Origin of the sequence: Jannaschia pagri, from assembly GCF_019655435.1 — a bacterium.
GTDB lineage: Bacteria > Pseudomonadota > Alphaproteobacteria > Rhodobacterales > Rhodobacteraceae > Jannaschia > Jannaschia pagri.
On sequence record NZ_BPFH01000006.1, the window covers coordinates 166,561 to 220,901 of the forward strand.

Genomic DNA, 54,341 nt, shown 5'->3' on the forward strand with positions numbered 1-54,341 from the left:
TGCGACCCGTGGTGGCCTGGCTACAACCCAGGATTGGGCCACGCGGGGCGGAGTTCGCCAAGGCGCGGATCGAGATGAAGGCCGTCGAGACGATCCTGCACCTGCGCCGGGCCATGCCGAACCGGATGAAGCATATGGTCCCCGACCACGTCTGGCGGCTGGCCGCGCCCTATGGCGTGACCCCCGGTCCGGGCGAGCGCCACGCCAGCGCCAGTAAGGACCAGCCCAACACCCCCTGACCGTGGCGAGAGAGGGAGGCCTCCTCGGTGAAGGTCAGCAGCCGCAGCAGGTCTCCCGGCCCGGGCGGTGTCTTGATGACTGATTGTAGGGGCAACCCGTCAAAGGTCGCCCAATAAAACAGATAATAGACCTGCGGCGACAGCCAGACGAACCCGACGAACCCCGCTGCCGCGACGCCCCATCGGACGGTGCCGGGGCGCCGCCGCACGCGCCATTGCCCGACCAACACCACCCCCCACATCACCGCCGAAAGCGCCAAAACGCCGGCCACCTGCCAAGGCCCAAGGGTCCACAAACTGTCGCCCGCGTACATCGCGCGCCCCTTCCTTCTTCTCGGCAAAAATACTCCGACGCCGCGGCCTACCGCCGGTCCGAACCCCTATCGAACGTGCACCGCCCCAGACCCTAGCCATTGCCGCCTCGCCCCGCCATGGGATAAGGCCCACGGACAAGTGAACCGACCAAGGTCCCCCGGTGTCCGCATCCCGCCATCCCTTTGCCCGCCTCTGGACGGGCTACCTCCGTCGTCACCTGTGGTGGATCGTACTGGCCGCCGTGCTCATGGCGGTCGAGGGCAGCACGGTGGGCGCGCTGTCCTACATGCTGGAGCCGATGTTCGACGTCGTCTTCGTGGCGGGGCGCGCGGATTTGATCGTTTGGATCGGGCTGGCGATCTTTGGGCTGTTCGTGCTGCGCGGGGTCGCGGGCGTGGCGCAGCGGATCATCATGGCGCGGGTGGCCTTCGAGGCCTCGTCGCGCTTGCAGCAGGATCTGCTGGCCCATGTGTTGGGCCTCGACAGCGCTTACTTCAGCTCCCAATCCCCCGGCCAATTGATCGAGCGGGTGCAGGGCGATGTGCAGGCCATCCAGCAGATTTGGACAGGGATCCTGACCAGTGCGGGGCGCGATGCGGTCGGGTTGGTGTCCCTGATGGTGGTGGCCATTATGGTCGACCCCATTTGGACGCTGGTGGCGATCATCGGCGCGCCGCTTTTGGTGCTGCCCAGCTTGATCGTGCAACGCTACATCCGGCGCAAGTCGGTGGCGCTGCGCGATATTGCGGGGCGGCGGACGACGCGGCTCGATGAGATTTTCCACGGGATCACGCCGATCAAGCTGAACGCCATGGAGGCTTATCAGCGCGACCGCTTTCGCACCGCCACCGAAGACATGGTGCGCGCCACCGTGCGGACCCAAGCCGGACAGGCCACCGTGCCCGCGCTGGTGGATTTCGCGGTGGGCTTTGGGTTCCTGGCAGTGCTGCTCTATGGCGGGCCGCAGATCATCGCGGGCGAAAAGACCATCGGGCAGTTCATGTCCTTCTTCACGGCCATGTCGCTGGCGTTCCAGCCGCTCCGCCGGTTGGCGGGGCTCTCGGCCAACTGGCAGACGATGATGGCCTCGCTCGACCGGGTCTATGCGCTGGCTGATACGGTGCCGACCATCCTAGAGCCGCCGACCGCAGCCCGTGCGCGGCCGGCACGCTCCGATCTGGCCTTCGAGGACGTCAGCCTGTCCTATGGCGACACGCCGGTTCTGCGCGGCGTGTCCTTTGAGGTGCCACAGGGCACGACCACGGCCCTTGTCGGTCTGTCCGGGGCAGGGAAGTCAACGCTGTTCAACGTGTTGACCCGCTTGGTTGACCCTGTGGGTGGGCGCGCGACCATTGGCGGCCAGGACATCCGCGATTTTTCCATCGCGGATCTCCGCGGGCTCTTCTCGGTGGTCAGCCAGGAGACCTTGCTGTTCGACGAGACCCTGCGCGAAAACCTCACCTTGGGCCGCCCCGTGTCCGACGCCGATATGGCGCGCGCTTTGGAGGCCGCCCATGTGAGCGACTTTCTGGGCGACCTGCCCGCTGGTTTGGACAGTCCTGCAGGGCCACGGGGCAGCAACCTGTCGGGCGGACAGCGCCAGCGCGTTGCCATCGCCCGCGCCCTCTTGCGCGATACGCCCATTCTGTTGCTCGACGAAGCCACAAGCGCCCTAGACACCAAGTCGGAGCGGCTGGTGCAGCAGGCCCTGACGCGTTTATCCGCCAACCGGACGACGCTGGTCATTGCCCACCGGCTGAGCACGGTGCGCGACGCCGATCAGATCGTCGTGCTGGACCAGGGCCGCGTAGCAGAACGGGGCAGCCACGACAGCCTCCTGGCGGCGAAAGGGTTGTATACCCAACTCCATGGTCTGCAGGGGGCACCATGACGGCGGTTGCGATTGTTCCCTATGGCACCGACCTGCGACGCGGATTGGGGGCCGTGCCCCTGGATGCGCTGGACTGGCCGCTTGGCCGACCGGAGCGGCTTCGCGCGGGGACCGTCGCCGACATGGCGCGGGACGATCATCTGATCACCTACCCGAAGACGTCTCTCTGGGCGCGGCGGTTGCCGCGCTGCCGGGTCTCTCTGATGGTCGTGGAACCCCGCGCTATCCACGCTCGCCACCTCACTCTGTCACGGATCATGGGCTGGAGGTTCCACCGCATCTTGACCCGCGACGAGGCCACGTTGCGTCACCTTCGGAATGCCCGGTTTTTCCATTGTGCGGATACCTGGATCGAAGCGCCAGAGCGGCTCGATACGACCAAAACCGCTGAGGTGTCTTTGATCGCCTCGGCCAAGCGCGACCTGGAGGGGCACCGCCTCCGCCATGCCGTGGTCGAGGCCCTGCCTGAGGGGGCACCCGTTGACGTCATGGGGCGCGGCTACAAACCATTCGAAGACAAATCGGACGGGTTGGCTCCCTACCGGTATTCGGTGGTGATCGAGAACAGCCGGGAGCGCGGCTACATCACGGAAAAACTGATCGATGCGGTTTTGTGTCGAACCATCCCGATTTACTGGGGGGCACCCGATGTCGGCGATTATCTCGACACCCGTGGACTGATCATCTGCGAGACGTTGGACGATATCCTTGCGGCCATCGACGGTGCCGACGCGGCGGGCTATGCCGCCAGGGCCGAGGCCGTTGAGGCCAATCATACCGCCGGGCGTCTGCTCGGAGACCTGCATGGGCGCGCCGCCCGTCTGATCCTGGAGGAAGAGACATGAAGACAGCCCTCATCACAGGCATCACCGGGCAAGACGGCGCCTATCTGTCGGAGTTCTTGCTGGATAAGGGATACATCGTCCACGGCATCAAACGGCGTACCTCGCTGTTCAATACGGCCCGGATCGACCACCTGTTCGATGGCCCCCCGGGGCGGGACGGGCGGTTCGTGTTGCACCATGGGGATATGACCGATTCCTCGTCCCTGACGCGGATCCTGTCGTCCGTGCGTCCCGATGAGGTCTATAACCTCGCCGCCCAATCCCACGTCGCCGTGTCCTTCGAAGAGCCGGAGTATACCGCCAATTCCGATGCCCTTGGCCCCCTGCGCCTGTTGGAGGCGATCCGCTTTCTGGAATTGCCAACCAAGTTCTACCAGGCCTCCACCTCGGAGCTATACGGCCTTGTCCAACAGGTCCCCCAGACCGAGGCAACGCCGTTCTACCCCCGCTCGCCCTATGCGGTCGCCAAGCTCTATGCCTATTGGATCACGGTCAACTACCGCGAGGCCTATGACCTGTTTGCCTGCAATGGCATCTTGTTCAATCACGAAAGCCCTTTGCGTGGTGAGACCTTCGTGACGCGCAAGATCACCCGGGCGCTGGCGCGACTGAAGCTGGGCGGCTCCGAGGTGCTGCGCCTCGGCAACATGGACGCCAAGCGCGATTGGGGCCATGCCCGCGACTACGTCGAGATGATGTGGCTGATGCTGCAACAGGACGCGCCCGAGGACTTCGTCATCGCCACGGGCGTGCAGTATTCCGTCCGCGATTTCGTCCGCGCCGCCTGTGCGGCCCTGGACATGGAGATCACCTTCGACGGCGAAGGCCTGGAGGAGGTCGGGCGCGATGCCTCTGGCCGCGTGATCTGTCAGGTGGATCCCCGCTATTTCCGCCCGGCTGAGGTGGAGACCCTGCTCGGCGACGCCGCCAAGGCGCGCGAGAAGCTGGGCTGGGTGCCGCGCACTTCCTTCGACGCGTTGGTGCAGGAGATGGCCGCCTCTGATCTGGCTGAGGCGGAGCGGGAGCGCCGCAATGGCTGAGTTCGACCTGTCCGGTAAGCGGGTGTTCGTGGCGGGCCACCGAGGCATGGTCGGCAGCGCGATTGTGCGTCGCTTGGCCTCTGAAGGGTGCGAGGTGCTGACGGCCACCCGAGCCGAGATGGACCTGACCGACCAGGCGGCGGTACGGGCTTGGTTCGCGGCGCATAAGCCGGACGTCGTTTTCCTGGCGGCGGCCCATGTGGGCGGGATCCTGGCGAACGACACCTATCCGGCGGATTTTCTCTACCTCAATCTCATGATCGAGGCGAATGTCATCCACGCCGCCCACGAGGTTGGGGTGGCTAAGCTGATGTTCCTTGGCTCGTCCTGCATCTACCCCAAGCTCGCCCCCCAACCGATCCCCGAAGACGCCCTGCTGACCGGCCCGCTGGAGCCGACGAACGAATGGTACGCCGTGGCCAAGATCGCAGGGATCAAGCTCTGCCAGGCCTATCGTCGCCAGCACGGGTGCGATTTCATCTCGGCCATGCCCACAAACCTCTATGGCACCGGCGATAACTATCATCCCGAGAACAGCCACGTCCTCCCCGCCATGATCCGCCGCTTCACCGAGGCGGTGGCAGCCCAAACCCCTGAGGTCACGATCTGGGGCACGGGCACCCCCCTGCGGGAGTTTATGCACGCCGATGATTGCGCCGATGCGCTGGTCTTCCTGACCAAACACTACTCTGACGAGGGCCATGTGAACGTCGGCTCCGGGCAGGAGGTGTCGATCCTCGACCTCGCCCATTTGGTCGCCCGTGCCACCGGCTATACCGGCCAGATCGCAACCGACCCCGGCAAGCCCGATGGCACCCCCCGTAAGCTGATGGATAGCGGCACGCTGACAGCTATGGGCTGGTCCCCCAATGTCCCGCTGGCCGAAGGCATCGCCCGAACGGTCGCGGAATACCGCGCGCTCTAACCCCTTCTTCTCGGGGAAAATACTCCGGGGAGCGCGAGGGGTTGGCCCCTCGCTGGCGCGACGCCAAAGGCGGCGCAACCTATCAGACCCGATACCAATCCACGGGCAAAATATCAGGATTGTGCTGCCTCGGATCCGCGAACCAGACGTCCGGGGCGACGACGATTTTGTCTCTGGACGGGTTTCGCCAGGCCCCCCACCAACTAAAGGTGGAATTGGCGATGATGTGGTGATCGCAGACCGACATCAGCTCCATGTCCTCGTGACCTGCGTCGGGGCCATTGTGCCCGATCACCGACATGTCGGCGTCTAGGTGCAGGGTCTCGCGCACCCAATCGGGGTCGTCTGAGAACGCGAAGACGTGCGGTCGCGTGCCGAGGAGGTCCGTCAGGGCCGACAAGGCGCGCGCGTAGTAAGCCGCGTCGCAGGTGCCGTGGTTGCCCGCCGACAGATAATCTCCCCGCCGCACATGGAGCGAGACGGCATGGGGTGTTTCGGCGATCCGGTCGCGCCACCGGGTGCTTTCGCCCGAGAGCGGCTCAAGCAGTGTGAGGTCCTGTCGAATGGCGTTCCCATGGTCGGCAAAATACCGCTCCGACTGGAAATAGCCGTGCAAGTAAGTGCCATCGGAGGCCCCTGTCACAGCAGCATTCACCCCCAGGCCCCGCTCGCGCAGCAGTTGGCCGCCGAACGCCCGCCATGCCAGATATCGCAGGGGGTGGGCCTTGCGACCCGGCGGCAAGGTCTCGGGCGGGACATGCCGGATGGCGTAGCGGTGCAGTTGTAGCCCGGCGTGCCCCCCCAAGAGCGTGGTGTCACGGGTGTCCAGCGCCAGATCTACTCCCAGGCGGTCGGCCAGTGCGCGGGCGGTGGCATATTGGAACATCTGGTTGCCCAGACCCCCGAAGAGGCGTGCAGTTATCATGGCTGGTTCTTGCCAAAGGCCGCGCCGGATGGCCATAGCGAGGCATGGCCGAACTGATTGTCACCAACCTGAACCGCAACTTCACCGGGGTCTCGGCCACGGCTGCGGGCGTCGTGCGCCAACAGGCGACGCGCTACGACATGGCCTTGGCGGGACACGCCCTGCCGGGTGCGCCGGATCCGGTGACACTGGCCCGCGCCCGTGCCCTCAGCCGTGCGCCGGGTGACCGCCCCTTCGCCATCTGGCATGTGCGGCGCAACCCCGAGATGCGCCACGGCATCTGGGCGCGTGATGTTCTGCACCTGCCCATCCGGCTCGTTTTTACCTCGGCGGCGCAGCGGCGCCATTCGGCCTATCCGCGCTGGCTAATATCGCGGATGGATGCGGTGATCGCCACGACCGAGGCGGCGGCCACCTACGTGCCCCATGTGCGCGCGGTTGTCCCCCATGGTGTCGATACCGACCGTTGGGTCCCTGCGGCTGACCGCGCCACCGCATGGGCTGAAACGGGGTACGGCGGCACCGCTGGTGTGGCCTGCATCGGACGCATTCGGCCCGAGAAGGGCACCGACCGATTTGTGGAGACGATGTTGCAGGTGCTGCCGCACCGTCCCGGCCTGACGGCTTTGGTTATCGGGCGCGCGGGGCGACAGCATCAGGCCTTTGCCGAAGACCTGCGCGCGCGCGTCGCAGCGGCTGGCCTGTCCGAGCGCCTGCTCTTTCCCGGTGAGATCCCGGCAGATCGTCTGCCCACCGTGATGCGCGGCCTCTCGGCGCTGGTGGCCCTGCCACGGTACGAGGGGTACGGCATGACCCCCTTGGAGGCCATGGCTTCGGGCGTGCCCTTCGTGGCGACGGATACGGGCCATTTCCGGGCGTTTGACGGCGGGTCGGTGGTGCCCAATGACGAAGGCGCCGCATCTGCGGCCAGCGACGCCCTGGGGGCCCTCTTGGACGACGTGCCGCGTTGGGCCAAAGGTGTCCGACGACGGGCCGTCACCGCCTATGGCATCGCACGCGAGGTCGAGGGCATCGGCGCCGTCTACGATGAACTGTGGGAGGGCAGGCAATGACGACGCGGATCGACGGGGCGTTGATCATTCACCTGCCGCGCGCCACGGCCCGGGCCGCCCAGGTTCGGCAGCTTCAGCAGCAACTCCCGGTGCCGACAACGGTTTTGGAGGCCGTCGATGGTCGCACGGCAGGGCCCGAAATCCTTGCGGCCTATGACCCGGCGGGCGGCGCCCTGCGTCCCGCGTATCCCTTTGGGTTGCAGCCGTCTGAAATCGCTTGCTTCCTGAGCCATCGCGCCGCTTGGAGCCATATCCTGGAGGCTAGATGGGAGGCCGCTGTGATCTTGGAGGACGACGCCGGTCTGGAGCCTGAGATCTTCGCGCAGGCGCTCGCCCTGGCGCAGGCGCATCCCGGGGATGGTCTGATCCAGCTTCAGACGCGCGCCCAGCCCGAGGCCGACGTCATTGCCCGGGAGGGGGCGGTGACCCTCACGGAGCCTGCCCTATCGCCACTGCGGACAACGGCGGCGGTGGTCACACGGCAGGCCGCCACAGGCTTGTTGGCGGCAACCGAAACCTTTGATCGGCCGATTGATGTGATGCTCCAGATGCACTGGGTGACAGGCGTTCGGGCAAGGGTTATCTGGCCATCGGGCGTGCAAGAGGTCTCGGACGCGGTTGGCGGCACCACCATTCAAAAGAAGAACCGTGGGATGTGGGATCGGGTAAACCGAGAAATCCGCCGTCCGCTGTTTCGCGCGGCCATGGCGCGGCGGGCGCGCGCGGGACGCTAAGGTTCTCAGATCGCACGCGCTTTCAAGGCGCGGTAGAAGGGCAGCGCAGCAGCCAAAAGGTCGTCGCGCGTCACCTGCGGCAGGGGACCTTCAGGGCCTGCAAACCCGGTGGAGCGGTGGACGGCCCCGTACCAATGGCGCGCCCAAACCCCATCGGCGGCGTGCCCGCCTGCGGGCCAGCGCAGCATGGCGTCGGTCCACGGCAGGCCGCATTCGGCGCAGATCTTGCGCAACATTTTCTCCGGATTGTTCCGTAGGTCCGAGGTATCCACCACAATCCCGCCGAACCGATCATAGAGCGTGGCTTGGGCGGCGAAGGCGATGTCGTCTTCGGTGATCTCGTCCCGTTTCGCGCCATAGCTTGCAATGACCCGCGCCGGGTGACGGATCAGGTGAAGATGGACGGCGCCCTCGGCCCACCCTAAGGGCATCCCAGCCGACATATGGTGGGCCATATGCTTTTGATAGACGTGGGCTTTTGGTCGCGCTTGGCAAAGCTGGGCCACGTCGGCGGGGTCGGTCGGTTGGCCCGCTAGGATCTCATCTCGCATGGGGTGGGGCAGGCCCGTCGCCGCCAGATACGCGGCGTAGAATGGCTCATCCATCACATCGAAATCGGGGCGCGCGGCGAAGGCATACATCATCGCGGTCGACAGGTTTCGGGGGCCAGACCAGGCAAGCAGACGCATGGGGGATCCAAGGGTGACGGACGGGTGATCTAGGTCCGAAGTCGCAGGGGCATCGGTCAAGGGATTTCGTAGCCCCAACGCTGCGGCAGGCCGGTCCGCAATGGGGGGCGATAGGGAGCCGTTTGGCGGTGGACGTGGCGTGTGGGTGCGCGACGGGCTTCGGCCTCTGCGGCCGTGACGTGCCAGGGCGGCGATGTTGCAGTGTGGGAGGGTTTATCTGGAAATCATCAGGGCCACCGTCCGTCGGGGCTGCATCCGTGACGGAACGGTAGAAGGGCACCGGATATTGGTCCTGCGCCAGTCACACCCCCTCGTGGGTCCGCGACGGCGCTTTGTCATCTGAAGGCCAAGCGGTGCGGTCTAGGATGGTTTTCGGCCATGGCATGGACGCCATAGGCGAAGGATCGCCGTCACGTTCGTGTGACTTGCCAGGAGGCTTCATTTCACACAAACTAAACCGAATAGTTTAGGAGGGTCCCATGGCACCGGTGATATCCCAAAACGTTCGGCTCGCAGTATTGATCGCGGCCATCTTGTTCGGCTTGGTTCTGCAAAAACAGGTCCAGGGCACCCATCATGCGACCTGCGACGAGGATTGCGTGCAGTATTCCATGCTGGGGTAAGACGAACGGTCCCATCGGAAAACGAGGCGGCAATCCTGCCCCTGTCACCGGCGCCTTAGAAAAAGGCCGCCGCATTGTTGATCATGATCGTGCGGATCACGAAAATCGCGAAGATGACCACGAGCGGCGCCAGATCGAGCCCCCCCATCTGCGGCAAGGCACGCCGCACGGGGCCGTAGATCGGCTCTAGCAACCGTTCGAGACCCTGCCAGATTTGGGAGACGAGCGGCTGGTGCAGGTTCAGCACGCCGAAATTGATCAGCCACGACATGATGATGTGCACCAGGATGATCGTCTGTGCGATGGACAGGACGAACATGATGATCTGGAAAAGGGACGTCATAATTTACCTTCGGCTGTGTCTGTCCCTGACTTAGGCATCGCGGACGGCCCAGGCAAGCTGACGTACCGTTTCCCTTGACCCCGTGCGGGGCAGGGCACAGATCGGCTGAATGTATCCTTTCTTCAGATTTGCCTGGCAATTGTGGTCCGTCCGTAGCCTCGCCCCGATGGCCATCACCGATGAACACGTCAGCCATCACCTCTGTATGCCCTGGGATTTGGACGGATTTCTGGAACTCAATAACGGGCGCACCCTGACGCTCTATGATCTGGGCCGGTTCGGGGCCGGGGCGCGCGTGGGGCTATCCTCTGTTTTGCGGCAGCGCCGGTGGGGCCTGGCCGTGGCCGGGTGTTCCGTCCGCTATCGTAAGCGAGTGACGGCCCTGCAACGGATCGAGATGCGGACCCGCTGCATCAGTTGGGACGCGCGCTTCATCTACATTGTGCAATCCATGTGGGTCGGCGGCACCTGTACCTCGGAGGCCCTGATGCGGACCGCTGTAACCTCGCGCGCAGGCACCGTGCCGCCGTCCGAGGTGATGGACGCCTTGGGTTGGGAAGGTCCCGCGCCAGAGCCTCCGGCCTGGGTCGCCGCCTGGATCGAGGCCGAGGGCACCCGGCCATGGCCCCCGCAAGGACCGGCAGCGGTGCCCGAGGGCCACGTTCCACCGACCGTCTGACACCGTCTGTCACCATGCCGTTGCGCCCCTGTGGTCTGCGCCCCATGGTGTGCGCCGGACCCAGGGGGATGCGATGAGAGACCTGACGCAAAAGCGCCGCGTGCGCGGGTGGATGATGTTCGACGTCGCGTCCCAGCCGTTTTACACGCTTTGCCTGACGTTCCTATTCGGTCCCTACCTAACCTCGACCCTGACCGAGGTGTGGCAGGCCGGTGGTGTGCCCGAGCAGCAGTCGGATGCCGATGCCCAGGCGCTGTGGTCGCGGTTGCAGATGATGATCGGTCTGGCGATCGCGGTGACGGCCCCGTTTCTGGGCGCCTTGGCGGATCGGACGGGGCGCCGACGGGGCTGGATCCTGTTGTTTTCCGCCTTCTATGTCGCGGGAACGGCTGGCCTTTGGCTTATGATGCCCGATGGCAGCGGTCTGACCGTGGCGTTGATCGCCTTTGCCATGGCGATGATTGGGGCCGAGTACACGACCATTTACACCAACGCGATGTTGCCGGACTTGGTGCCCGCGTCCCAAACGGGGCGCGTGTCGGGCCGAGGCTATGCCATCGGATACGCTGGCGGTGTGCTGGCCTTGTTCATCATGTTGCTGGGCTTTGCTGACAATGCAGAGGGGCGCACTTTCTTGGAGGGTGTGCCTCTCTTTGGGTTGGATGGCGCCGCGCGGGAGGGGACGCGCTTTGTCGGCCCCTTTTCAGCCCTCTGGTTCATCGTCTTCATGGTGCCCTTCTTCCTCTGGGTGAAAGATCCCGCAGGGGCGGTTGGCGGCGCGTCCCTGCGCCAGGCTTGGCTGGATGTGCGGACCCTCGTGCGGAAGGTCCCGGCCCAGCGCAGCCTGTCGGCTTGGCTTCTGAGTTCCATGTTCTTTCGGGATGCTTTGGTCGCGCTCTACGCCTTTGGCGGAACCTATGCGGCCCTGGTCCTCGACTGGGAGACGACGTCCATCGGCATCTTTGGTATTCTGAGTGCGATCACCGCAGGGGTGGCCAGCTACATTGGGGCCAACATCGACGCGCGGCACGGGCCGAAGCCAGCCATCACCGCTATGATCCTGACGCTGACGGGGGTCGTTGCGCTTCTGTGTCTGATGTCGCGCGAGGCGTTTCTGTTCATCCCCCTGTCCGAGGGCAGCCTGGTCCCAGACGTCGTCTTTTACATCATCGGGTGCGTGATCGGCGGGGCTGGGGGCGTTTTGCAGGCGGCCAGCCGCACGATGATGGTGCGCCATGCGGATCCGGCACGCCCGACCGAGGCCTTCGGACTCTATGCGCTCTCGGGCAAAGCGACGGCTTTTCTCGCGCCAGCCCTGATCTGGATCGCGACGGATCTGACCGGGTCGGCACGGTTGGGTATTCTGCCGGTGGCGGGTCTGTTCATGTTGGGATTGCTGCTGTTAGTCTGGGTGAAACCGAATGGGGAGCACACCGCATGGTCCGAACCGTCCTCGCCTGTCTGATTGCTGCTGCCCTTTGGTCGGCGCCAGCCCAGGCGCAAACCGCCAAGGAATTGTTTGGCCGGGTGGATCGGCCCAGTGCCGCCCAGCCGGAACCCTACGGCCGCCATGCGCGGGGCTGTGCGGCGGGGCTGGTGGAACTGGCCGAGACGGGACCCAGTTGGCAGGCCATGCGGCTGAGCCGGAACCGCAACTGGGGTCACCCGGAGATGGTCGATCTGGTGCAAGACCTGGCCCGGCACATGGATCGCATCGGCTGGGGTGGGATCTATGTGGGCGACCTGAGTGCGCCGCGTGGCGGCCCCATCTCCGGCCATGCGAGCCACCAGATTGGGTTGGATGCGGATATCTGGCTCTATCCCGCCACGGATATGACCCTGTCCCGGCGGCAGCGCGAAAACCTGTCGGCGATTTCCATGCGGCGGCAGAACGGCGCCTTTGTCAACGACAACTGGACCCGGGGCCAGCACGAGCTGATCAAGAAAGCCGCCCAGGACCCGCGGACGACGCGGATCTTCATCTTCCCCGGCGCCAAGGTTGAGATGTGCAAGACCGAGACTGGCGATCGGTCCTGGTTGCGCAAGGTACGGCCCTGGTACGGGCATCACTATCATTTCCACATTCGCATCGCTTGCCCACGCGGTGCCCGTAACTGTGAGGATCAGGCCGCGCCGCCGCCGGGCGATGGCTGCGCCGAGGCGCAGGATTGGGTGAACAACATCCTCAACCCGCCGCCGCCGGATCCCAACGCGCCGCCGCCGCGCCCCCGTGTTGAACCGACCTTGGCCGATATGCCCGCCCAATGCGCCGCTGTCTTGTCTGCGCCCTCGCGCTGACGCTGGCGGCCCCGGCCTGGGCCGCAGACCACCTTGGAAGCTACACTTGGACGCCCGATTGGCCCGAGGCGGGGGGCTTTTCGGCCCTCTGGCTTGGGCCTGACGGAGAGCAGTTCGCCACTCTGTCTGACAGGGGATACTGGGTGCAGGGGCGTCTGGTTCGGGACGCAACTGGGGCTGTCACATCGGTGAGGCAGGTGACCCACGGGCCTTTGTTGCGATCCACCGGTGGCCGGTTGCGAGGCAAAGAATTCGATGCCGAGGGTCTGGCGCGCACGGAGGCCGGGTGGTTCGTGGCCTTTGAAGGCGTCCACCGCGTGATGCGCCATGACACGCTCGACAGCCCACCGGAGCGGATCCCCTTGCCCCCGGCCTTCGACGGGCTCCAGGCGAATTCGGGGCTGGAGGCGCTGGCGGCCTCCGCAGATGGTACGCTCTATGCCATCCCGGAGCGGTCGGGCGCGGTCGAGCGGCCCTTTCCGGTCTATTGCTATGACACGGGACAGTGGCGGCAGCCCTTTGGCCTGCGCCGCGACGGGCCATTCCTCGTCTCGGGCGCCGATATCTTTGATGGACGCCTCTATATTCTGGAGCGGCATTTCGCTTTGGTTGGGTTTCGCAGCCGGGTCCGCAGTTTCGACATGACTGGCGGGGACGAACGGTTGGAGATGGAAAGCGGGTTGCGGGACCATGACAACCTGGAAGGGATCGCCGTTTGGCAAGACGCCGATGGCCGGCGCCGTATGACGCTCGTGTCCGACAACAACCAACAGGTGCTGCAACGGACGGAGTTCGTGGACTACGTGCTGGACTAGGCCCGCGCCACCGGGCGCGCGGGCTGGTCGCGCCTAGAGCGAGGCGCGACGGGTGCGGGGCAGGTGCCAGCCATCCATGGCGGCCAAGGCGTCCTCGGCGGTTTCCACAAAGCGGAACAGGTCCAGGTCATCTTGCCCGATGGTGCCCGCGTCCAACAGCGCGTCCCAGTTGACGATGCTGCGCCAGAAGGTTTCGCCGAACAGCAGGACGGGCACACGTTCCATCCGCCCGGTTTGGATCAGGGTGAGGGTCTCGAACAACTCATCCAGGGTGCCGAAGCCGCCCGGAAAGACGCAGACGGCGGCGGCCCGCACCAGGAAGTGCATCTTGCGCACAGCGAAATAGTGGAAGTTGAACGCAAGCTCGGGCGTGACGTAAGGATTGGGCGCCTGTTCGTGGGGCAGCACGATGTTGAGCCCGATGGAACGGCCCCCCGCCTCGGCGGCGCCCCGGTTCCCGGCCTCCATCACGCCGGGTCCGCCGCCGGTCACCACCACGTTTTCCCGCCCGCCCGAGGTGGCCAAGGACCGTTCGGTCACCAGATGGGCGAAGCGCCGGGCCTCTTCGTATTGGCTGGACAGGTCGCGCAGGGTCTCGGTCCGGGCCTGATCGCGATCTTCCGGGCGCGGCACGCGGGCGCCGCCGAATAGAACGACCGTGCTGTCGATCTGGGCCTCATCCATCAGCAGGGTCGGCTTGAGCAGTTCAAGCTGAAGGCGGACGGGCCGCAGGTCGTCGCGACACAGGAAATCCTCGTCGGCAAAGGCCAGGCGGTAGGCAGGAGACCGGGTTTGCGGCGTGGAGGGCAGACCCTCGGCGGTTTCCACGTCCTCTCGCGAATGGCGCAGGGGATGGCGACGGTCGATCTCGGTCATGGGTGGTCCTTGTCAGCGGCTCGGAGGTCCGGTGTAACAGGCAAAACGGAGGCGCGCGATATGGATTGGTTGGCACTCGATGGCACCGCCCGGCGGCAGGCGATCAGCGCGGCGCAGGCGCGGGTCGCAGGGCACGCGCGGGTCACGCCGGTGGCGCAGCTGCGGCTGGGCGGGTTCGATGTGGACGTGAAGCTGGAGCAGATGCAGCACACGGGCAGCTTCAAGGCCCGGGGGGCGTTCAACAACCTTCTGACGCGGGAGGTGCCGTCGGCGGGTGTGGTCGCGGCCTCTGGCGGGAACCATGGGGCGGCGGTGGCCCATGCGGCGGCGTCGCTGGGGTATCCGGCCCATATCTTCGTGCCGGAGGTGGCGGGTCCAGCCAAGATCGCCGTGATCGAGCGGGCGGGCGCCACCTGTCACGTGGTCCCGGGGCTCTATGCGGACGCCCAGGAGGCGGCGCTGGATCACGAGGCGCGCACCGGGGCGATGCAGGTGCATCCCTATGACATCCCCGAAACGGTGGCGGGGCAGGGAACCTGCTTTGCCGAGTGGGAAGATCAGGGATTGGACGCGGACACTGTCGTGATTGCCGTTGGGGGCGGAGGCCTGATCTCTGGGGCCTATTCCTGGTTTGCGGATCGGCGCCGCGTTGTGGCGGTGGAGCCGGAGACGTCCCGCGCGCTGAACGCTGCGCTGGCGGCGGGGGCGCCGGTGGATGTGCCCGTGTCGGGGGTGGCGGCCAACGCGCTGGGGGCCAAGCGGATCGGGTCGATTTGCTTTGGGCTGGCCCAGGGCCAAACCAGTGTGACGGTTACGGACGACGCCATCGTCGCGGCGCAGCAGATGCTTTGGCAAGAGGCGCGTCTGTTGGTGGAGCCGTCGGGTGCCGCTGCCTTGGCGGCGCTGACCTCGGGGGTCTATGTTCCCTCAGAGGGGGAGCGCGTCGCGGTCCTCATCTGTGGCGCCAATCCTGCGCCCGACCCATTTGCAGAAAGCTAAACCATGGCCCTGACGGAAACGCCGAAGATCGACTTTGGCCAGCCTTGTCCCGATTTTACCCTGCCCGATGCCACGGGCACGCGGTTCGCGCGGGACGATCTGGCGGGGCCAGGGGGCCTCGTCGTGGCGTTTATCTGCAACCATTGTCCTTATGTGATCCGCCAGATTGACGGGTTGGCCGCCGATTTGGCCGCTTTGGCCGGGGCGGGTGTCGGGGCCTGCTGCATTATGCCCAACGATTGGACCGCCTACCCGGCGGATGCGCCAGACCGGATGGGCGCCTTTGCGGCGGCCCACGGGCTGACGGTGCCCTATCTGGTGGATGAGACCCAGGCAGTGGCGCGGGCCATGGGCGCGGTCTGTACGCCCGATCTGTTTGGCTATGGCCCGGATCTGACGCTCCGCTATCGCGGGCGGCCGGCGGAGTTGCGGGCCGCGATGGAGGCCGTGACCCGGGGGGCGGACGTGCCGGATCAGGTGCCGGGCATGGGTTGTTCCATCAAGTGGCGCTAGAGCCGGGACAGAACCAGCCCACCCGCCACGAGCGCCAAGGCCAACAGGCGGGTTGGCGTGATCGGATGGACCGGCAGGTTGAAGGCGCCCAGCGCATCGAGGACCAGGGCCGCCGAGAGTTGCCCGAGCAAAAGCGCCGCGAAGGCCGTCAGGATCCCAATCGACGGCACCGACCACAGCATCGCCCAGACCACCGCCGCGCCGAGTAGCCCGCCCGCCAGCATCCAGAGCGGCTGGGATGGGGCGGCCAGCAAGGCGCCGCCCTGACCAAGGGCCAAAGACAGGACCAGCAGCGCGGCAAAGCCAACGCCAAAGGAAACGGCTGCTGCGGCCACGCCACCACCGATGGCACGGCCCAGGGCGGCGTTCAGCGGCGCTTGGATGCCAAAGCCCACGCCGACGGCAAAGACCACGATCACCGGGATCAGGATGGCGGGGGAGAGGGTGGGCATGGCGCGGCTCCGGGATTGGTCGGGTCACCCAGCGGTGACTGGGACGGGCCCGCGCGTCAACCGCCCAAAGGGGCGTCGGGGTCTCGGGGCATTGCCCCCCGGTGCGGCCGTGGGGTAGAGCGGGCCGATCCTGATTTCTCACGCCCGGAGCACCGCCCCATGTCGAACGCACAGCTCGAAACCGCCATCGAAGCCGCCTGGGAGTCGCGCGACACGGTCACGCCCCAGACCACCGGCGAGGCGCGGGACGCGATTGAGGCGACCCTTGAGGCGCTCGACAACGGCAGCCTACGGGTGGCGGAGCGGCTGGCGAGCGGTGACTGGCATGTGAACCAATGGGCCAAAAAAGCGGTGCTGCTGGGCTTTCGCATCAAGGACATGGAGCCCCACGAAGGCGGGCCACAGGGCTCCACCTGGTGGGACAAGGTGGACAGCAAGTTCCACGGCTGGAACTCTGCCAAGTGGGAGGCCGCCGGCTTCCGCGCCGTCCCCAACTGCGTCGTGCGCAAATCGGCCTATGTGGCGCCGGGCGTGGTTCTGATGCCGTCCTTCGTGAACCTGGGCGCCTATGTGGATTCGGGCACCATGGTGGACACCTGGGCCACGGTCGGGTCCTGCGCCCAGATCGGCAAGAACGTCCACCTGTCCGGCGGTGTGGGCATCGGCGGCGTACTGGAGCCTATGCAGGCGGGCCCCACGATCATCGAGGACAACTGCTTCATCGGGGCCCGCTCCGAGGTCGTCGAGGGCTGCATCGTGCGCGAGGGGTCGGTCCTGGGAATGGGCGTGTTCATCGGCAAATCCACCAAGATCGTGGACCGCGAAACCGGTGAGGTCATGTACGGTGAGGTCCCGCCCTATTCGGTCGTCGTCGCGGGGTCGATGCCGTCCAAGAACGGCATTAACCTCTATTGTGCGGTGATCGTGAAGCGGGTGGATGAGCAGACACGCTCGAAAACCGGCATTAACGAGCTGCTGCGCGACTAAGCATTTGGGGTGCCGCCCATTGTGGCACCTGGTGCGCCGGGGCTAACCGCCTGATTGGTCGCGGTTGGCCACACGCGCGATGGCGGCCTGCTGCTGTTGGACCAAAGCGTCCTGCCGGAGGCGCTGGGCCTCAATCTCGTCCATGATCCGGAGCGCCTGGGCCTCCCGGCCCATGGCCTTCCACCTGGCTTTGCGCCAGGCGCGTTTCGCGGTTTCGGGCGACCAGGGAAGCTTGGCCTCTGCCAACCAGCGGCGCAAAACGGGCGGCAGCCGGTCATAAGCGGCCATATTGTCCCGCTGGGCCCGGCTAAGTGTCAGGTTTGTGCGCTGGTTGCTCATCCCACCCCCTGTCGTCGGAATATTGTCGCTGGGGTGGGCCTGTCAAACGGGCAAAGCCGCACATATCTGGGAACCTAGGCGCGGTGCGGGCCGTTCCTTATACGCACACCATCACGGGAGAGCGACAATGCAAGGTTTGGGATGGATCGCTGCCATCTTCGTGGGCGGCTTGGCCGGATGGATCGGCAGCATGATCATGAAGGCCAAGACCGGCCTGCTCATGAACATCGTCTTGGGTATTCTTGGTGCGGTGATTGCGAATTTCCTGCTGAGCCTTGTGGGCATTTACGCCGCTGGCGCCTGGGTGTCGCAGCTTGTGGTCGGCATCGCTGGGGCCTGCATTCTGATCGCAGGGGTGCGCATGGTGCGGGGCCGCGCCTGACCCGCTTGACAACCCACTGGGCGGAACCCACACCCGGACACATGGCCCAGACCCCGAAGAAACCGAAGCGACCCCATGCGGTCTTTACCCTGCTGGTGGAGGTGGGGCGGCGCGCGAACGATGGCCTACCCGAGGGGGCCTCTGGCGCGGCGCTGATGTGCTATGCCTCTGGCGTGGACGAGGAAGAGGCCGTGCGCGAAACCGTCGCCGTTCTCAAGCAGGCCGATTTGAACGTGCTGGAGGTGACCGGCTACGGCACCTTGGACGAACGGCTGGACCAGGGTCACGACATCGAAGCCGATGAGCGCGCCTTGATGGATCGGGCCTTGGCGGAAAACTCCGTCATTGTCGCGCAAACCACTGTGTTCCGCGAGGACGAGGCATGAGCGTCGACCCGGTGGCCCTGACAGCGGACCTGGTGCGGTGCCCCTCGGTCACCCCGACGGAAGGCGGCGCGCTGGTGTTGCTGGAGGCGCTGCTCTCCGAGGCCGGGTTTACCTGTACCCGCGTGGATCGAGGCGGGGTTGCGAACCTTTACGCGCGCTGGGGCGCCAAAGGCCATGGGCGAACCTTCGGGTTCAATGGGCATACGGATGTCGTGCCCGTGGGGGACTTGGCGGCCTGGACCCATGATCCCTTCGGCGCGGTGATCGAGGACGGATGGCTCTATGGTCGTGGGGCCACGGATATGAAGTCTGGTGTGGCGGCCTTTGCCGCGGCGGCGGTGGATTACGTCACTGCGACCCCGCCGGACGGGGCGGTCGTCTTGGCCATTACCGGCGACGAAGAGGGCGACGCCCTGCATGGCACGACGGCCCTGCTCGATTGGATGGACGCCGAGGGCGAGCGGTTGGATGCTTGTTTGGTCGGCGAACCGACCAGCCCCGACCACATGGGCCAAATGATGAAGATCGGGCGGCGCGGCTCCATGACCGTCTGGATCACGCTGCGGGGGCGTCAGGGCCATGCGGCCTATCCCGATCGCGCGTTGAATCCATTGCCTGCCATGGCCCATTTGATGGCACGTTTGTCGGACCATGTGCTGGACACTGGCACGGAGCATTTCGATGCCTCGACCTTGGCGGTGGTGACGATGGATACGGGCAATGCCGCAACCAATGTCATCCCTGCCGAGACACGGGCCACGGTGAACATCCGGTTCAATGATGCCCATACGTCGGACAGTTTGCGCGAATTGGTGCAGGCCGAGATCGACCGGATCACCCGGGACCATGGCGTGACGGCTGAGATGGAGGTCAAGGTCTCGGGCGAGAGTTTCATCACACCCCCTGGACCCCTGTCAGAGTTGGTCTCCGCCGCAGTCCAGACCGAGACCAACCGGGTGCCAGAGATGTCGACGACGGGCGGGACCTCAGACGCGCGTTTCGTCAAAAGCCACTGTCCGGTTGTGGAGTTCGGCCTCGTCGGACATCGGATGCACGCGGTCGATGAACGTGTGCGGGTGGAACAGATCCACCAGCTGAAAGCGATCTACGGTCGGATTTTGAGGGACTACTTTGCGGGAGAGCCAAAGACTTTTCGCTGAAAAGTCTTTGAAAAAGTCTTCAGAGAAGACTTTTGGCCCCCACCGTCAGGCCGCGGTGCGGGCCTCGGCGGGGCGCAGGAAAACAGGCGCATCTTCGGTCGAGCGATCTGGCTGATAGACGTAGCCGCCCGTCTCGAACCCCTGCAGATCCGAGGGATGCTGGACACGGTTCTCCAGCGCGAAGCGCGCCATCGCCCCCCGCGCCTGTTTGGCGAAGAAGCTTACGATCTTTGGGCCGCCCGGCTTATCCTCCAGAAAGGTGGGGGTCACGACGGGCAGGGACAGAGCCTTACGATCCACCGCGCCGAAATACTCCTGACTGGCGCAATTGAGCAGCCAACCGGCGCCGGTGGCCTCGGCATCCGCCGTCAGCGTTTTGGCAATGCGGTCGCCCCAAAAGGCATAGAGATCGCGACCCCGGCGGGTCGACAGCTTGCTGCCCATTTCCAAACGATATGGCTTCAACGCATCGAGCGGACGCAAGAGGCCGTAGAGGCCAGACAGAATGCGCAAATGCTCCTGACCATAGCGCAGGGCGTCGTCAGACAAGGTGGCGGCGTCGAGCCCGGTGTAGGTGTCGCCATTGAACGCAAAGATCGCCGGCTTTTCGGGCGCCATGTCCCAGTCACGGAAGCGGTCGCGGTTCAGCCGTGCCAGCTTCTCTGAGATGTCCATCAAGGCCTGGAGGTCTTTGATCCCCTTGCGGCGGGCCGTCCGCACCAAGCTGGCCGTCTCTTCGGGGAAGCGCGGGGCGGTTGTGTCCACCTCGATGGGATCGAAATCGAGGGATTTGGCGGGAGAGATGACGGTCAGCATGGCGGTCCTCCGGTCAGGTCCTCCTCATTTAGGGGAACGGGCGGGAGGCTCAACAAAAGTCTGCTCACTGGGCGTCCGGTTGACACATGTCATGGTCCCTTGGCCGTCGGCCGTCGCAGAGTGTCGTCACGCCACAGCAGGGAGACGGACATGGCCGAAATAGCCCCCACGAAGATCGCCCAGGTCATCCTGTATGGGCAAGAGTTGGACCGTGCCGAGCCGGAGTTGCGCGGGTTTCTGGAAACCCTGGGCGAAGAGGAACGGTACGCGCTTGTGGCCATCATGTGGATCGGGCGAGAGAGTTTCGCGCCGGAGGAGTTTGCCGAGGCCCTGGCGACCGCGCGACGCGAGGGGCAGACGCCCACCGCCGATTACCTCATCGGGACGCCCCATTTTGCGGACCACTTGGAGGCGGGGATGGAGGCTTTGGGGATGGACCCCATGCGCGCGGAGGAGGATTTGCGCTAGTTCGGCGCTGACGTGACCAAAAGGCCCCCAAGGGGCGTGTGTTGGCGGCGTCGTTCCACCGCTGTGGCGTCTGTCTTTGGTGGAGCGGTCGAGCCTGCCACTTGTCCCGTGTTCGAGGCTACCTGTCCGCCCGCAGCACCTCCAGGAAGGCGTCACCGAAGCGTTCGGCGTGCCGTGCGCCCAGGATGCGTTCCAGGATATCGGCGTCTGGTGGGGATTTGGCGACCTTGGCCAATTGCGACGAGGAGCAAGACATCGGCTTGTCGAGACCCGTGGCGCCCCGGGCCAGATCGTTTTGCACCGACAGTAGGCGGTCATAGATCGCCCCTTCGGTCCGGCCCGCCAGTTTGCGGCGGGCGGGGTGCTGGGCCTCGGGCATCTCGCCGGTGATGACCGACAGAAAGGTCGCGCCGTAGCGGTCCAGCTTGGTCGCCCCGACGCCGGTGATCCCCGCCATATCGTCCAGCGAACCGGGTCGCCTCTCGGCCATTTCGATCAGGGTGCGGTCGGTAAAGACCACATGGGCGGGCACGCCCTGGGCCTCGGCCAGCGCCCGGCGCTTCGCCTTTAGCGCCGACAGCAGGGGGGCATCTTCTTCGCTGACCAACTGCTTGACCGCTGGGCGCCGCTCGGCCCGTTTGATGGTGTCGCGCCGCAGGGTGACGCTGGCCTCGCCGCGCAGCACCGGGCGCGCGGCCTCCATGAAGCGCAGGGCGCCGTGACGTTCGGGGTCGGGGCGGACAAGATCCAGGCCCATCATCTGTCGAAAGATCGCCTGCCACTGGGGTTTCGGAATGTCGCGCCCACAGCCGAAGGTGGGCAGCGCATCGTGGCCGAAACGCCTCGTCTTGTCCGTCTCCGCGCCCAGCAACACATCGATCAGATGCCCGGTGCCGAAGCGTTCCTCGGTCCGCAGCATGGCCGACAGGGCTTTGCGGACTTCGGTCGTGGCGTCGAACAACTCAGGCGGCTTGGCGCAGAGGTCGCAATTGCCGCAGGGCGCGGCATCCTCACCGAAAAAGGCCAGCAGGGTCACCCGGCGGCAGACCTGCGCTTCGGCCAGGCCCAGAAGGGCGTTCAGGCGACCGTGGTCGGCGGCTTTCATCTCGGGCGGGGCGAGGCCCTCGTCGATCTGCTGGCGACGAAAGCGAATGTCGTCGGAGCCGAACAGGGTCAGAGTGTCCGCCGGGGCCCCATCGCGGCCCGCGCGGCCGATTTCTTGGTAATAGCCCTCCACGGACTTCGGCAGGTCCGCATGGGCGACCCAGCGAATGTCGGGCTTGTCGATGCCCATGCCAAAGGCAACCGTGGCCACGACGATCAACCCGTCTTCCTGTTGAAACCGGGTTTCCACGAGGCGACGGTCGTCGGGGTCCATGCCCGCGTGATAGTGGCAGGCGCTATGCCCCGCCTCGGTCAGGGCCCGCGCCAGCCCTTCGGTTTTGGAACGGGTGCCGCAATAGACGATGCCTGACTGGCCCTTGCGCGCGGCGGCAAAGGACAGGATCTGGGCGCGGGGGCTGTTCTTGGGCTCAAAGGCCAGGGCTAGGTTCGGGCGGTCGAAGCCATGCAGGAAGACCTCGGGCGGGGCGGCGAACAGGCGGCGGACCATTTCGTCGCGGGTTTGTTCATCGGCGGTGGCGGTGAAGGCGGCCAGGGGCACGCCGAGCGACTGCCGCAATTCACCGATGCGCAGGTAATCGGGGCGGAAATCATGGCCCCATTGGCTGACGCAATGGGCCTCGTCCACGGCGATCAGAGTGCAATTGGCCCGTTTGAGCATCCGTTCCGTCGCCGTTGAGGCCAGCCGTTCCGGCGCAATGTAGAGCAGTTTGAGGTCGCCCGCGTCGATGGCTTGCCAGACGGCTTCGGTCTCCTCCTCGGTGTTGCCAGAGGTCAGGGCGCCCGCAGCCACCCCGGCCTCTTGCAAGGCGCGGACCTGGTCGCGCATCAAGGCGATCAGCGGCGAGATCACCACCGTCAGCCCGTCGCGACAGAGGGCAGGCAATTGGAAACACAGGGATTTTCCGCCGCCCGTCGGCATTATTGCGAGCACGTCGCGGCCCGCCGTGACGGCCTCGACGATCTCTGCTTGGCCGGGCCGGAAGGCGTCAAAACCAAAAACCTGGGACAGCAGGGCATGGGGGTCTGACATCAAAGGCTCCACGGGTTTCCTATGGGGTGATTCCCACACCCGATGGGGGCAAACAAGCCCCGGCTCATGTTCTAGATGAGAATAATTCGCAACTTTCCCCCTTGGCCTATACCTAGATTTACGTATAGGCAGGCGCTCCACTACAACAAATGGGGGACACTCCCATGAACGTCCTGAACGCCACCCTCGTCGCTCTGGCCTTGGCCACCCCTGCCGCCGCGCAGGAGGTCACCTTGCGCTTCCAGCATTTCGTGAACCCAAATTCGGCCAATCCGAAGAACTTCATGGCCCCCTGGGCCGAAGCCATCGAGACTCAGTCCAATGGCCGCATCAAGGTTGAGCTTTATCCCTTCATGCAACTCGGCGGCTCGCCCGTGAACATGTACGACCTGATTGCCGATGGCGCGGTCGACGGCGGCTGGGTGATCCCCGGCTACCAGCCCGGTCGCTTCCCCGAGGCGGAGGCGCTTGAGTTGCCCTTCATGACGCCGAAATCGGCGGAGGCTGCGTCCCAAGCTGCTTGGGATTTCACGGAAAAGCACCTGCTTGATGACTTCGCGGACGTGCATATCGTGGCGGCGCACCTGCATGGGCCGGGCATCATCCACAAGAAGGGTGACGCACCGGAAACGCTGGACGATTTCGCCGGTCTGGACCTGCGCGGACCCTCCCGGCCCGCGACTCTGCTGCTGGAAGCCATGGGGGCGAACCCCGTCGGTATGCCCGTGCCCGCCTTCCCCGAGGCCCTGGCCAAAGGTGTGTTGGATGGCGGTGTGATCCCTTGGGAACAGGCGCCCTCGCTGAAGCTGGATGAGCTGACCGACAGCCACACAGATGTGGCAGGCGACCGCGCGCTCTATAACCTCTACTTCCTGTGGGCCATGAACAAGGACGTCTACGAGGGGTTGCCCGACGATCTGAAGGCTGTGATCGACGCGAACTCCGGCGCCATGGCCTCGGCCTGGGCGGGACGCGCCCATGACATCGGCGACGCCGACGGTCGTGCTGTGATCGAAGCGCGTGGCAACCAGATCGCGGAACTGTCCGCTGAGGTCACGGGCGAGATCGAGGCCCTGGGTGCCGATGTCACCGAGGCTTGGATCGCCGAGATGGACGGTAAGGGCTTGGATGGTGCGGGCCTCGTGGCCGATGCGCGCGCCGCCGTGGCGACCTACACGGCGGAGTGACCCATGGGGCGGGGCTCGCCCGCCGCCCTGGCAAAAGTGACCAGCGTCTCGCCATAACGGCGCTGGTCCAGCAACGACAGGCCGTCCAACTTGGGCGGCCTGTTGTCTTCCCAGACGATCAGCGCACCGGGCGCGATCCATCCCATTTGCGTGAGCGCGGCCAGGGCCGCCTCTCCCAGGTCCTTGCCGTAGGGTGGGTCCAGGAAGACCAGATCATGGGGCGTGCCCGGGCCAGGACGACGGGCGTCCCGTGTGACGACCTGCGCCGGAGCACCCAACGTGCGGATGTTGTCCCGCAGGATTGCGAGCGAAGTCCGCCCCTGTTCGATGAAGGTCGCGCGGTCCGCGCCTCGGCTCAGGGCCTCTAGACCTAAGGCACCCGTACCCGCGAAGACATCGAGCACCGTGCGGCCCTCCAAGTCTTCGCCGAGGCTGTTGAGCAGCAAGTTGAAGATCGACTCCCGCACGCGGTCAGTCGTGGGGCGCAGGTGCGCGGCGCTGTCGCCTTTCCCGACCGACGCGAGGCGTCGGCCCCGCCAGCGGCCGCCTATGATCCTCACATCAGGGCCTTGATGGGGGTTGCCGCATCTGCCACCGCAGCCGGATCGGGCGAGCGCCCGGCCTCGATCAGCCGTTTGCCGACCATGTAAGCGCGGGGGGCGTTCAGCGCGTCGACGGACAGCAGTTGGTCCCCGGCGTAGTACCAGTGGGATAGGCCCTCGCCCGTGTCGCTCCCGTCGCGGACCACGACCGTTTCGAACCCAGCATTTAGGCCCGCGATTTGCAGCTTCACATCGTATTGGTCGGACCAGAACCACGGCTTTGCGGTGTAGGCCACGTTCGCGCCAAGAATGTTGCGGGCCACCGCCTGGGCCTGGTCGATCGCATGGGGCACGGATTCGAGCCGCAACCGGACGTCGCCCTGCGGGAAGGAACAGCAGTCCCCAGCGGCCCAGATCCCCGGCACATCGGTCTGGCCATGGGTATCGACGGCGATGCCGTTGTCCAAACTTGCCCCCGCTGCCTCGGCCAGGGCAGTGTTCGGGGTCACGCCGATCCCAACGACGACCGCATCCACGGCGATCTCGGTGCCATCCGCCAGCTGCGCTCCGGTCACACGGTCTGTGCCCAGCAGGCGCTCCAACGCGGCTCCTTCGATGATCTCGACCCCCTCGGCCCGGTGCTTTGCGGCGATCCAGGCGGCGGTCTCGGCGCTGGCGACGCGGGCGAGGATGCGGGGGGCGGCCTCCAGCAGGGTGACGCGCATGCCGCGTTTGCGCGCGACCGCCGCGGCCTCCAACCCGATGTAGCCGCCGCCGACCACCAACAAATGCGCGCCCGGGGCGAAGGCGGGCTCCATCTGGTCGATGTCGGCCAAGGCGCGGACGGAGAACACGCCGTCCAGATCACCGCCGATGGCCCCAGGCAAGCGTCTGGCCGTAGACCCGGTGGTCAGGACCAGGGCGTCCCAGGCCTCGGACCCGCCCGCATGGGTCAGGGTGCGCGCCGCGCCGTCGATCCCCGTGATCTCAACGCCCAGACGCAGGTCGATCTTTTGATCGTCGTAGAAGGAGGGCGGCCGCAGGAACAGACGCTCCCGCTCCATCTCGCCCAGCAGGTAGGCCTTGGACAGGGGCGGGCGCTGATAGGGCACTTCGGCCTCGGCCCCCCACAATGTGATGCGGCCTTCGAAGCCTTCCTTGCGGAGCGTTTCCACGGTTGAGGCCCCCGCCTGTCCGGCCCCCACGACGGCAATATGATCCATGGTCCATCCCTGACTGGTTGCCCTTGGGGCGCAGGGCTATATGGCAGGGGGGAAAACTTCAAACGCGAGGACCGCGAAATGGCAATTACGACGGGTGATACACTGCCGGATGCCCAACTTCTGCGCATCGGAGCCGAGGGGCCAGAGGCGGTGTCCCTGGCTGAGACGATCAAGGGCAAGACCGTGGTGATCTTTGCCGTACCGGGCGCCTTTACCGGGGTATGCACGACGGCCCATGTGCCCAGCTTCATCCGCACCAAGGATGGGTTTGCCGAAAAGGGCGTGGATACGATCATTGGGGTTTCGGTGAACGACCCCTTCGTCATGCAGGCCTGGGCGGATGCCACGGGCGCGTCCGAGGCGGGCCTCCATCTGCTGGGCGATGCCGACGGTGCGTTTACCAAGGCCATGGGGATGGATTTCACCGCGCCGCCAGCCGGTCTGATCGGACGCTCCAAGCGCTATGCGGCTATCGTTGAAGACGGTGTTGTGAAGACGCTGCATGTGGAAGAGAGCCCGGGCGTGTGCGAGGCCTCTGGCGGCGAGGCTCTGCTGGCGACGCTGTAAGGCGTCGCCTCGGACAGGCGTCGATATGGGTTTGGGAACGGACCGCACATCGACGCTGTGTTCTGAGACTCAAATAGCACCACCGCGGTCATGTGCGGTGGTGTTTTTACGACACACATGGGCCGACTTGGGGCGCGTGGCAGTGCGCCTCCGACTGGCAGAACCTGCCGTCGTGTTTAGGGGCGCTTTGCGCCTCCCTCCAACACGTGGCTTACGGGTCATGCGTGCAGCTGGATGGCCCCCATGGCGTACATCTCACCTCATGAACCGATTGCGTGGTCAAATCGCCAGCGGTTCACCGCTGCGGTCAGCTCTGTCTCGCAAACGGCTGAATGGATCGGGGCAGCAAACGGTTTGGCCCATACTGTTGGAACCATGGCCAATTGGATGCGTCCCTGTGCCAGGCGCCCCTGAGGGCCGAGCCCCCTAGCGTCGCGTCGAGAGGAACAGATTGGTTTCCGACCGGCTGATCCCGTCGATTTGGCGGATACGGTTCAGCGTCTCGTCTAGGGCCTCCAGCGTTTCGGCCCCCAACTCCGCCACGAGGTCCCAGCGGCCATGGGTGGAGTGGACGGCCTCCACTTCCGGCATGGCGGTCAGGCTGTGACTGATCCGGCGGGTTCCTGTGCCGTCGATCTGAATCAGAATTATGCCACGGACGGGGCGACCGGCCACATCGCTTCGTAGGATCGCGCGGTAGCCCTGGATTTCGCCGGTCTCTTGCAGCCGTTCCATGCGGGTGCGAACCGTTGCCCGCGTCACGCCCAGTGTTGCTGCCAAGGTCGAGATCGGCGCCCGCCCGTCCTGACGAAGCTCCGCCAGAAGACGCTTATCCAGATCGTCCATACTGTCGCTTTTGCTATGCGGAATGGTGAAAACACATGCCCATATTGGTCAATTTGGATCATGCGATTGATCAGGGCAAGCTGCATCATAGGTCGCATGACCCATCGCGGAGGTTCCATGGGACGCCCAATCCAGCTTATTGATGTGCCCGTTCAGTCGGGCGCGCGGCGTCGCGGCTGTGTCATGGGGCCAGACGCCCTTCGAACGGCTGGGATGGCGGAGGTTCTGACCGATCTGGGCTATGGGGTCTCGACCGCGTCGATCAATCCGCCTGCCACCTCGCCCGACGGCGCAGACACGTCCGGCGATCTGCACGCCCCCGAAGCCTGCGCCGCCTGGATCGCGGCCATTCAGGCCTATGACGTGCCCGCCGGGGCATTGCCGATCTTTCTGGGCGGTGATCATCTTTTGGCGGCAGGGGTTGTCCCGGCCATGGCTTCACGGAGCGACCGGCCACAGTTTGTGCTCTGGCTCGACGCCCATAGCGACATCCACACGCCGGCGACGACGACCAGCGGGAACCTGCATGGCACGCCTGTCGCCTATTTCACTGGCGCCCCTGAGTTCGAAGGCGTGTTTCCACCGCCCCGCGCAACGGTCGACCCAGGGAAGATCCTGATGCTCGGTCTGCGCTCCGTCGATCCCGATGAGAAGGCGGCGCTCGTCCGCGCGGGTGTCGTGACCGCCGATATGCGCACCATCGACGAACACGGCATCGCGCCGCCCCTCCGGCGGTTCTTGGATGAAGTGCGCGTCGCCAACGGGGATCTGCACGTCAGCCTCGACGTGGACTTCCTGGACCCATCCATTGCGCCCGCCGTGGGCACAACCGTGCCAGGCGGCGCGACCTTCCGGGAGGCGCATCTGGTGATGGAAATGCTGCACGACTCTGGCCTGGTCACCTCGCTGGACATCGCGGAGCTGAACCCATTCCTGGACGAGCGCGGACGCACCACCTCGTTGATCGTGGATTTGATCGCGTCCCTGTTCGGAAAGGCGGTTCTGGACCGCCCAACGCGACGTGGTTGATCGGAGGGAGAGTGCCATGAACCCGTCGCCACCCACGCCCTCTTCCTTGGCCATGGTCCCCTTCGTATCGGTTGAGCACATGATGCGGCTCATCAACGAGATGGGCATTGCCGAAACCATTGCAGCCATCGCTGACCGGATCGAAGCCGACTTCCTGCGGTGGGAGCGGTTCGACAAGGTGGCGCGCGTCCCGTCCCATTCCGAGACAGGGGTCATCGAGTTGATGCCCACATCGGATGGCGAATTCTACGGGTTCAAATATGTGAACGGCCATCCGGCAAACATGGCGCGGGGCTATCAGACCGTCACCGCCTTCGGCGTTCTGGCGCGGGTGGACACCGGCTACCCCGTGATGGTGAGCGAGATGACCATCCTGACGGCTTTGCGCACGGCGGCCATGTCCGTGGTGGCGGCGCGCCATCTGGCGCCGAAGGACGGGCGGGTCATGGCGATCATCGGGAACGGGGCACAATGCGAGTTCCAGGCGCTCGGCTTTCATCACTGCCTTGGGATTGAGGAGGTCCGGCTGTGGGATCTGGAACCCGCTGCCACGGCTAAGGCGGCACGGAACCTGCGCGAAACCGGTTTGACGGTGGTGGCCTGCACCAGTGCCGAAGCGGCCATCGAGGGGGCGCAAATCATCACGACCTGTACGGCAGACAAGCGGCAGGCCACCATCCTGACCGACAATATGGTCGGGGCGGGCGTTCACCTGAACGCCATCGGAGGGGATTGTCCGGGCAAAACAGAATTCCACCGCGACATCCTGCTGAGGTCCGATATCTTTGTGGAATACGCGCCGCAAACCCGGATCGAGGGAGAGATCCAACAACTGCCCGCCTACCATCCCGTGACAGACCTCTGGCGCGTGATCGCCGGCCAGCGGCCCGGGCGCACCTCGGCCCATCAAACGACGTTGTTCGACAGCGTCGGGTTCGCCACCGAGGACTTCAGCGCCCTGTGCCACATCTACGATGAGATGCGGCGGACCGGTTACCATACCGAGTTGGATCTGCTCGCTGATCCAGACGATCCGCGCGACCTGTTCGGGATGGTGCGCCGCGGGGGCGGGGGCCAGAGTTTTCGTTGAAAACTCTGGTAAAAGTCTTCGGGGAAGACTTTTTTGCGCTCACATCAGGCCGTTGATCGCCGTGGCCAAGGCTGTGTCCTTGTCGGTTAAGCCGCCTGCGTCGTGGGTTGTCAGGCGGATGTCCACGCGGTTGTAGACGTTGGACCATTCCGGGTGGTGGTCTGCCGTCTCGGCCAGCATCGCAACCCGTGTCATAAACCCCCAGGCCTCAGAGAAGTCCTGAAAGGTAAACTGCCGCGTCAGCGCCCCGTCATCTTCGGTCCAACCGTCTGGTGTCATTGCTGTTCCTCCACAGTGGTGCGTTTGAATGGGCCGTAGGATGTCAAGACTTCGATGTCCTGCTCCACCGCGTTGGCCTCGGCCTCCAGGTATTGGGAAATGGCCTTGCGAAAGCCTTCGTTGGGGATGTGATGCAGGCTGTGACAGGTGACGGGCATATAGCCGCGCGCCAGTTTGTGTTCGCCCTGGGCGCCCGCTTCGACGCGGGACAGACCCCGCGCGATGGCGTGGTCGATGGCCTGATAATAGCACAGTTCGAAGTGCATCGCGGGGTGGTGCTCCGTACACCCCCAGTACCGACCATACAGCACATCGCGCCCGATGAAGTTCAGCGCCCCGGCGACGGGAACGCCCTCGCGCTCTGCCAGAACAAGAAGGACATCGTCGCGCATTCGGTCCTGCACAAGATCGAAGAAGGGCCGCGTCAAATAGGGGCTGCCCCATTTGCGGGCACCGGTATCTTGGTAGAACCGCCAAAAGGCGTCCCAATGGTGCGGCTGCAAATCGTCGCCGGTATAGGCCCGGATCTGGCCGCCGAACCCCTGGGCCTGGGCGCGTTCTTTCCGGATGTTCTTGCGCTTGCGCGAACTGAGCGCCGCCAGGAAATCGTCAAAGCTGTCGTAGCCATCGTTGAACCAGTGGAATTGCTGGCTGGAGCGCGCCAAGAGGCCCAGCGCCGCGCCGGCCTGGCGCTCCGCTTCGGTGCAGAAGGTGACATGCAGCGAGGACAGGCCGTTCTGGTCAGTAATCTGCGCGGCGGCTTGGATCAGGGCCTGGAGCCCCACCTCCTCGTGGCCCGGTTTCAGCAGGAAGCGGCGGCCGGTCGCAGGCGTAAAGGGCACCGCCAGTTGCAGCTTGGGGTAGTAATCGCCCCCCGCCCGTTCCCAGGCGTGGGCCCAATTGTGGTCGAAGATATACTCCCCTTGGCTGTGGCCCTTGGCGTAAAGCGGGGCGCATGCGATGACCTCTCCGCCTGCGCGCGCGACCAAGTGCTGCGGCTGCCAGCCACTGCGGCCACTGACCGAGTGGCTGTCTTCGAGGGCGCGCAAAAAGCGGTAGGTGGTAAAGGGATCGTTCGGCGGGCCGCCGTCGGCGGTCTCGGGGCAGGCGCAGCCATCCCACTCGGCTGGATCGATTTGATCCAAGCCGGTTAGGACGGTGATCTCGATGGCGGTCTCTGTCATGGGCCAGACGTGGGGCCGCGACGCCTCAGGGCAAGTAACCTTCGAAGGTCACACCATCGGCGATGCGGCGGGCTTCGACCTCTTGCGCGGCGGAGCGGACGGTCCAGCACAGGATCGGCAGTCCAGCCGCTTTCAATTCGGCCACCCGGGGCATGTCCAGGGCCGCGACTTCGTGGCTGATGAAGGCGGCCTGCACCCGGTCCACGTCAGGAATTGTCGCCAAGTGTTGGCGCCGGGGTTCGGGCACGCCCGGCCAATGGGCCGCATGATAAGCAGAGGTCACCATGCCGCGCGGCACCTGGGGGGCGGCCTTGGCCATATGCGCGACGGAGTGGGGATTGAACGACATCACAGCCACGTCGCCTACGTAGCCGTCCAAGACGGCAAGCACAGCGTCTTCCAGGGCGCCGACATTGCCCCCCATCGCGCCGTCCTGGTCCTTGATCTCGATGAGCAGGGGCACCTGTCCCGCGACCTCGTCCAGCACGGCGGCCAGGGTGGGAATGCCCCCAGATCCGCCGATCAGGTCGATCTGGGCGAGTTCGGCGGCGGTCTTGTCACGCACCGGGCCGGTAGCCTCGGTCAGGCGATCCAGCGCGTAATCGTGGAACGCCATAGGGATGCCGTCGGAGGAGGGCTGAACGTCCAACTCGATGGCGAAGCCCGCCTCGATGGCCGCACGGAAGGCCTGCATCGAATTCTCGGGCCGACCGGCGCGGCGGTCGTGCAGGCCGCGGTGGGCGATCCGACCCGAGCGAAGGGAGAGGGGCAGCTCGGTCATTTGATGCGAAAGATCCCTTCGATTTCGACCATCACGCCAAAGGGCAGCGCCGCCGCTGAAACGGCGGATCGGGCATGCTTACCTGCATCGCCAAGGGCTTCGGCCAAGAGGTCGGAGGCGCCGTTGATGACCTTGGGTTGATCGCCGAACTCTGGGGTCGAATTGACGAAGCCTGTCAGTTTGATGACTTGCTCCAGACGGTCCAGGTCGCCCCCGCAGGCAGCTTTGACTTGCGCCAGCAGGCTGATGGCGCAGGCCCGTGCGGCGGCGGCGCCCTGTTCGACCGTGGCGTCGGCGCCCAGCTTGCCGACCATCATGCCATCCGCGTCGGCGCTGATCTGGCCGGAGACATAGAGAATGTCCCCCGATTGGACGTAAGGCACGTAGTTTGCAGCCGGGGCCGGGGCGTCAGGTAGCGTGATGCCGAGGTCGGCGAGTTTGGCGGTGAAGGACATGGGCGAAGGCTCCGCTTGGGATCGAGTTCGCTTCAGGCTGTCACGCGGGGGCGGGATTGCCAATTACCGGTTTTCCTGCCCTTTGCCTTGTGGGGGCGGGTTGGCGGGCGCTGCCCTGCGCCGCTTTGACTGTGGCGTCTCGTGGGGACACGCGCTTGCCACTGCCTGCGACCCCCGTGCCATCGGGCCGGTGCGTGGGGGCCTGCACGGGGTGCTCTCGCCGCCTGTGCTCCTGTTGGTCGGCTAGGTCTCTGGACGCGCCACTGAAGCCGCCGCTCCACCGGAGGCGGAGCGGTCGTTCGGGCGTTCCGCCCCTCACCCCTCCCGGAACGCTCGGTTGAAATAGTCCGTCAGGGGTTTTGTCAGGTAGGTCAGGGGCGTGCGATCTTCGGTGCGGATGTAGGCTTCCACCGGCATACCAGGCAGCATCACTTGGCCGTTCAACCGCTCAATCTCACCCTCATTGGGCAGAACCTCCGCCTGGTAGTAGGTCATCCCCGTCACCTCATCGGTGAAGGAATCAGGCGACACGCGGATCACAGACCCGAAGAGTTCCGGAGTCGTCCGCGCATCAAAGGTGGGCATACGCAAGGTCACCGGTTGACCGGGATAGACTTGGTCGATGTGGATGGGGTCCACCTGGGTTTGGATCACAAGCGGGCGGTCCTGGGGAACGAGGAACAGCACCGGATCGGCGGGCCGGATCACCGAGCGCGGCGCAAAGACCGACAGACCGTAGACGATACCCGCGACTGGGGCGGTCAGTTCCATGCGCGCGAGACGCTCCTGAATGGAGCGGTATTGTTCTTCCAACTCGATCTGACGGAATTGCAGATCGCGCAGCTGGCTGATGGCCTCCTCGCGCAGGCGGGTGTCGAGCTTGAGCACCTCCAAGTCGATTTCCGTGGCGCGGCCTTCCAACTCGGCCACGGCGGCCGCGAATTCCCCCACTTGGCCCAGCAGCCGAGCCTCTTCCCGTTGCAGCGACAAGACGCGGGGCGCCTGGGCCAACCCTCGGTCCAGGAGGGACCGCTGGGCGTCGAGCTCCTGTCGGATGAAGCCGAGTTGCAGGTTCAAGGCCTCGGTCTGCGATGTGATGCCGTCGACCTGGGCGCTGATCTGTTCCTTGCGTCGCACCAATTGCTCCGCCTCGCGCTCATAGGATTCGCGGCGGGTGAGGAACAGGTTCACCTGGCCGCGCAGCATGTCGTCGACTTCCTCGTCCGCCTCAGCAGCAGCTAGCAGGTCATCGGGGAAACGAACCTCGTCCAGGCCGTCCCGTTCCGCCCGGAAGCGGGAGGCGCGTGCCGTGATCTCATGCAACTGGTCCAACAGGATCTGTGCGTCGGATTGGAGCAAGGTCCGGTCCAGGCTCAGCAGGGGATCACCTGCCTCGACGGTATCGCCTTCGCGGACGTGAATCGTCGAGACAACCCCGCCATCGGGGTGCTGGACGACCTGTCGGTTGCTTTCTACGGCGATTTGACCGGTTGAGATGATGGCCCCTGCGATGTTTGCGAAGACAGCCCAATAGCCGAACCCACCCAACAACACGGCCAGGCCGATCACGCCCATGATTAATTGGCGCCTGGCGTGCCAGGTCTGGCTGGCTTGCTTGGCGGGGGGAACCGGTTTGGCGGGTTTCGTGGCAACCTTCCCAATCGGTTTTTTGGCAGGCATCTGGTTCATGATACGCCTCCGGGCTCGGGGCTGCGGGTGATTTCGCTGTGGTTCTTGACCATCTTCTGCAGGACCTCTTCGCGGGGTCCAAAGGCAGTGCGCATGCCTTGGGACAGCATCAGAAGCACGTCGCACTCCTGAATCGCGGCAGGGCGGTGCGCGATGATGATCACCGATTTGCCTTCGTCTTTCATGCCGCGAATGGCCTTGTTGAGGGCAATGGTGCCCTCATTGTCGAGGTTGGAGTTCGGCTCATCCAGCACGAGGACCACCGGGTCACCATACATGGCGCGGGCTAGGCCGATGCGCTGGATCTGCCCGCCGGACAGACGCCCACCGACCGCGGAGACCGGCGTATCGTAGCCCGCTGGCTGTTCCAGGATCATCTCATGGGCAGCGGCCTTTTGCGCGGCTTCCACGATCTTCTCCGGGTCTGGGTTTGGCGCGAGACGCCCGATGTTGTCGGCAATCGTTCCGTCAAACAGCGTCACCGTCTGTGGCAGATACCCGATGTATCCCCCCAGAACGTCCGGGTCGTATTGGTCCAGCGTCGCACTATCGAGACGCATCTTGCCGCCCGCTGGCATCCAAACCCCGCAGATGGCTTTCGCGAGAGAGGTTTTCCCCGCGCCCGATGGCCCAATCACGCCCATGGCTTGGCCCGGCTGCAGCATGAACGACACCCCTCGGAGCGAGGCTTGCTGCGCGCCCGGGGGGACGATGGTGACGTTTTCGGCGGTCAAGCGGGCCTGTGGCCTGGGCAAAGGCGTCCGTTCCGGCGTGGGCGGCACCGTTTCCAGCAACTCAATCACACCACTCCGCCCCTTGCGGGCGCCATGGACAAGCTGCCACTGGCCGATGACCATCTCGATGGGGGCCAGCGCGCGGCCCATCAGAATGGACCCGGCAATCATGGCCCCTGCGGTCAGTTGGTTTTGCAGCACCAGGTAAGCGCCCAGGCCGAGCATCGCCGATTGGAGAAACAGGCGTAGCGTCTTGGTCGTGACCGTGAAGAACCCAGAGCGGTCCGAGTAGGACACGGCGTTCTGCAGGGACTTGCCGCGCGCGGTCATCCACCGTTGAAAGGCAGCGTCCCGCATCCCGAGGGATTGCACCAGTTCCGCCTCGGAGGCGAGCTGTTGGGCGGTCAGCTCCGCCCGTGCGGTCGCTTGGTTCGACACCGCCATGGGGCCCGAGGTCATCCATTGGTTCACGCCCGCGAGAACGATGAGCACCAGACCACCGCTGCATGCGAGGATGCCCAACCAAGGGTGGAACACGAAGATCGCGCCCAGAAACAGGGGGGTCCAGGGAATGTCGAACAGGGCGAGGAACACCGGTGACGACAGCAGCCTCTGGACCGCTTCCACATCGCGCAGGGGATTGCGTTGTCCGGCGCCGCCGGGCGTGGCCGCCGCGCGGCGCAGGTGCGCCTGGAACACGCGCCCATCCAGGGCCGATTGGAACCGTGCACCAACCCGCGCCATCACACGCCCGCGGATGTGATCCATGATCCCCATCATAAGAAACAGAAACGTCACCAGCACCGACAGGGCGAGCAGCGTTTCCTCGGACCGCGACCCCAGCACTCGATCATAGACCTGCAACATGTAGATCGGGCCGGTGAGCATCAGCGCGTTCACGACCATGGAAAAGATGAAGACCATGATCAAAAGGCCCGTGGACCGGCGGCGCACATCCGTCAGTTCTGCTTGGCCCAGGTCGGGCCGCATCGTGTTCGGTCGTTTCATCGTTTGCCCCCTTGGTCCTCGACGGAGCCCTCTTGTGCCGATGATGGTAGCAGGACCCTGTCAAATGACAGGATCACATCTGTGTATCATGGTCGGCGGGACGTCTCGGGTTCAATGCATCTCTAAGAATCAGTTTCGTCCGAATATGCCGCCGAGAACATCCTGTAAAATACGCTCAGCCAGGTCCGGCTCTCTCGCAGGTTGTTGCCGTTGCGGCTGTGGCGATGGGCGAGGAGCCGCTACTTGAGGGGGTGGGCGGCGCATCTCGGTCCGTGGATCGATCATCGGTAGCGGCGTGACGGGAAGCCCGTCGTGCACGCGGACCATGGTTTCGCGCCAGATTTCCGCAGGCAGCCCGCCGCCCGTGACACCCGTCAGCGGCGTGTTGTCGTCGTAGCCCATCCAGACGCCCGCCACGTAGTCACCGGTAAACCCGACGAACCAAGCATCCCGGTAGCTGGAGGTTGTGCCGGTCTTGCCCGCCGCAGGGCGGTCCCCCAGCTTGGCGCGGGTGCCGGTCCCCGATTCCACCACGCGGGACATCATGTAGACGAGTTGGCGCGCCGCCTGATCCGTGATGACCCGCTCGCCCAATCCGGTTTCGTGGTCCAGCAGGGCCTGGTCTTCGCCCCGCAGCCGGAGCGACGTCAGACCGTAGGGCGTCACGCTTGTGCCACCGTTCAGGATCCCAGCATAGGCGCCCGTCATTTCGATCAGGGTCGATTCGGAGGCCCCAAGGGCCAAGGCCGGTCCAGCGGCGAGATCGCTCTCAATGCCGAAGTCGGTGGCGACCTTGCGCACAATGTCACGACCCGTTGCCTCCGAAAGACGTACGGCGGCCGTGTTGAGCGAGCGCGCCAGTGCTTCGGTGAGGTCGACTTCGCCGTAGAACTTCTTGTCGTAGTTTTCGGGTGCGTAGATGCCGGAGCCCGGCACCTGGATCTGCAAGGGGCCATCGAACACGCGGTCGTCGAACCGCTTCCCCAGATCCAAGGCAGCGGCATAGACGAAGGGTTTGAAGCTGCTTCCGGTTTGGCGCACGGCCTGGGTGGCGCGGTTGAACTGCCCGGCGCCCCGCGTGTTGCGGCCCCCCACCATGGCGCGCACGGCGCCGTCGGCACTCATCACGACGATGGCCGCTTGGGCCTCGGACCCGGCGCGGACCTTGGTTTCAAAGACGAAGCCCAATGCCTCCTCGGCGGCACGCTGCATGTCCTTGTCGAGCGTCGTGCGCATGATGACATCTTCGGTGGTCTCACGCGTCAGAAAATCCGGCCCGGTACCCATCACCCAGTCCGCGAAATACCCGCCGGTATCCTGCCGGGCCGCCGCCGAGAGCGTTGCGGGGGTGTCGAGCGCTTGCTGAAAGTCCGCGCTGCTCAAATAACCCTGGTCCCGCATCAACCGCAGCACTGTCGCACCGCGGTCCTGGGCGCGTTTCAGGTTCGAGGTCGGCGCGTAATAGCTGGGCGCAGGTAGCAGGCCCGACAGCATTGCCGACTGCGCCGGGTTGAGACGCGCAACAGATGTCCCGAAATAGCGTTGGCTGGCGGCGGCAAATCCCCGGGCGCCCGCCCCCAGATAGGCGCGGTTCAGATAGATCGACAGGATCTCATCTTTCGTGAACTTCAATTCCAACGCGAAGGCGTAAGGGATCTCTTTGACCTTTCGCCAGACCGTCCCGCGACGGCAATCGGCCTCGAACTCCGCCTCCGAGATGCCAAGCGTCGGGCTGTAGTCGTTGCCCAGGCACAAAAGCTTGGCGACCTGCTGTGTGATCGTCGAGCCACCCCCGCCCGAGAAGGGCCCCCGGCCCGACCGCAAATTGGTGCGCATGGCGCCCGCGATGCCACGGGGGCTGACGCCCAGGTGACGATAGAAACGCTTATCCTCGCTGGCGATGACCGCGTGTTTGAGGTGGGGGGAGACGTTGTCCGTCGTCACCAGCCCACCGAAGTTGTCACCGCGCCAGGCAAAGACCTCGCCCGAACGGTCGAGCATCGTCACCGAGCCCCGCGCGCGCCCGTCAGAGAGCGATGCCATATCTGGCAGACCGACGTAATTATAGGCGGTCGCACCCGCAACGATCAGCGCGACGGTCACGGCCCCGCGCCAGGCCAAGGCCCAGGCAACGCGGATCAGGAAGGTGACGGGCCAGAGAATCCAACCCCAAAGGCCCCGCCGTGGCTTTGCGGCACGTTTGGCCGGGGGCGGTCCCCGTCTGGATGTGCGTTTGCCGTCAGGGGCCTGTTTCGCAGCCGTGGACCGCGCCTTACGAGGTTTCGCCATCTGTCTGCTCGTCCGTTCTGGGGCCGGAATCTTGTTTCGCACGTAGATAACGATCCCGAGTCGGGTTTGCACGGTGCTTCGGTCAAATCCTTTGCATTTGCAGCATTTCCGCACTGCACAAAAATTAATCAATGCTGCCTAATTATGCAGAAATCGCAAATCTGAGGCGTCGCTAGGCAGGTTCGGCCCCGGCTTGGCGTTGCGCCTCCATGACCTCGTCCGTGATCTGCGTCCATCCGGGCGTCTGAGGACAGGTGCCGCAGAGAAGGGGACAGATGTGAAACTCATCATTGCAGCAATCAAGCCGTTCAAGCTGGAGGAGGTCCGCGAGGCGCTGACCACCTTGGGTGTTCGCGGCATGATGGTCACTGAGATCAAGGGGTTTGGCAGCCAGTCGGGTCACACCGAGATCTACCGCGGTGCCGAATATGCCGTGAACTTCGTGCCGAAAGTCAAACTGGAGATCGTGGTGCCTGCCGCCATGGCCGACCAGGTCGTCGAGACCATCGCCACAACCGCCAAGACCGACAAGATCGGTGACGGCAAGATTTTCGTCCTCGACGTGCAGCAGGCTGTCCGCGTGCGGACCGGCGAGCTGAACGAAGACGCCATCTAAGACGACGCCAAGGGGAAATTGGTAATGAACTTCACAAAAACTCTGGCCCTCGGCGCAGCGCTCACAGCGCTTCCGGTTGCGGCCTTCGCGCAGGACGCCCCTGCGCCGGGCTTCGACGAGATCGGCCCGTATATCATGACGACGCTGCTGTTCCTTGTGGGCGGCTTCCTCGTGTTCTGGATGGCGGCTGGCTTCGCCATGCTGGAGGCGGGCCTCGTCCGCTCCAAGAACGTCACCACGCAGTTGACGAAGAACATGGCGCTGTTCTCCATCGCCGCCATCATGTACTGGCTGGTTGGCTTCGGTGTGATGTACCCCGCCGAATGGTCGATTGAGGGCTACCTCGGGCCGCTCTTCGCCGTCACCTCGCTGGAGCCCGTGGGCCTGGCCGCTGAAGACGCCGCACTGGACTATGCCTCTGCCGCATCGGACTTCTTTTTCCAGCTGATGTTCTGCGCCACCACGGCCTCCATCGTGTCGGGCACCCTGGCCGAGCGGATCAAGCTGTGGCCCTTCCTGATCTTCGTTGTGGCCCTGACCGGCTTCATCTACCCCATCGAGGCCTCCTGGCAGTGGGGCGGCGGCTGGTTGTCCGAAGCTGGCTTCTCTGACTTCGCAGGCTCGACCCTGGTGCACGCCGCAGGTGGTTTCGCCGCCCTCGCCGGTGCGATCATCCTGGGGCCGCGGATCGGCAAGTACACCAAAGACGGCAAGGTCGTGCCGATGCCCGGTTCGAACCTGGCGCTCGCCACCCTCGGTACGTTCATCCTGTGGCTGGGTTGGTTCGGCTTCAACGGTGGGTCTCAGCTGGCTGCTGGCACCGTGGGTGACATCACCGACGTGGGCCGCATCTTCGCCAACACCAACATGGCCGCCTCGGCTGGTGCTGTTGCCGCGCTGATCCTGACGCAGGTGCTGTATAAGAAGGTCGACCTGACGATGGTCCTGAACGGCGCTCTGGCCGGTCTGGTCTCCATCACGGCTGGTCCGCTTGATCCGTCGCTGTTTGGCGCCCTGTGGATCGGTGCTGTTGGCGGTGCCATCGTGGTCTTCACCGTCCCGATGCTGGACAAGATGAAGATCGACGACGTGGTTGGTGCCATCCCGGTCCACCTGATCGCCGGGTTCTGGGGCACTCTGGTTGTTCCGGTCTACACCGACGGTACGTCCTTTGCGACGCAGATCCTGGGCTTTGCTGCCATCGGCGCCTTCGTCTTCATCACCTCGCTGATCATCTGGGTGATCCTGAAGGCGACCATGGGCATCCGCGTCAGCGAAGAAGCAGAAATCACCGGTCTCGACATGTCGGAACTGGGGATGGAAGCCTATCCCGAATTCTCCAAGGGTTAATTCTCCCTCCCTTACTCTTGGACGACAGCACCCCCGGGCAAGCGATTGCCCGGGGGTTTTGCTTTGGGATGGTGGCAGAGGGGATGCCAGGAGCGGGGCAGCCATCGGCCCGCCGCAGCCGGTCCCGATCTAGGCAAAGAAAAACGCCCGGCAGCAGGGCTGCGGGCGTTTGTGTTGTCTTGGAGGAGGCTGGCGTTAGACGGCGCCGTCGATCCAGTCCTTCAGCGCGGCCTTTGGCGCGGCGCCAATCTTTTGGTCCACGGCCTCGCCACCTTTGAACAGGAACAGCGCAGGAATGCCCCGCACGCCCATTGCCGAGGGGCTGGAGGGGTTCTCATCCACGTTGACTTTCACGATCTTGACCTTGCCCGCGTATTCCTCGGACAGCTCTTCCAGGGCGGGGCCGATCTGTTTGCAGGGGCCGCACCATTCCGCCCAGAAGTCCACGACCACGGGGATGTCGGATTGTTTGACGACTTCGTCAAAGGTGGCGTCTGTGGCGGCAACTGTGGCCATGGCGTTTTCTCCTGCGGGGGCGCGGTCTGCGCATCGGGTGGACGGCGAAGCTAGGCATCCTCGCGCCCTGCGTCAATGGCCAGCGGCTCCGACCAGGGCCGTGTCACGAGATCGTGGGGCACCTCCATCAGGCGCGCGGTGCGGGTCCAGAGGATCCCAAGACGGATTGTACGGTCGGGCCAGATCGCGGTCACAGCGACCTCGTAGGCGCCCATTTGCGCCAACACGCCTAGCGGGATTTGGGCGGCGGTCTCTGGCACGATGACGTTTGTTTTGATGTCGATCACAGTGATCTCTGTCTGGGTGACGATCACTCGGTCCATGACGCCACTGACCGCCGGACGCGATGGTGTTGCGGGCAGGGCGAAGGGCACCTCGGCCAGGGTGTCGGGGGCAAAGACGACGTCGAGCGCGGCAGTCCCCAGGACCTTGGTCGCCTCGGCCAACATCTCGGACGTGGCGCCCAGGGCCTCCGCTATGGCGGACCATCGGGTGCGCGGGCTGCGCGGCAGATGTTCCAACAGGGCGTGGATGGCCGTACCCCGTTCCATCGCCGTGTCGGGGTCCTGACCTTCGCCTGGAAGGGCCTTGGCACCGGGCAAGGTGGAGGGCGTAAGCGGTCGGGGGAGGGCAGGCGGGGTCTCAACCGGTTGGGAGAGCCACTCCGGCGGCACCGGTGCGGTGATCTGGGATGCGGTGTCGGCAAGGGTCGTGGGGGACCAGTCGCCCCGTTCGATCCGGCGATCCTGATCGGCTTCCGGCGCGGGGGGGGCGCCGAGGCGGTGGAAACCGGCGTTGACCTGCTGCCACCAACTGTCCCCGGGCTCGGTCCCGACATCACCGGCGGCACAGACGATCAGCCAGCTTTCAGCGCGCGTCAGGGCCACATAGAGCAGACGATCCCGCTCCTCCGCCTGGGCTGTGGCGGCGCGGTCGGCGAGATCGGTTAGCACCGGGGACCAACCGCCCTTGGCGGGCATCCACACGGGGGTGCCATCCTCCAATCGTTGCACGCCGCCCAGGCCCTTCGGTTTGCGCACCTGGGTTTCCGGCAGGATGACAACGGGGGCCTCTAGCCCCTTGGACCCGTGGACGGACATTACCCGGATGCTGCCCCGCCCCGCCTGGCGTTTGAGGTCGACATCCGCAGAGGCGAGCCAGCCCAGGAAGCCCACAAGGCTGGGCACCTCCAACCCCTCATAGGCCAGGGCCTGCCCGAGTAGGGCGTCGATGGCCTCCTCCCGTTCCGGCCCCAGGCGGGCGAGCAGGCGGCGGCGCCCAGTGTGGCGGATCAGGATGCGTTGCAGGATTTCGTAGGGGCGCAGAATGTCCGAGATGCGCAGCACGTCGTCCAGCATCGCGGTGTCATGGTCGCTGTCGCGCAGCACTGACCACAGCGGCCGCCCTTTGCGTCCGTAGGACAGATCGAACAGAGCGGCCTCGTCCAGACCACCGAGCGGGGACCGGAGGACCGTGGCCAGTGACAGATCATCGTCGGGCGTCGCCGCCCAGGTCAGAAGCGCGATCAGGTCCTGCACCGCCATATCGTCGGACAGCGATAGGCGGTCGGCGCCCTCCAGGTTCAGACCCTCGGCCTTGCAGGCGCGGATGATGTGGTGGAACAACGCGCGCCGCCGTTGCAGCAGGATCAGAATGTCGCCCTCGGCCACCGGGCGGCGGTCGGGGCCAATGGGGGTGCCCGCGTCGATCATGTGGCGAATGCTGCGCGCGATGCGGGTGGCCAATACGACTTCGGCATCGTTGGCGGCTGGCATGTCCACGGGGTCGGACCAGGTGCGTTCGATGTCTTGTTTGTCCTGGGGGATCGGCGCCCAGAGGTCCACGCGGCCAGGCATCTGGGTCTTGAAGGCCTTGTGTTCGGGCGCGGGCCCGGCGCCACCACCCTCGGCAAAGACCGCATCCACCAGATCCAGGATCACGGGTGATGACCGGAACGAGTAAAGCAGCGCGTGGTCCCGCAGGGCCGCCGCCTCCTGGGGGAGGGTGCGGGCAAAAACGGCACGCATCCTGTCGAATGCGTCGGGGTCGGCGCCTTGGAAGGAATAGATCGACTGTTTTCGGTCCCCGACGACGAACAGCGTCCGCGTGACATCGGCCCGCGCGCCCTCTCCCGCGCCGAACTCGGCGGCGAGGGCGGCAATCACGTCCCATTGGGCGGGGGCGGTGTCTTGGGCCTCATCCACCAGAATGTGGTCCAGCCCGCCGTCCAGCTTGAACAGGACCCATTGCGCCATGTCGGAGGTCGAGAGCAGGTGCCGCGCCCGCGCGATTTGGTCGTCAAAGGTGAGCCACCCCCGCGCGGCCTTGGCCTCCTCCAATCGGGTCACGAAGGCGGGGGCGAAGGCGTGGAGCGCTTGGGCATAGTCCAATGAGGTGAGGGCCGCGATCCGCGTCGTGGCGTCTTCCACTCGGTCGATCATCAACGTGAACAACTCGACCAGCGGACCATGCTCCCCCTCTTTGACGGCCTTGGGCCAGTTCCCGATCTTGCGCCGCTCGCCCGTCCCGGTCAGGCAGATATCGCGCAGCAGGTCGAAGCGTGTGTCGCGATCCGCGAGCAGGGCCTGGCGCAAATTGGTGCGCAGTTTGTCGAGGGTCTTGCCCGGCGCCGTCTCGGCATCACCCAGGAAGCTTTCGATCAGGTCGAGCATATCCGGGCCGGTCACGTCGTCGCGCAGGCTGTCCTCGGTGTCCTCGCCAATGCCAAGGCGGTCGCGGAGCGCGGCCTCGTCCAGTGGGGCCGTGCCCAGGGGCCAGGCGCGGGCGACGGCGGCAAGGAACGCCTGGGGCTCACCATCGCGCAGGCGAGCGGCCATGGCGTCGACCAGCGGTGCGTCTGGACCCTCGGCCATCTGATCCAGCACCTCCTGTTGGAGGCGCGCGCTGGCAGTGTCATCCATTTCGGAGAACGCAGGTGAGACACCGGCTTCCAGCGGGAACCGTCGCAGGAGCGAGGCGCAGAAGGCATGGATTGTCTGGATCTTCAGGCCGCCGGGTGTCTCGATGGCACGGGCAAACAGGGTCCGCGCATGGCGCAACCGCTCGCTGGAGATGCGGCCCGTGGGCACGCCCAACCGCCGCAATTGTGCGCGCAGCTCGGGGTCGGGCATCATCGCCCATTCGCCCAACCGCTTGAACAGGCGGTTCTGCATCTCGCCCGCCGCCGCCTTGGTATAGGTCAGGCACAGGATGCGTTCGGGCGGCGTCCCCTCCAACAGCAGCCAGGCGACGCGGTCCGTCAGGACGCGCGTTTTGCCGGACCCCGCGTTCGCGGCCAGCCAAACCGACCCGGAGGGGTCAGCGGCGCCGATCTGGGCTGAGGTCGCCTCATCCGGGGTTAAGGTGTCGTCCATCATTGGCCCACTCGGATCGTCGTGGCGCGCTGGGTGTCGTCCCATTCTCCGCGCCGCGACAACTGGTCAAAGTCGCTGGCATAGGTCAGCGCCTCTGGCATCAGGCGGGCGACAAAGGGGCGCCCCGCGCGGTAGCCCTCGATCAGGTCGCGCAGGCCCGCCCGGGTCGCGGCCAGGACATCGGCGTCGATCTGCACCCGCTGTTCGGCGTATGTGCTGCCGACTTGCAGGTAGGCCACTTCGTCCACGGCACGTTTGCCGATTGTGCCAAAGGCACCTTCCTCGACCATGATCGCCTCCAGCAGGAGTTGCTTGGCAAAGAGCGCCTGTTGCTTGGGCGTGGGGGGCTTGCCCGTCTTGTAGTCGTAGATCGCCACCGCCACGCCCCTATCGTCCATGCGGTCGGCTTCCGCTGTTAGCGCGAAGTCGAGGCCTGGAACCTGCCAACGGCCTCGCTCTTCTAACAGGATCGGGCGGCCTAAGCTCCGCCGGGTGGCCTCGGCGGTCAAAAGGTCGTCCAAGATACGGTCGAACTTGCCCAGCCAGAGGCGCCGTGTCGCGGGCCAGGGGGCTTCCTGTTCCAGCGTTGCCTCCAGGATGTTCCGCAGGCGCGCCGAGGCGCCAGGGTCGAGGGCGTCTGTCTTAGACCCCGCGAACCGCTCCATCGCGGTGTGGACCACGGTGCCGCGCAGACGGGCATCGGGCGTTTGCCGTAGGGGGCCAAGCGCGCGCAGGCCGAGCACATGACGGGCATAGATCGCATAGGGGTCGCGGATCAGCATCTCGATTGCGGTGACCGAGAGCCGTTTGGGCTGGGCGGAGGCCGGAACGACGGGACCGGGGCGCGGCGCCGGGGGGAGGAGGGTATCGGGCTGGTCGGTCGTGCCCGCCAGTCGCAGCCAGCGGTCGCCGCGCGCGCGCATCTGGGACAGCGCTTCAGCCGCCTGTCCTCCCAACCCGCCGAGCAGGCCCTCGATCCGGTTGACCCATCGGGATGGCACGAGGTCCGCCTCGGCGTCGCGGGTTGCGCGTGACAGCCAGACCTCCGGTCCGGCCACGGCCTGCTGGAAGTCATGGGCCGACAGGCCCGTGCTCCGCTCCGGCAGGCGCAACCCGCAGGCCGCACGCATGGCGCGATTGAGCCAGGGATCGGCGGCCGGCTGGTCGGGCCAGACCCCGTCGGTCAGCCCGCCCAATATCACGAGGTCCGCCGTGCGCGCCCGGGCCTCCAAAGCGCCCCAGATCATGACGTCAGGGTGCGGGGCGTAGGTTTCCCGGACCTCTTCGGCGGACAACAGAGCTTGCAGGATGCGCGTGTATTCCAGCGCCCCGATGGCGCCATCGCCGCCTTCCGGCGCGGCAGCCCGGAGGCCCTCGACCACGGCGCGCGCGCTGCGGCCTGCCTCCCCCTGCCAGATGGCGTCCCCGCTCAGGTGTTCGATCACGGCCAAATGGGTGTCCAGATGCGAAGCCAGCGGTGCCATGGCAGGGGCCGCGCCGAGACGGTCCAACAGATCGCACAGCCAATCCGTCCAAGCGTCCGCCTGGCCCGAAGTGTCGGGGTCCGCGACCCACTGGGCGACGGCGGCACGGTCCGGGAAGGGACAGGGACCTTCGCGCAAGAGTTCGACTTCGAGGGCGCGGGCGTGGCGCAAGTGGTCGATGCGGTCGTCCGCCCGGGTCAGGGGATGGGACAGCAAGAGGGTCAGCGCCTCGGCCTCTGGCCGCCGACCCAGGAGCGCGGCACTGGTCAGCAGCAGGCGTCCCGGGGCGGATTGTTGCAGCGGGCGGCCCGCACTGTCGTCCGGCTCGATGCCCCAACGGTCCAGTTGGGCGGCCACCTGGCGGGAGAGTGTCCGGTCCGGCGTGATGAGCGCGGCCCGTTTGCCGTCAGCCAGGGCGGCGCGCAGGCCAAGGGCAATGGCCATGGCCTCGGCGCCGGGTGTGGGGGCGGCCAGCAGCGTCACGCCCTCGCAGGCGTCCGACAGGTCGCTCAGGTCCGGGCCTTCCTCGCGCCAGGCATCCGTCGCGGGCGCAGGCCGCAGGGCCAGGGACACCAGACGATTGCGGGTGGGTGCGGCGGGGCGCAGACCGCTCCAACTGGGGCAATCGGCGCGGGTTTGGGACTGGGCCGCCAGTAGGGCTGCGTGGCGGAATTGCGGATGATCCTGTGCGCCTTGTCCGTCCGGGTCCACCAAGCTGTCCCAGGCCGCGTCGGGCATGTCGCCGTCAAGCCCAGGTAGGATGACCGCCCCTTGGGGCAGCGCGAGGACGCCGTCGATCAACCGTCGCGTCGGGGCGCGGGAGGCCGTCGAGCCCGCGATGACGACCGGGTCCGTTGGCGGAGCCTCGGACCATTGTGCCAGCAGGGCAGTGAGCGCATCGGTCTGCGCGGCCATCGGCGTGCGCCCGGCCCCCCGCGCCGACCAATCCGCGACGATCCGCAAGAAGGCCAGGGACCTGTTCCAATGTTCGGAGAGGTGCCGCACATCGAGCGTCTCAAGCGCCTGCGGGTCCATCCCCTCCTCTTGGATTTCTTCCAGGAGCGTTAGCAGGGTTCCAGCCAGATCGAAGGCCGCGCTTGGCGGCGAGACGTCCGGTTGCGCCGTCAGCAAGTGCCGGACCAGTTGCGTGAGACGCAGGCGCAGCGCCAGGGGCGACAGATCGGCAGGCGCCACCGCACCCGGTGGCAGCAAGGCGGCGGGTTGGGAGACAAGCCCGATGCGCGGCAACAGTGTCGGACCGCCCTGCGCAAAGGCGGCGCGCAACCGGTCTGCCATGCGGTTGGTGTTTACGAGCAAGGTGACCCTTGCCATGGCCTCCGGCGGATGACCGGACAGCCTAGCCCGTAGCCCGGCGACAACGGCGCGGGAAAAATCGACGCCGGGGGGTTCATGGAACAGACCTCGGATCACGCGGCCTCCGCCAGCATCGCCTCTGCCAGGGGGATGGCCCCGGGGCTGCCCACATCGGCCCAGCGACCCGGGTGGACCACGCCGCACAACCGCCCCCGGTCCATCATGGCGAACCACAGATCCCTAAGCGAGAACACCTCGCGCGGATCTTGGCGCAGGCCATCGGGTTTCACGATGCCGACGCCGGTGGCGATCAGACCATGATCGTGCAGGGAAAGCTGGCCGGAGGCGCCTAACGCGAAGCGCGCGCCACCGCGGCCTACGGCCTGGTCCTCGCGCACCATGAGCAGCAGGCCATCCATACGCTCTGGGTCCCATGCGGCCCGCAGCGTGTCGCAGGCGCGGGGTCCGGTCCAGACACTGTCCGAATTGAGGGTCATGACAGGCCCATCGCCCAGCAAAGGCAGGGCATTGCGCAAACCGCCGCCGGTTTCCAAGAGGATCTCCTCATGGATCACGGTCACATCGGGCCGGTTTGCCAGGTGGTCTTGCAATGCGTGGGCGAAGTGATGGGTGTTGACGACCACCGGGCCGTCCACCTGGGCGAGGGCGTGGTCGATCATAGGGCGACCCGCCACACGCACCATCGCTTTGGGCTGGTCATCGGTCAGAGGTCGCATGCGGGTGCCAAGCCCTGCGGCAAAGATCATCGTGGGAATCATGGCGTGGCGCCGTGGGGTTGACCGCGCAGCTGTCCGGCACGATCTCTGATTGCCTGCAGGCGCGCGTCAGTGGGTGGCGGCAGGACCGCGTCCACGACCGACCGCAGATTGGACAGGGCAGAGTGGCGCAGGTCTGCGGTCAGGGCGTCCCACGTGCGCGGAATGAAATCGGGGTAGTGGGTTTTACCATCCCGCAGGCACAGGCGCGCGAACACGCCAAGGATGCGCAGATTTCGCTGGGCCGAGGCTACGGCCACGCCGCGCGTGACCTCTTCGATAGGGCGTCCCGTGCCGGTGATGTAAGCCTGTGTCGCGGCCTTGGCGGCGTCGGCGGAAACCGGGCGCCGAGGGTCATGGATCAGCGACGCGAGGTCGTATTCCGGCGGCCCCAGCATCGCGTCCTGGAAATCGAGCAATCCAACGCGGGCGAGTCCCGACCGCGCTGGCAACCACATGAGGTTGTCGGCGTGGAAGTCCCGATGGGTCAGCACCGCCGGGCCGGTTGCGGTGTCCGCCAGAACCTGGGCCATGGCGGTGGTCAAGTCGTCGCGCGCGTCCCGCGCCTCTGGGGCGTACCAATCCAAGGCCAATGCAGCCAAATCGGGCATCAGCGGACCATAGGCTGGTAAATCTGGCGCCGGGGCGGTTTGCATCTGCGCCAGGACGGCTCCCGCTGCGGCGTAAAGGTGGGGTTCCTGTTCGGGGTTTTGCGCGCAGACGGTGGTATAGATCGCGTCTCCGAAATCCTCCATCAACACAAAGCCGTCGGTCACGTTCTCGGCGATGATCTTCGGCGTCGACAGGCCCATGTCTCGCAGGGCTTGGGCCATACGTAGGAATGGGCGCGTATCCTCCCCGGTCTCGGGGGGGGCATCCATCAGCATGGCCCGATCCGCCCCTTTGGCCAGGCGGATGTAGCGGCGGAGCGAGGCATCGCCCGCAAGCGCGATTTGTTGAGATCCGGCCCAGTCGGTTGTGGCCAAAAAACGAGCGATGGTGGCGGCGCGGTTGGAGGTCATGGGCTCTGATCCTGTGGCAGCACCGATTTGGCGATGCGTGCAATTTTGGTGGCCAAAGGGCCACCGCTCAGGGTGACATGTCGGTGCTCGTCAGGCGAGACGGTCCATCGAAGGGTCGCGCCGTCTGGGCGGTCCGCGCCCAGGCGGTCGGGCCATTCAATGAGGCAAACGGCCTCTTCAAAGGCCTCTGCCAAGCCAATCTCCAGCGCTTCGCCCGGGTCGGAAAGCCGGTAGAGGTCCGCATGGACGATGTCGTGGCGGGCGGTCGCGTAGGTCTGGACAAGCGTGAAGGTCGGCGAGGGCACATCTTCGGGCGGCAGCCGGTCCTGGTGCAACGTGGCCTGGATCAGCGCGCGCGCAAAAGCGGTCTTCCCCGCGCCCACATCCCCCTCCAGATAAAGGATGTCGCCTGCATTTAGCTGGGGCGCCAAGGCCGCCGCCAGGGCGCGTGTGTCGGCTTCGGTTGCGCATGTGAAGACGCCTGCTGCGGGCGGTGGCGGCGCTGGTGTGCCTGTATCGGTCATGGCCCGACTTAGACCGCTGGCCAGCACTGGTGGCAAGGGGGTGCAAACCTCCGGAGCGGCGCCCTGTCAGAGGACGGCTTGTTCCACCCTTTCGGTCCCGGGCGCGGCGATGGTTGTTGCCGGTCGATCGGTCGGGGCCGTATCCTGGTTCGGCAGGTCGGTTGGGCGAAAACACAGGGTGAGCCCACCGGTCTTTCCGGGAATGACCCGGAGCGTTATGGTGCGCCCGTCGTGATCCACCAGTGTTTCGGTCCAATCGACGAGGTCGCCGTCTTGCAGGTCGCCCGCAACGACCCCGCGCAGGTCTCCCCAGGCTGGGCTTGGGCGAAACAAGTCGCGCCACGCCACCAGGCATGCGTCGAGGGTATCTGGTATGCCGTCCTGCGAGAGCTTCAGCAGGTCGCGCGCCTGGTCGTTGACGCCAACGCAGGTGCCAGAGGCGCTGAAGACGATGATCGCCTCGTCCGCAGCCGAGAGCGCCGCGCGCAAGGCGTCTCGCTCATCCCGGTGGGCCCGGCTGGCGTGGACGTCCGCGGAGATATCTTCCAACATCAGCGCGACAGCCCCGTCGGCCTGTGGACGGCCCGTGACGCAGTAGGTTTGCCCGGTGGGCAGCGTCCAGGTTTCGCGGTAGGTTCCGCCTGCGTCGACGCGGCTCAGGTCGCTGAGGCCGTCGCGCCAAGCCTTATAGTCCCTCGGCTCCGGCAGTTTTCGATGGTCGCGAAGCGCGTCGAAGAAGTCCGTGAGCTTCGGGCGCCGGGATAGCCAGCTTGCGTCGAGCCCCGTCATGTCCATCAGCGCCGGGTTGAACATCGCCAGGCTTTTCTCTCGGTCGAAAATCGCAAGACCCGTTGGCAAATACGCGAAGGTCTTGGTTAGGGTTTGAATGAAGGTCCTGAGATTATCCTCCGCAGCGATCACCGCATCGAGCGAAATGGCATGGACGTGGCGCATGCCGGACGGATCGGCAGGTTGGGACGTGATCTCGTACCAACTGGTCTCACCCTTGCTGTCGATCACTTGGCGACGGGTGACGCCTGCCGGGGCGCCTGCCTGTTCGGGAAAGAGGCTGACCATGGGCCAGCCCCGCAGCGCATCCGGCCCGGCGCAGCGTTCGGCCAAGGTGCAATAGGCGGCATTGGCCCAGATGACGCGGCCTGTCCCATCGACCACCCAGCTGAGCGTCGGTGTCGTATCGCTGCTGCGGGTGAGGAGGTCTGTATCCGCTTGCAGAGCCTCTAGACTGGCGAGATCCACGCGCAGGGTTGTTTGCGCCGTTTCCGACGCTGACACAGTGATGCGGATGTCCTCGTCCTGACGCACCCCCATGATGCTGATTCGATCACGGCCAAGAACCCCGTCCAGGCGGAAGGAGCGGCCCGCATCCCGCAAATCCCGGAAGGCTTGCTCGACGCCGTCGGCAATATCACCAAGAACGTCGATCAGTTCCGACCATGCTTTCAAATGGTCAATGGGCGTCGAGAGGAGAAAACCGACGTTCTCACTGTTTTCAATGAGATACCCGTCACGAAACGTGAAGTGGCGCGGTTCGGCCAGTGTTTCATGTGCCGCAGCACGCAGGTCATGGCGCGCGCGCGGCGCAAGCCAGAGAACCAAAGTGAGCGACAAGACGCCAGCGATGCTACCGCCCAGAAGCGCAAGGATTGTCAAAGCGGTAGACGACATCTTCGAACCCCCAACATCTGCGGATGCCCAAAGCATGGCTGGCAATAGGTTAAGAGGGTGTTAATGCCCGCTGACACACCCTTTGGTTGTGCTTTTCAGGCTTCGTTGCGGCCTATTCGATCGGAACATTTTCTCCCAAGGCACCGGTCCGTGGGGCCTCGATGATGGACCTGGGCCAGGAGATTTCGGCAATCGCACCACCCCGCCGCCGACCCGGGCGCACCCCTGGGGGCGAGCCATTGGCGAAGGACACTTGACCGCCCGTCCGTTCCAACAGGGTTTTGGCGATGAACAGGCCAAGCCCCATGCCTTCATAGTCCGGTCGGTTTTGCCGCGACCGGAGGAACGGGTCGCCAAGCCGACTGATCACTTCGGGCGGGTAGCCGGCACCATCATCAATGACGCGGATCACGATGTCTTGGGCGGACCAGCGGACGTCGACCCAAATCCGTTCCGTGGCGAAATCGACGGCGTTCTGGATCATGTTGCGTAGGCCGTGAATGACCTCCGGCTGGCGTCGCACGGTTGGACCGATGTTGGCCCCGCCCTCAATCGACGCGAAGTCGTAGAGGATGGCGATCCCCCGTTCCTCGTGGGGCTCGGCGGCTTCGCGGACGATGCTTTCGATGGGGACATGGCGCAAATGGGCATCGCTTTTACCGGCGCGGCCCATGGACCGAAGGATGTCGCGGCAGCGGTCGGCTTGGTTGCGCAGCAGTTCAGCGTCTTCTCGAAGGTCAGGACGGTCGGAGAGTTCCTCGACCAATTCGCTCGATACCAGTTTGATCGTTGCCAAGGGGGTGCCGAGTTCGTGGGCGGCGGCGGCAACGACCCCGCCTAAGTCGTGGAGTTTCTGCTCTCGGGCGAGAGCGGTCTGGGTGGCGAGAAGGGCCTTGGACATGGCCTCGGTCTCGCGCGTCAGCCGAAACGCGAATCCCGACAGGAACAACGTCCCAACGGTAATCGCGGCCCAGAAGCCCATGAGATGGAGGACCGGAAGCTCCAGCACATTCCCGCCTGCAACCCGAAGCGGCATGTAATAGCCGCCTAGCAGGGAAATCATCACCAGCGCCCCAACGGCAAGGGTCAGCGTGGATCGCAAGGACAGGGCCGTCGCGGAGATCGTCACAGGCGCCAGGAACAACAGCGCGAACGGATTGTGCAGCCCGCCAGTCAAAAAAAGCAGCGCCGTCAATTGCACCAAGTCGAAGGCGAGGAAGCCAAACGCCTCCCGCTCGGATAGGCGATGGCTGGGTGGGTAGACGGTCATGGCCACAAGGTTGGCGACCACGGCCGCGCCGATCACCAGCAGGCACAGCCCCCATTCGATGGACAGCGATAGCCACAGACTGACCAAGACCACGGTCAGCGTCTGCCCCAGGATCGCCAACCACCTCAGGTTGACCAGGGTATTCAGGCGCACGCGCGGCGTGCGGGTTTCCGGGGGCAGCAAGGTTCGGGTCGACTGTGTCGGCATCTGGACTAGGTGTCATTGACGGGTAAGGAGAAGGTTTCCTATCTCCTACGACAGATTTGGCCGGAGGCACAGTAAATGGGCGAGAGCACGATGGAGATCGGTCCCGACAAAACCTTGCTTCTTGTTGATGATGACGAGCCCTTTCTGCGGCGCCTAGAGCGGGCCATGGAAAAGCGTGGATTTGAGGTGGATGCGGCCTCTTCGGTTGCCGAGGGCATCGCCAAGGCCTCCGTCAAGCCGTCTGCCTACGCCGTGATCGACCTCCGGTTGGAGGATGGCAACGGCTTGGACGTGGTGGAGCGTTTGCGGGAAAAGCGACCCGACAGCAAAATCGTGGTTCTCACCGGGTATGGCGCCATTGCCACCGCCGTTGCCGCCGTCAAAATCGGGGCAACGGATTACCTGTCAAAGCCCGCGGATGCCAACGACATCACCAATGCGTTGCTCTGTAAGGAAGACGACCTGCCGCCTCCGCCGGAAAACCCGATGTCCGCAGACCGCGTTCGTTGGGAGCATATCCAGAGGGTGTATGAGCTTTGCGATCGGAACGTCTCGGAAACAGCGCGTCGGTTGAACATGCATCGCCGAACGCTGCAACGCATCCTGGCGAAACGCAGCCCAAGATAGGCCCGTGCGTTGGGTCCTGGCCTGCGGGCTGTGCGTCTGCGTGGCCGCGTGTAACGGGGCTGACCCGATCCCGTCACAGGCGCCTGATCCGAGGTTCGTTGGTTTGACGCTTGTCCCGGTTTCGACCGGCCTCGCCGTCGCTAGGTCCGGCGGGCGGCACATTGATTTCGGGCGGGCGCGCGACGGGGCGTTGTCTACGATTGCTGCCATTGCTGGCAAAGCTCCGGTGGCCCAGCCCTGTGAAGGCTTGGACGCCTTTGCCGTCGGGACGGATTTAATCGTGATCTTCTCCGCTGATCGGTTTGTCGGATGGCAGACGCGAACGGGACGGGCAGGGCGCGCCTGCGGGGCAGGCGCCGTTTAGCGGGGCTGCGCCGCGCGCACCCGTTAGGACAAGATGGCCCGCGTCGCCCAAACACCGAAGGCCGCCGTGGCCCCCGTCAGGACAGCACCCCAGGTCGTATCCACGGCCACCATCGTCCAGTCCCACCCCTTGAGTGTCGCTTTGTTGGTAAACTCGTAGGTGCCATAGGCCACGGCCCCAAACACAAAGCCACCGACACCCGCCTGGAGAACCGAGTCCGCGCGAAGGGCAGCAATCGATACGAGGTACAAAAGGCCAGCGATGTAGAAGAGGTAGAAGACCGCCGCCGCTGTCAGGTTGATTGGGGATCGCAGCATATCGCCAATGTAGCGCTCAAAGAGTGGTTTGAGGACGAGCGTCAGCGCGATGGCATCGACGACCAGGAAGAAGGCCGCCGACGTGCCGTAGAGAAGTATAAGTTGCATTGCGATCCCTTTCGCTCTGCTTCTTTTACGGGCCCCAGGCGTATTCGGATGTATCTGGGCGCCCCAGCAGCCACTTGCGAAAGCGGTTCAACCCCACGGACACCGCATCAGCGCGCGTCACGATATGGTAGCCCACATTGTTCAACTCCAGCGGAGCGACCACGGCGAGACGGCCCAATTCAAGCTCGGGTTGGATCAGGACCCTGTTCTGAAGGCCCAATCCCATGCCCGCACGCAGGGCCGACAGCACCATACCGTTGGTCGCCAAAGTATAGACGCGCAGGGCGCCGACCTCTCGCCCGAGCGCGCGGCACAGATGCTCCTCCTCCGCGCGGTTCTCCGACATCAGCCAGTAGTGATCGGCCAGTGTTTCGAGCCGGGCAGGGCGCAATCGGGCCGCCAGGTTCGGCGCAGCCACGATCACGAAGTCACCGGTCAACAGCGGTTCCGATTGGAGGTCCGGCCAATCGCCCTCGCCGTAGCGAATGGCCAAGTCGTGGCCATCGCGCCGCAGGTCCAGCACATCGGGCGACGGATTGATCGTGACACCGATGTCGGGGTGCTGGGCCCAGAACGCGCTGAGGCGCGGCATCAGCCAATATTCCGCGAAGGTCGGTGTCGTGGTGACAGAGATTGGACGGGCGCGGCCCCGGTCGCGGAGGTCGTGACACGCGGCGGTCAGAATGTCGAAACTCTCCGACAGTCCGCGCGCCAAAAGGGCGCCCTCGGGTGTAGGGTCCATCCCCTGACCTGCCCGGCGCAGAAGGGTCGTGGCAAAGAACCCCTCCAACCCGCGCACATGGCCCGCGATCGCGGCATGGGTCACGTTCAACTCCCGGGCCGCCGCCGACAAACTGCCACAGCGGACGGCTGCTTCGAAGGCGCGCAGGGCCGCGAGCGAGGGGATATCACGCCA

General features: G+C 65.4%; 55 protein-coding genes and 1 pseudogene (2 of these 56 only partly in view). 27 read left to right on the forward strand and 29 right to left on the reverse strand.

What is annotated here, in order from left to right:
* A protein-coding gene (locus K5R33_RS15770) for a Coenzyme F420 hydrogenase/dehydrogenase, beta subunit C-terminal domain (RefSeq protein WP_220750031.1) crosses the window boundary here: on the forward strand, window positions 1-239 show its 3' end. Its footprint begins 1,000 nt before the window's first position; only the last 239 of its 1,239 coding nucleotides appear in the window; its start codon lies off the left edge, out of view; its stop codon occupies window positions 237-239.
* Here K5R33_RS15770 and K5R33_RS15775 read toward each other — a convergent pair.
* Window positions 170-553 (reverse strand): hypothetical protein, encoded by a 384-nt coding sequence (locus tag K5R33_RS15775; RefSeq protein ID WP_220750032.1) that lies wholly within the window; start codon window positions 551-553, stop codon window positions 170-172. The genes K5R33_RS15770 and K5R33_RS15775 overlap by 70 nt on opposite strands.
* A gap of 161 nt (window positions 554-714) precedes the next feature.
* Between K5R33_RS15775 and K5R33_RS15780 the strand changes: the two genes are divergently transcribed.
* From K5R33_RS15780 to fcl, 4 genes are read left to right on the forward strand one after another with little or no spacing between them, the layout of a single operon-like run.
* Window positions 715-2,445, forward strand: coding sequence for an ABC transporter ATP-binding protein (locus K5R33_RS15780; protein WP_255576478.1), 1,731 nt, complete (start codon window positions 715-717; stop codon window positions 2,443-2,445).
* Window positions 2,442-3,290: a glycosyltransferase family 10 domain-containing protein gene (locus K5R33_RS15785; protein ID WP_220750033.1), complete on the forward strand. Its 849-nt coding sequence runs from the start codon at window positions 2,442-2,444 to the stop codon at window positions 3,288-3,290. Before K5R33_RS15780 ends, K5R33_RS15785 begins: the two co-directional genes overlap by 4 nt.
* Window positions 3,287-4,330, forward strand: coding sequence for a GDP-mannose 4,6-dehydratase (gene gmd / locus K5R33_RS15790; RefSeq protein ID WP_220750034.1), 1,044 nt, complete (start codon window positions 3,287-3,289; stop codon window positions 4,328-4,330). The genes K5R33_RS15785 and gmd overlap by 4 nt, the downstream gene beginning before the upstream one ends.
* Window positions 4,323-5,255: a GDP-L-fucose synthase gene (fcl, locus tag K5R33_RS15795; RefSeq protein ID WP_220750035.1), complete on the forward strand. Its 933-nt coding sequence runs from the start codon at window positions 4,323-4,325 to the stop codon at window positions 5,253-5,255. Before gmd ends, fcl begins: the two co-directional genes overlap by 8 nt.
* A gap of 82 nt (window positions 5,256-5,337) precedes the next feature.
* Here fcl and K5R33_RS15800 read toward each other — a convergent pair whose 3' ends face one another.
* Complete coding sequence (locus tag K5R33_RS15800) at window positions 5,338-6,180, reverse strand: alpha-1,2-fucosyltransferase (protein ID WP_220750036.1); 843 nt, start codon at window positions 6,178-6,180, stop codon at window positions 5,338-5,340.
* A gap of 44 nt (window positions 6,181-6,224) precedes the next feature.
* On the opposite strand from K5R33_RS15800, the gene K5R33_RS15805 reads away from it, so the two are divergent.
* Together K5R33_RS15805 and K5R33_RS15810 are read left to right on the forward strand one after the other, a co-directional pair.
* Window positions 6,225-7,253 carry a glycosyltransferase family 4 protein gene (locus tag K5R33_RS15805; protein WP_220750037.1) on the forward strand — a complete coding sequence of 343 codons (1,029 nt, stop codon included), beginning with the start codon at window positions 6,225-6,227 and terminating at the stop codon, window positions 7,251-7,253.
* Window positions 7,250-7,987 carry a glycosyltransferase family 25 protein gene (locus K5R33_RS15810; RefSeq protein ID WP_220750038.1) on the forward strand — a complete coding sequence of 246 codons (738 nt, stop codon included), beginning with the start codon at window positions 7,250-7,252 and terminating at the stop codon, window positions 7,985-7,987. The genes K5R33_RS15805 and K5R33_RS15810 overlap by 4 nt, the downstream gene beginning before the upstream one ends.
* A gap of 5 nt (window positions 7,988-7,992) precedes the next feature.
* On the opposite strand, the gene K5R33_RS15815 is transcribed toward K5R33_RS15810, so the two are convergent.
* Window positions 7,993-8,676: a sulfotransferase-like domain-containing protein gene (locus K5R33_RS15815; RefSeq protein ID WP_220750039.1), complete on the reverse strand. Its 684-nt coding sequence runs from the start codon at window positions 8,674-8,676 to the stop codon at window positions 7,993-7,995.
* A 479-nt stretch (window positions 8,677-9,155) separates the two neighbouring features.
* Between K5R33_RS15815 and K5R33_RS15820 the strand changes: the two genes are divergently transcribed.
* The gene (locus K5R33_RS15820; protein ID WP_220750040.1) at window positions 9,156-9,299 is read left to right on the forward strand and encodes a hypothetical protein; all 144 of its coding nucleotides are present in this window, start codon (window positions 9,156-9,158) and stop codon (window positions 9,297-9,299) included.
* Window positions 9,300-9,354: 55 nt separating this feature from the next.
* On the opposite strand, the gene K5R33_RS15825 is transcribed toward K5R33_RS15820, so the two are convergent.
* A complete protein-coding gene (locus K5R33_RS15825) occupies window positions 9,355-9,642 on the reverse strand; it encodes a YggT family protein (RefSeq protein ID WP_220750041.1) in 288 nt (95 codons plus the stop codon).
* Between the two features lie 109 nt (window positions 9,643-9,751).
* On the opposite strand from K5R33_RS15825, the gene K5R33_RS15830 reads away from it, so the two are divergent.
* The 4 genes from K5R33_RS15830 (at window position 9,752) to K5R33_RS15845 (ending at window position 13,434) form a co-directional block, all read left to right on the forward strand.
* The gene (locus K5R33_RS15830; RefSeq protein ID WP_220750042.1) at window positions 9,752-10,321 is read left to right on the forward strand and encodes an acyl-CoA thioesterase; all 570 of its coding nucleotides are present in this window, start codon (window positions 9,752-9,754) and stop codon (window positions 10,319-10,321) included.
* Window positions 10,322-10,394: 73 nt separating this feature from the next.
* On the forward strand, window positions 10,395-11,786 hold the full coding sequence (locus tag K5R33_RS15835; RefSeq protein WP_220750043.1) for an MFS transporter: 1,392 nt from the start codon (window positions 10,395-10,397) through the stop codon (window positions 11,784-11,786).
* Window positions 11,759-12,619 (forward strand): penicillin-insensitive murein endopeptidase, encoded by an 861-nt coding sequence (gene mepA / locus K5R33_RS15840; RefSeq protein ID WP_220750044.1) that lies wholly within the window; start codon window positions 11,759-11,761, stop codon window positions 12,617-12,619. The genes K5R33_RS15835 and mepA overlap by 28 nt, the downstream gene beginning before the upstream one ends.
* Window positions 12,586-13,434, forward strand: coding sequence for an esterase-like activity of phytase family protein (locus tag K5R33_RS15845; RefSeq protein ID WP_220750045.1), 849 nt, complete (start codon window positions 12,586-12,588; stop codon window positions 13,432-13,434). Before mepA ends, K5R33_RS15845 begins: the two co-directional genes overlap by 34 nt.
* Before the next feature lie 33 nt (window positions 13,435-13,467).
* Here the strand turns inward: K5R33_RS15845 and K5R33_RS15850 are convergent, their stop codons facing one another.
* On the reverse strand, window positions 13,468-14,310 hold the full coding sequence (locus K5R33_RS15850; RefSeq protein ID WP_220750046.1) for an LOG family protein: 843 nt from the start codon (window positions 14,308-14,310) through the stop codon (window positions 13,468-13,470).
* A gap of 60 nt (window positions 14,311-14,370) precedes the next feature.
* Here K5R33_RS15850 and K5R33_RS15855 point away from each other — a divergent pair, with 60 nt between their 5' ends.
* Both K5R33_RS15855 and K5R33_RS15860 read left to right on the forward strand, forming a co-directional pair.
* Window positions 14,371-15,309 (forward strand): threonine/serine dehydratase, encoded by a 939-nt coding sequence (locus K5R33_RS15855; RefSeq protein WP_220750047.1) that lies wholly within the window; start codon window positions 14,371-14,373, stop codon window positions 15,307-15,309.
* 3 nt (window positions 15,310-15,312) lie between these two features.
* Entirely contained in the window at window positions 15,313-15,822 is a 510-nt protein-coding gene (locus K5R33_RS15860) for a thioredoxin family protein (RefSeq protein ID WP_220750048.1), read from the forward strand.
* Here K5R33_RS15860 and K5R33_RS15865 read toward each other — a convergent pair.
* Entirely contained in the window at window positions 15,819-16,274 is a 456-nt protein-coding gene (locus K5R33_RS15865) for a DMT family transporter (RefSeq protein ID WP_220750049.1), read from the reverse strand. The genes K5R33_RS15860 and K5R33_RS15865 overlap by 4 nt on opposite strands.
* A gap of 159 nt (window positions 16,275-16,433) precedes the next feature.
* Here K5R33_RS15865 and dapD point away from each other — a divergent pair, with 159 nt between their 5' ends.
* Window positions 16,434-17,261, forward strand: coding sequence for a 2,3,4,5-tetrahydropyridine-2,6-dicarboxylate N-succinyltransferase (gene dapD, locus K5R33_RS15870; protein ID WP_220750050.1), 828 nt, complete (start codon window positions 16,434-16,436; stop codon window positions 17,259-17,261).
* Between the two features lie 42 nt (window positions 17,262-17,303).
* Here the strand turns inward: dapD and K5R33_RS15875 are convergent, their stop codons facing one another.
* On the reverse strand, window positions 17,304-17,600 hold the full coding sequence (locus K5R33_RS15875) for a DUF6525 family protein (RefSeq protein WP_220750051.1): 297 nt from the start codon (window positions 17,598-17,600) through the stop codon (window positions 17,304-17,306).
* Window positions 17,601-17,727: 127 nt separating this feature from the next.
* Here K5R33_RS15875 and K5R33_RS15880 point away from each other — a divergent pair, with 127 nt between their 5' ends.
* Genes K5R33_RS15880 through dapE form a run of 3 tightly spaced genes read left to right on the forward strand, consistent with a single transcriptional unit; the run spans window position 17,728 to window position 19,528 of the window.
* Window positions 17,728-17,982, forward strand: a complete 255-nt coding sequence (locus tag K5R33_RS15880) for a GlsB/YeaQ/YmgE family stress response membrane protein (RefSeq protein WP_220750052.1) — start codon at window positions 17,728-17,730, stop codon at window positions 17,980-17,982.
* Window positions 17,983-18,023: 41 nt separating this feature from the next.
* Window positions 18,024-18,368: a DUF8846 family protein gene (locus tag K5R33_RS15885; protein WP_220750053.1), complete on the forward strand. Its 345-nt coding sequence runs from the start codon at window positions 18,024-18,026 to the stop codon at window positions 18,366-18,368.
* Window positions 18,365-19,528 (forward strand): succinyl-diaminopimelate desuccinylase, encoded by a 1,164-nt coding sequence (gene dapE, locus K5R33_RS15890; protein ID WP_220750054.1) that lies wholly within the window; start codon window positions 18,365-18,367, stop codon window positions 19,526-19,528. The genes K5R33_RS15885 and dapE overlap by 4 nt, the downstream gene beginning before the upstream one ends.
* Window positions 19,529-19,573: 45 nt before the next feature.
* Here the strand turns inward: dapE and yaaA are convergent, their stop codons facing one another.
* Window positions 19,574-20,344, reverse strand: coding sequence for a peroxide stress protein YaaA (gene yaaA / locus K5R33_RS15895; protein ID WP_220750055.1), 771 nt, complete (start codon window positions 20,342-20,344; stop codon window positions 19,574-19,576).
* A 150-nt stretch (window positions 20,345-20,494) separates the two neighbouring features.
* Here yaaA and K5R33_RS15900 point away from each other — a divergent pair, with 150 nt between their 5' ends.
* The gene (locus tag K5R33_RS15900; RefSeq protein WP_220750056.1) at window positions 20,495-20,812 is read left to right on the forward strand and encodes a DUF3775 domain-containing protein; all 318 of its coding nucleotides are present in this window, start codon (window positions 20,495-20,497) and stop codon (window positions 20,810-20,812) included.
* A gap of 118 nt (window positions 20,813-20,930) precedes the next feature.
* Here K5R33_RS15900 and recQ read toward each other — a convergent pair whose 3' ends face one another.
* Complete coding sequence (gene recQ, locus K5R33_RS15905) at window positions 20,931-22,967, reverse strand: DNA helicase RecQ (protein ID WP_220750057.1); 2,037 nt, start codon at window positions 22,965-22,967, stop codon at window positions 20,931-20,933.
* Window positions 22,968-23,131: 164 nt separating this feature from the next.
* On the opposite strand from recQ, the gene K5R33_RS15910 reads away from it, so the two are divergent.
* Window positions 23,132-24,154 (forward strand): TRAP transporter substrate-binding protein, encoded by a 1,023-nt coding sequence (locus K5R33_RS15910; protein WP_220750058.1) that lies wholly within the window; start codon window positions 23,132-23,134, stop codon window positions 24,152-24,154.
* On the opposite strand, the gene rsmD is transcribed toward K5R33_RS15910, so the two are convergent.
* The gene (gene rsmD, locus K5R33_RS15915) at window positions 24,139-24,714 is read right to left on the reverse strand and encodes a 16S rRNA (guanine(966)-N(2))-methyltransferase RsmD (protein ID WP_220750059.1); all 576 of its coding nucleotides are present in this window, start codon (window positions 24,712-24,714) and stop codon (window positions 24,139-24,141) included. The genes K5R33_RS15910 and rsmD overlap by 16 nt on opposite strands.
* Window positions 24,711-25,919, reverse strand: coding sequence for an NAD(P)/FAD-dependent oxidoreductase (locus K5R33_RS15920; RefSeq protein ID WP_220750060.1), 1,209 nt, complete (start codon window positions 25,917-25,919; stop codon window positions 24,711-24,713). The genes rsmD and K5R33_RS15920 overlap by 4 nt, the downstream gene beginning before the upstream one ends.
* Window positions 25,920-25,997: 78 nt before the next feature.
* Here K5R33_RS15920 and K5R33_RS15925 point away from each other — a divergent pair, with 78 nt between their 5' ends.
* Window positions 25,998-26,486 carry a peroxiredoxin gene (locus tag K5R33_RS15925; RefSeq protein WP_220750061.1) on the forward strand — a complete coding sequence of 163 codons (489 nt, stop codon included), beginning with the start codon at window positions 25,998-26,000 and terminating at the stop codon, window positions 26,484-26,486.
* A 426-nt stretch (window positions 26,487-26,912) separates the two neighbouring features.
* Here K5R33_RS15925 and K5R33_RS15930 read toward each other — a convergent pair whose 3' ends face one another.
* A complete protein-coding gene (locus tag K5R33_RS15930; protein WP_220750062.1) occupies window positions 26,913-27,332 on the reverse strand; it encodes an Lrp/AsnC family transcriptional regulator in 420 nt (139 codons plus the stop codon).
* A 117-nt stretch (window positions 27,333-27,449) separates the two neighbouring features.
* Here K5R33_RS15930 and rocF point away from each other — a divergent pair, with 117 nt between their 5' ends.
* Together rocF and ocd are read left to right on the forward strand one after the other, a co-directional pair.
* Window positions 27,450-28,361: an arginase gene (gene rocF / locus K5R33_RS15935; protein WP_220750063.1), complete on the forward strand. Its 912-nt coding sequence runs from the start codon at window positions 27,450-27,452 to the stop codon at window positions 28,359-28,361.
* A 16-nt stretch (window positions 28,362-28,377) separates the two neighbouring features.
* Window positions 28,378-29,451, forward strand: coding sequence for an ornithine cyclodeaminase (gene ocd / locus K5R33_RS15940; protein ID WP_220750064.1), 1,074 nt, complete (start codon window positions 28,378-28,380; stop codon window positions 29,449-29,451).
* Between the two features lie 39 nt (window positions 29,452-29,490).
* Here the strand turns inward: ocd and K5R33_RS15945 are convergent, their stop codons facing one another.
* The 7 genes from K5R33_RS15945 to K5R33_RS15975 all read right to left on the reverse strand — a co-directional run bounded on the left by K5R33_RS15945 (window position 29,491) and on the right by K5R33_RS15975 (window position 37,870).
* Entirely contained in the window at window positions 29,491-29,730 is a 240-nt protein-coding gene (locus K5R33_RS15945; protein WP_220750065.1) for a 4a-hydroxytetrahydrobiopterin dehydratase, read from the reverse strand.
* Window positions 29,727-30,914 carry a GNAT family N-acetyltransferase gene (locus K5R33_RS15950; RefSeq protein ID WP_220750066.1) on the reverse strand — a complete coding sequence of 396 codons (1,188 nt, stop codon included), beginning with the start codon at window positions 30,912-30,914 and terminating at the stop codon, window positions 29,727-29,729. The genes K5R33_RS15945 and K5R33_RS15950 overlap by 4 nt, the downstream gene beginning before the upstream one ends.
* A gap of 25 nt (window positions 30,915-30,939) precedes the next feature.
* The gene (locus tag K5R33_RS15955) at window positions 30,940-31,695 is read right to left on the reverse strand and encodes a glycerophosphodiester phosphodiesterase family protein (protein ID WP_220750067.1); all 756 of its coding nucleotides are present in this window, start codon (window positions 31,693-31,695) and stop codon (window positions 30,940-30,942) included.
* Entirely contained in the window at window positions 31,692-32,150 is a 459-nt protein-coding gene (locus tag K5R33_RS15960) for a RidA family protein (RefSeq protein WP_220750068.1), read from the reverse strand. Before K5R33_RS15960 ends, K5R33_RS15955 begins: the two co-directional genes overlap by 4 nt.
* Window positions 32,151-32,465: 315 nt before the next feature.
* Window positions 32,466-33,839, reverse strand: a complete 1,374-nt coding sequence (locus K5R33_RS15965) for an HlyD family type I secretion periplasmic adaptor subunit (RefSeq protein WP_308442987.1) — start codon at window positions 33,837-33,839, stop codon at window positions 32,466-32,468.
* Window positions 33,836-35,581 carry a type I secretion system permease/ATPase gene (locus K5R33_RS15970; protein ID WP_255576477.1) on the reverse strand — a complete coding sequence of 582 codons (1,746 nt, stop codon included), beginning with the start codon at window positions 35,579-35,581 and terminating at the stop codon, window positions 33,836-33,838. The genes K5R33_RS15965 and K5R33_RS15970 overlap by 4 nt, the downstream gene beginning before the upstream one ends.
* A gap of 129 nt (window positions 35,582-35,710) precedes the next feature.
* Window positions 35,711-37,870 (reverse strand): transglycosylase domain-containing protein, encoded by a 2,160-nt coding sequence (locus tag K5R33_RS15975; protein ID WP_220750069.1) that lies wholly within the window; start codon window positions 37,868-37,870, stop codon window positions 35,711-35,713.
* 277 nt (window positions 37,871-38,147) lie between these two features.
* Here K5R33_RS15975 and K5R33_RS15980 point away from each other — a divergent pair, with 277 nt between their 5' ends.
* Complete coding sequence (locus tag K5R33_RS15980; RefSeq protein WP_220750070.1) at window positions 38,148-38,486, forward strand: P-II family nitrogen regulator; 339 nt, start codon at window positions 38,148-38,150, stop codon at window positions 38,484-38,486.
* Between the two features lie 24 nt (window positions 38,487-38,510).
* Window positions 38,511-39,836 (forward strand): ammonium transporter AmtB, encoded by a 1,326-nt coding sequence (gene amtB / locus K5R33_RS15985; protein WP_220750071.1) that lies wholly within the window; start codon window positions 38,511-38,513, stop codon window positions 39,834-39,836.
* Window positions 39,837-40,031: 195 nt separating this feature from the next.
* On the opposite strand, the pseudogene trxA reads toward amtB, so the two are convergent.
* The 8 genes and pseudogenes from trxA to regB all read right to left on the reverse strand — a co-directional run.
* Window positions 40,032-40,364: pseudogene (gene trxA / locus K5R33_RS15990) on the reverse strand (thioredoxin); the annotation flags it as partial.
* 38 nt (window positions 40,365-40,402) lie between these two features.
* Window positions 40,403-43,771, reverse strand: coding sequence for a double-strand break repair helicase AddA (addA, locus tag K5R33_RS15995; RefSeq protein ID WP_255576476.1), 3,369 nt, complete (start codon window positions 43,769-43,771; stop codon window positions 40,403-40,405).
* Window positions 43,726-46,641 (reverse strand): double-strand break repair protein AddB, encoded by a 2,916-nt coding sequence (addB, locus tag K5R33_RS16000; RefSeq protein WP_220750073.1) that lies wholly within the window; start codon window positions 46,639-46,641, stop codon window positions 43,726-43,728. Before addB ends, addA begins: the two co-directional genes overlap by 46 nt.
* Window positions 46,638-47,303: a nucleotidyltransferase family protein gene (locus K5R33_RS16005; protein WP_255576475.1), complete on the reverse strand. Its 666-nt coding sequence runs from the start codon at window positions 47,301-47,303 to the stop codon at window positions 46,638-46,640. The genes addB and K5R33_RS16005 overlap by 4 nt, the downstream gene beginning before the upstream one ends.
* A complete protein-coding gene (locus K5R33_RS16010) occupies window positions 47,300-48,322 on the reverse strand; it encodes an aminoglycoside phosphotransferase family protein (protein WP_220750074.1) in 1,023 nt (340 codons plus the stop codon). The genes K5R33_RS16005 and K5R33_RS16010 overlap by 4 nt, the downstream gene beginning before the upstream one ends.
* On the reverse strand, window positions 48,319-48,846 hold the full coding sequence (gene tsaE / locus K5R33_RS16015) for a tRNA (adenosine(37)-N6)-threonylcarbamoyltransferase complex ATPase subunit type 1 TsaE (protein ID WP_220750075.1): 528 nt from the start codon (window positions 48,844-48,846) through the stop codon (window positions 48,319-48,321). Before tsaE ends, K5R33_RS16010 begins: the two co-directional genes overlap by 4 nt.
* A 66-nt stretch (window positions 48,847-48,912) precedes the next feature.
* Complete coding sequence (locus K5R33_RS16020) at window positions 48,913-50,532, reverse strand: PAS domain-containing protein (protein ID WP_220750076.1); 1,620 nt, start codon at window positions 50,530-50,532, stop codon at window positions 48,913-48,915.
* 112 nt (window positions 50,533-50,644) lie between these two features.
* Entirely contained in the window at window positions 50,645-52,009 is a 1,365-nt protein-coding gene (gene regB, locus K5R33_RS16025) for a sensor histidine kinase RegB (protein WP_220750077.1), read from the reverse strand.
* A gap of 75 nt (window positions 52,010-52,084) precedes the next feature.
* Here regB and K5R33_RS16030 point away from each other — a divergent pair, with 75 nt between their 5' ends.
* Both K5R33_RS16030 and K5R33_RS16035 read left to right on the forward strand, forming a co-directional pair.
* Complete coding sequence (locus K5R33_RS16030) at window positions 52,085-52,636, forward strand: ActR/PrrA/RegA family redox response regulator transcription factor (protein ID WP_220750078.1); 552 nt, start codon at window positions 52,085-52,087, stop codon at window positions 52,634-52,636.
* Between the two features lie 4 nt (window positions 52,637-52,640).
* A complete protein-coding gene (locus tag K5R33_RS16035) occupies window positions 52,641-53,000 on the forward strand; it encodes a hypothetical protein (RefSeq protein WP_220750079.1) in 360 nt (119 codons plus the stop codon).
* A 23-nt stretch (window positions 53,001-53,023) separates the two neighbouring features.
* Here the strand turns inward: K5R33_RS16035 and K5R33_RS16040 are convergent, their stop codons facing one another.
* Entirely contained in the window at window positions 53,024-53,425 is a 402-nt protein-coding gene (locus tag K5R33_RS16040) for a DUF2177 family protein (RefSeq protein WP_220750080.1), read from the reverse strand.
* 25 nt (window positions 53,426-53,450) lie between these two features.
* On the reverse strand, window positions 53,451-54,341 hold the 3' portion of the coding sequence (locus K5R33_RS16045; protein WP_220750081.1) for a LysR family transcriptional regulator. 9 nt of this gene lie beyond the right edge of the window; 891 of the gene's 900 nt are visible here — the last part of the coding sequence; its start codon lies beyond the right edge, outside the window; the stop codon is at window positions 53,451-53,453.

Excerpts from the sequence above, each read along its gene's own strand:
- K5R33_RS15775 (WP_220750032.1), bottom strand. The coding sequence starts at position 553 with ATGTACGCGGGCGACAGTTTGTGGACCCTTGGGCCTTGGCAGGTGGCC.
- K5R33_RS15785 (WP_220750033.1), top strand. The coding sequence starts at position 2,442 with ATGACGGCGGTTGCGATTGTTCCCTATGGCACCGACCTGCGACGCGGA.
- gmd (WP_220750034.1), top strand. The coding sequence starts at position 3,287 with ATGAAGACAGCCCTCATCACAGGCATCACCGGGCAAGACGGCGCCTAT.
- fcl (WP_220750035.1), top strand. The coding sequence starts at position 4,323 with ATGGCTGAGTTCGACCTGTCCGGTAAGCGGGTGTTCGTGGCGGGCCAC.
- K5R33_RS15800 (WP_220750036.1), bottom strand. The coding sequence starts at position 6,180 with ATGATAACTGCACGCCTCTTCGGGGGTCTGGGCAACCAGATGTTCCAA.
- K5R33_RS15805 (WP_220750037.1), top strand. The coding sequence starts at position 6,225 with ATGGCCGAACTGATTGTCACCAACCTGAACCGCAACTTCACCGGGGTC.
- K5R33_RS15810 (WP_220750038.1), top strand. The coding sequence starts at position 7,250 with ATGACGACGCGGATCGACGGGGCGTTGATCATTCACCTGCCGCGCGCC.
- K5R33_RS15815 (WP_220750039.1), bottom strand. The coding sequence starts at position 8,676 with ATGCGTCTGCTTGCCTGGTCTGGCCCCCGAAACCTGTCGACCGCGATG.
- K5R33_RS15820 (WP_220750040.1), top strand. The coding sequence starts at position 9,156 with ATGGCACCGGTGATATCCCAAAACGTTCGGCTCGCAGTATTGATCGCG.
- K5R33_RS15825 (WP_220750041.1), bottom strand. The coding sequence starts at position 9,642 with ATGACGTCCCTTTTCCAGATCATCATGTTCGTCCTGTCCATCGCACAG.
- K5R33_RS15830 (WP_220750042.1), top strand. The coding sequence starts at position 9,752 with ATGTATCCTTTCTTCAGATTTGCCTGGCAATTGTGGTCCGTCCGTAGC.
- K5R33_RS15835 (WP_220750043.1), top strand. The coding sequence starts at position 10,395 with ATGAGAGACCTGACGCAAAAGCGCCGCGTGCGCGGGTGGATGATGTTC.
- mepA (WP_220750044.1), top strand. The coding sequence starts at position 11,759 with ATGGTCCGAACCGTCCTCGCCTGTCTGATTGCTGCTGCCCTTTGGTCG.
- K5R33_RS15845 (WP_220750045.1), top strand. The coding sequence starts at position 12,586 with ATGCGCCGCTGTCTTGTCTGCGCCCTCGCGCTGACGCTGGCGGCCCCG.
- K5R33_RS15850 (WP_220750046.1), bottom strand. The coding sequence starts at position 14,310 with ATGACCGAGATCGACCGTCGCCATCCCCTGCGCCATTCGCGAGAGGAC.
- K5R33_RS15855 (WP_220750047.1), top strand. The coding sequence starts at position 14,371 with ATGGATTGGTTGGCACTCGATGGCACCGCCCGGCGGCAGGCGATCAGC.
- K5R33_RS15860 (WP_220750048.1), top strand. The coding sequence starts at position 15,313 with ATGGCCCTGACGGAAACGCCGAAGATCGACTTTGGCCAGCCTTGTCCC.
- K5R33_RS15865 (WP_220750049.1), bottom strand. The coding sequence starts at position 16,274 with ATGCCCACCCTCTCCCCCGCCATCCTGATCCCGGTGATCGTGGTCTTT.
- dapD (WP_220750050.1), top strand. The coding sequence starts at position 16,434 with ATGTCGAACGCACAGCTCGAAACCGCCATCGAAGCCGCCTGGGAGTCG.
- K5R33_RS15875 (WP_220750051.1), bottom strand. The coding sequence starts at position 17,600 with ATGAGCAACCAGCGCACAAACCTGACACTTAGCCGGGCCCAGCGGGAC.
- K5R33_RS15880 (WP_220750052.1), top strand. The coding sequence starts at position 17,728 with ATGCAAGGTTTGGGATGGATCGCTGCCATCTTCGTGGGCGGCTTGGCC.
- K5R33_RS15885 (WP_220750053.1), top strand. The coding sequence starts at position 18,024 with ATGGCCCAGACCCCGAAGAAACCGAAGCGACCCCATGCGGTCTTTACC.
- dapE (WP_220750054.1), top strand. The coding sequence starts at position 18,365 with ATGAGCGTCGACCCGGTGGCCCTGACAGCGGACCTGGTGCGGTGCCCC.
- yaaA (WP_220750055.1), bottom strand. The coding sequence starts at position 20,344 with ATGCTGACCGTCATCTCTCCCGCCAAATCCCTCGATTTCGATCCCATC.
- K5R33_RS15900 (WP_220750056.1), top strand. The coding sequence starts at position 20,495 with ATGGCCGAAATAGCCCCCACGAAGATCGCCCAGGTCATCCTGTATGGG.
- recQ (WP_220750057.1), bottom strand. The coding sequence starts at position 22,967 with ATGTCAGACCCCCATGCCCTGCTGTCCCAGGTTTTTGGTTTTGACGCC.
- K5R33_RS15910 (WP_220750058.1), top strand. The coding sequence starts at position 23,132 with ATGAACGTCCTGAACGCCACCCTCGTCGCTCTGGCCTTGGCCACCCCT.
- K5R33_RS15920 (WP_220750060.1), bottom strand. The coding sequence starts at position 25,919 with ATGGATCATATTGCCGTCGTGGGGGCCGGACAGGCGGGGGCCTCAACC.
- K5R33_RS15925 (WP_220750061.1), top strand. The coding sequence starts at position 25,998 with ATGGCAATTACGACGGGTGATACACTGCCGGATGCCCAACTTCTGCGC.
- K5R33_RS15930 (WP_220750062.1), bottom strand. The coding sequence starts at position 27,332 with ATGGACGATCTGGATAAGCGTCTTCTGGCGGAGCTTCGTCAGGACGGG.
- rocF (WP_220750063.1), top strand. The coding sequence starts at position 27,450 with ATGGGACGCCCAATCCAGCTTATTGATGTGCCCGTTCAGTCGGGCGCG.
- ocd (WP_220750064.1), top strand. The coding sequence starts at position 28,378 with ATGAACCCGTCGCCACCCACGCCCTCTTCCTTGGCCATGGTCCCCTTC.
- K5R33_RS15945 (WP_220750065.1), bottom strand. The coding sequence starts at position 29,730 with ATGACACCAGACGGTTGGACCGAAGATGACGGGGCGCTGACGCGGCAG.
- K5R33_RS15950 (WP_220750066.1), bottom strand. The coding sequence starts at position 30,914 with ATGACAGAGACCGCCATCGAGATCACCGTCCTAACCGGCTTGGATCAA.
- K5R33_RS15955 (WP_220750067.1), bottom strand. The coding sequence starts at position 31,695 with ATGACCGAGCTGCCCCTCTCCCTTCGCTCGGGTCGGATCGCCCACCGC.
- K5R33_RS15960 (WP_220750068.1), bottom strand. The coding sequence starts at position 32,150 with ATGTCCTTCACCGCCAAACTCGCCGACCTCGGCATCACGCTACCTGAC.
- K5R33_RS15965 (WP_308442987.1), bottom strand. The coding sequence starts at position 33,839 with ATGAACCAGATGCCTGCCAAAAAACCGATTGGGAAGGTTGCCACGAAA.
- K5R33_RS15970 (WP_255576477.1), bottom strand. The coding sequence starts at position 35,581 with ATGAAACGACCGAACACGATGCGGCCCGACCTGGGCCAAGCAGAACTG.
- K5R33_RS15975 (WP_220750069.1), bottom strand. The coding sequence starts at position 37,870 with ATGGCGAAACCTCGTAAGGCGCGGTCCACGGCTGCGAAACAGGCCCCT.
- amtB (WP_220750071.1), top strand. The coding sequence starts at position 38,511 with ATGAACTTCACAAAAACTCTGGCCCTCGGCGCAGCGCTCACAGCGCTT.
- addA (WP_255576476.1), bottom strand. The coding sequence starts at position 43,771 with ATGGGACGACACCCAGCGCGCCACGACGATCCGAGTGGGCCAATGATG.
- K5R33_RS16005 (WP_255576475.1), bottom strand. The coding sequence starts at position 47,303 with ATGATTCCCACGATGATCTTTGCCGCAGGGCTTGGCACCCGCATGCGA.
- K5R33_RS16010 (WP_220750074.1), bottom strand. The coding sequence starts at position 48,322 with ATGACCTCCAACCGCGCCGCCACCATCGCTCGTTTTTTGGCCACAACC.
- tsaE (WP_220750075.1), bottom strand. The coding sequence starts at position 48,846 with ATGACCGATACAGGCACACCAGCGCCGCCACCGCCCGCAGCAGGCGTC.
- K5R33_RS16020 (WP_220750076.1), bottom strand. The coding sequence starts at position 50,532 with ATGTCGTCTACCGCTTTGACAATCCTTGCGCTTCTGGGCGGTAGCATC.
- regB (WP_220750077.1), bottom strand. The coding sequence starts at position 52,009 with ATGCCGACACAGTCGACCCGAACCTTGCTGCCCCCGGAAACCCGCACG.
- K5R33_RS16030 (WP_220750078.1), top strand. The coding sequence starts at position 52,085 with ATGGGCGAGAGCACGATGGAGATCGGTCCCGACAAAACCTTGCTTCTT.
- K5R33_RS16040 (WP_220750080.1), bottom strand. The coding sequence starts at position 53,425 with ATGCAACTTATACTTCTCTACGGCACGTCGGCGGCCTTCTTCCTGGTC.